Origin of the sequence: Campylobacter sp. RM16188, assembly GCF_012978795.1 — a bacterium.
Classification (GTDB): Bacteria; Campylobacterota; Campylobacteria; order Campylobacterales; family Campylobacteraceae; genus Campylobacter_A; species Campylobacter_A canis.
On the sequence record NZ_LIWQ01000013.1, the window covers coordinates 1 to 57,671 of the forward strand.

Below are 57,671 nucleotides of genomic sequence, written 5' to 3' on the forward strand. Positions count from 1 at the left end.
GGCATACGGTATGTAAATTTTACCCTCTACCTTACCGCTAACGCCTGCTAGCTCGTTTGGTTTAGCCACGTCGTTTCTACGAAGAGTATATTTAACCTCTTCTTTTTTGCCTTTTATCGTTATATTGATATCTTCGTGAGCTACCTCGATCTCTAATTTTCCGTCAAACGGCGCTTTTATCTTTGGCTCAACCAAAAGCACGGCAGCATTTCTACGATTTGCAACTATATCTTTGCCGTTATTTTCATAAACGTTTAAATTATAGTATCTTATGAAGCCCTCTTTTTGAGCTACAACTTGACGATCTTGTTGCTCCGTAGATGCTGTTCCACCGATATGGAAAGTTCTAAGAGTAAGCTGTGTTCCGGGCTCACCGATTGATTGAGCCGAGATGATACCTACGGCCTCACCCGGTTTTACCAGCTTGCCTTCACCCAAATTTATACCGTAACATTTAGAGCATACGCCCTTTGCAGCCTTGCAAGTGATCGGTGTTCTAATGCTTACCGATTTAATACCGGCTTCAATGATAGCTTTTGCTTTTTCTTCATCTACCAAAGTGCCTTCCGCAAATAAAATTTCATTTGTTATCGGATCTATAACGTCATCTGCAAGAACACGTCCTAGAACTCTTTCTTCAAGGCTTTCTATAAGCTCTCCGTTTTCGGTTATCTCGGTGATCTCAACACCCTCGTGCGTACCGCAATCTTCAATAGTAACCTTAACGTTTTGCGCTACGTCAATGAGCTTTCTGGTAAGGTATCCGGCGTTTGCCGTTTTAAGCGCGGTATCGGCAAGTCCTTTTCTGGCACCGTGAGTTGAGATGAAGTATTCAAGCACGTTTAGTCCCTCGCGGAAATTTGAGGTAATAGGCGTCTCGATAATCGAGCCGTCAGGCTTAGCCATAAGACCACGCATACCTGCAAGCTGACGAATTTGCGCAGCAGAACCTCTAGCACCTGAGTCCGCCATCATATAAATCGAGTTAAATCCACCCTTATCGTTTTGGATGAGCTTCATCATCTCGCCTGCGACTACGTTATTTGTATCGGTCCAGATATCAACTATTTTGTTGTATCTTTCTGAATCTGTTAAAAGTCCTGCGCCGTATTGGTTTTGAATTTCACGAACTTTTTTCTTGGCGCTATCTATGTGCTTTTGCTTTCCTTCAGGAACGATGATATCTGCTATAGATATAGAAATTCCCGCCTTTGTAGCGTAGCGGAAGCCTAAATTTTTAAGCTTATCCAAAAATCCTGCCGTTATCTCAAGTCCACCTACTTTATAAACATAATCAACCAAATTCGCTATATCTTTTTTCTTAAGAACCCTATTCCACATATTTTCAGGAACAAAATCAGGCAGTATCGAGCGGATAATCAAACGTCCGGCAGTCGTAAAGAGCGTCTTGCCCTCAATCATAGTCTTAATCTTTGAGTGAACCTCAAGGCAGTGCGCTTCCTCGGCTATCATAACCTCATCAACGCTTGCAAAAATTTTATTTGCTCCCTTAGTATCGCTCTTTTCTAAGCTTAGATAGTAAATTCCTAAAACCATATCCTGACTTGGAACGGTTATAGCCTTACCGCTTGCAGGAAGCAAGATATTCATCGAACTAAGCATCAAAATTTTACACTCTGCGATAGCCTCTTGTGAAAGCGGCACGTGAACAGCCATTTGATCACCGTCAAAGTCAGCGTTAAACGCAGCACACACAAGCGGATGAAGCTGTATCGCCTTGCCTTCAACTAGCACAGGGTGAAACGCTTGTATAGAGAGCTTATGCAGCGTAGGAGCACGGTTTAGCATGACAGGATGATCTTTTACCACCTCTTCTAAGCACTCCCAAACTTCGTTCGTCTTATCCTCTATCATCTTTTTAGCTTGTTTAACGGTCGTTGCATAGCCCTTTTCTTCAAGGCGTGCTAAAAGGTGTGGCTTAAACAGCTCAAGAGCCATTCTTTTTGGAAGTCCACACTGATCCATCCTAAGTTTTGGACCTACAACGATAACCGAGCGACCCGAGAAGTCAACACGCTTACCAAGCAAATTTTGTCTAAAGCGACCTTGTTTTCCTTTGATGATTTCAGAAAGCGACTTAAGCGGACGTTTGTTTGCGCCTTTAACGGCATTTGCCCTTCTTCCGTTATCAAAAAGAGCGTCAACCGCCTCTTGAAGCATTCTTTTTTCGTTTCTGATAATAATTTCAGGCGCGTCAAGCTCCATAAGTCTTTTTAGACGCGCATTTCTATTGATAACACGGCGGTAAAGGTCATTCACGTCAGAAACGGCAAATTTGCCTCCGTCAAGGCTAACAAGTGGTCGTAAATCAGGCGGAAGCACAGGCAAATTCGTAATCATCATCCACTCAGGACGGTTGCCTGAATTTAAAAACGCCTCAACAACTTTAAGTCTTTTTACAATAGTTTTTTTCTTGGCTTCCGAATTTGTAGAGCTTACTTCATCTTTAAGCGTATTTAAAAGCTCAACAAGATCTAAATTTTCAAGCAGATCGCGGATAACTTCGCCGCCCATTCTAGCCTTAAATCCGCTATCTTCAAATCGCTGAATTAAAGATTGATACTGCTCTTCGTTTAAAACATCATAAATTTCTACTTTTTTACTGTTTTCATTATCATAAAACGCTTCGCCCGCCACTTCAACTATATAAGCCTCATAGTAAAGCACGCGCTCTAAGTCTTTCATCTTAATGCCAAGAAGCGTTCCTATACGGCTTGGAAGTGAATTTACGTACCAGATGTGAGCCACGGGAGTCACAAGCTCGATATGACCCATGCGCGAACGACGAACTTTTGAGCTAGTTACTTCAACACCGCACTTCTCGCATTTAACGCCCTTATAGCGCATTTTTTTATACTTACCGCAAAGACACTCATAATCACGAATCGGGCCGAAAATTTTAGCGCAAAACAGACCGTCACGCTCAGGCTTTAGAGTTCTATAATTTATAGTTTCAGGCTTTTTAACCTCTCCGTAACTCCATGATTTTATCTTATCCGGGCTAGCCAAGCGAAGTTGGAAAGCTTCAAAATCACGCGGGCGTTGCTCTTCTTTTATTTCAATCGGTTTTAGTTCACTCATCGTTATCTTCCTCGTCATATACTTCAACATCAAGCGCTAGAGATTTAAGCTCGTTTGTTAATACGAAAAACGTTTCAGGAATTCCAGTTTCAGGGACGTTTTCGCCTCTTGTTAGAGCCTTATACGCCATTAAACGACCTTCAACATCGTCTGATTTTACGGTTAGCATCTCTCTTAAAGTATGAGCCGCACCGTAAGCCTCAAGCGCCCAAACTTCCATCTCACCAAATCTTTGACCGCCAAATAGCGCCTTACCGCCGACAGGTTGCTGTGTAACAAGGCTGTATGGTCCAGTACTTCTTGCATGAACTTTTTCGTCGACAAGGTGGTGAAGCTTAAGCATATACATGCAGCCGACATTTACTCTCTCTTTTATTTTTGAACCGGTGCGTCCGTCATAAAGCTCGGTTTTACCGTCCATATCGACTTTTGCCATCTCAAACAGCTTGGCAAATTCTTCAACTCTAACGCCTTCAAATATAGGAGTGGCAAATTTAACGCCACTTGCCCAATCTCTTGCGTATTCGATAAGTTGCTCATCATCTATTTTGGCAAGCGTTTTTTTAGCATCCATAAATTTAGAAACCGAAGCGATCTCTATCATCTTAGCGCGAAGCTCTTTAACCCACTCGCCTTTTTTCTCTTCGAAAATTTGATTTATCTGCTCACCTAAACGATATCCGACAAGACCAAGGTGACTTTCTAAAATTTGACCGATATTCATACGGCTTGGAACGCCCAGCGGATTTAATACTATATCCACAGGCTGTCCGCTAGGAAGGTATGGCATATCAACTTCAGGAACGATGTTTGAAACGATACCTTTGTTACCGTGACGTCCCGCCATCTTATCACCCACTTTTAGTTTGCGCTTGGTCGCCACATATACTTTTACTAGCTTTACAACGCCGCTTGGCAATATATCGTCTTTTTCTAAAATTTCGATTTTGTTATCGTGCTCTTCTTTTAGCTTTTTCTTCTCGTTTTGGAAATAGACTTTTAGCTCGTCATATTTCTTTTGAATATCTTTTGAGAAGCCTTTAACTATAGTGTTTAGAGTAAAACGGTTGATATTTTCAAGCTCAGCTTTATCTATCTTTTCGCCTTTTTTATACTCTTTTTTGCCTATGGCTTGAGCCGATGCAAGAGTGTTTTTAGAAAGAAGAGAAGTAACCTTTAGCATCTCTTCTCTATCCATCATAAGAAGTCTATCGTGATGCTCTTTTTCTAAAGCCGCTTTTTCCTCTTCGTAAGTTTTATTAGTTCTGCTATCTTTTTCATGACCTTTTTTGGTAAAAATTTTAACATCTACCACAACGCCTTCCATAGAAGCCGTTGCATATAGTGATTTATTTACTACATGACCAGCTTTTTCACCAAATATCGCTCTTAAAAGTCTCTCTTCAGGAGTTGGTTTAACCTCGCCCTTTGGAGATACTTTTCCTACCAGTATCATGCCGGGTTTTACGTGCGTTCCTATCTTGATGATTCCGCTTTCGTCAAGGTGCATAAGATCTTCTTCTTTTATATTAGGGATATCTTTTGTAATCTCCTCTACACCGTCTTTTAACTCTCGAGCTTCTATCTCTTTTTCATAGATATGCACGCTTGTAAAAGCATCTTCACGTATCATTTTTTCGCTAATTACGATCGCATCTTCATAGTTGTATCCATTCCAAGGCATGAATGCGATAAGTGCGTTTTTACCTATGGCAAGCTCGCCACGCTCCATACTAGAGCCATCGGCTATAACTTGTCCAGCTTCAACCACATCGCCTTTTTTAACTATAGGATGTTGAGAAAATGTAGTATTTTGGTTAGTTCTTAAATTTTTCTCCATAGAGTAGTGATCTATATAAGGACCTACCTCATCTTCACCCAAAATGAAAATATTTTTATTATCGACTTTTTCAACAACGCCAGAGCGTTTTGCCTTGATAGCCTCCCAAGCATCGCGAGCTACGATTCTCTCCATTCCGGTTCCTACGATAGGAGCGGATGAGCGAAGAAGCGGTACTGCTTGACGTTGCATGTTTGAGCCCATGAGAGCACGGTTAGCATCATCATGCTCTAAAAACGGGATAAGCGAAGCAGCAACACCCGCTATCATACCCGAACAAAGGTCGATTAGCTTAACGTCTTCGCGCTTGGCAAGTATCATCTCGCCATCTTGTCTAGCCTCGATCAGGTCTTCAACTATATATCCGTTATCATCTATCAAAGTTGAAGCTGGAGCTATAACACTATTTTCTTCTTGAGTAGCCGTCAGATAAACGATCTCATCGGTTACCTTGCCGTCAACTACTTTTTTATAAGGCGCTTCAACAAAGCCTAGGTTATTTACTTTAGCATAAGTTGAAAGTGTATTTATAAGACCGATGTTTTGACCTTCCGGAGTCTCAACCGGACAAATTCTGCCGTAGTGAGTAGGATGAACGTCGCGCACTTCAAATCCTGCACGCTCTTTTACAAGTCCGCCCTCACCAAGTGCTGATAAGCGGCGCTTATGCGTAACTTCGCTTAATGGGTTTGTCTGGTCCATGAACTGGCTTAACTGCCCACCCGTAAAAAATTCTGTTATAGTCGTAGTAATCATCTTTGGATTTACAAGATCATAAGGCATTATCTCTTCGATATTGCTACTTAAACTCGTAAATTTATCACGGATTGCCTTTTGCATTTTCACAAAGCCAAGGTGAAGCTCGTTGGCTAAAAGCTCGCCGATAGAGCGGATACGTCTGTTTCCAAGGTGATCTCTATCGTCTATGTGTCCTTGTCCGTTTTTAACCTTGATAAGATATTTTGCCGTTTTGATAATATCTTCATTTGTTAAAACGGTTACATATTCAGGAACGTCAAGACCTAGCTTGTGATTCATCTTCATACGACCGACTTGCGTTAGATCATATCTTTCAGGGTTGAAGAACAGGTCATTTACAAATGTTTTTGCTGCATCTTTTACGACAGGCTCGCCAGGTCGCATAACTTTGTAAATTCTAATCGCTGCAAGGTCGTTTTCATCTTCAACATTTTCAGTTTGTTTAAGAAGCTTTAGAGTCTCGCTATCTGCAATAAATGAGTTTATAATCGCATCATCAACGCCGGCTGCTAGATCGTTTGCTATCTCTATAGTGTCTTGCTCGGCTAAAATTTTGACTAGTTTATTTTCATCAAGCTGTGCAAGAGTATCATAAAGCACCTCTCCGCTCTCTTTATCGATAACAGGAGAAGCTAAAAATCTATTAACCAAAATTTCGGTCGGATACTCGACCCACTTTACGCCCTCGCTTATTATCTTGTCTGCTTTTTTCTTAGTTAATCTTTTGCCTGCTTCATGAAGCACATTTCCGTCTTCATCTTTTATATCGTATTCGATTCTGCCGACATAGTCTTCAGGATTAAACGGAGTTAAAAATTTATTATTTTTAATCGATAGGGTTTGAATAGGGTAAAATAGCTTTATAATATCTTGTTTTTTATATCCAAGCGCTCTAAATAGTATAGTTACAGGAACTTTTCTGCGTTTATTGATACGAACGTATAAAACGTCTTTTGTGTCGTATTCAAAATATAGCCAAGAGCCGCGGTCGGGAATAATCTGGGCTGTGTAAATTAGCTTATTTACGACAGTCGGGCTTTCTTCTTCTTTAAATATAACACCAGGGCTTCTATGAAGTTGGTTTACGACAACTCTTTCAACACCGTTTATAATAAATGAAATTCTATCTGTCATAAGAGGAATTTCGCGTATAAAAATTTCTTGCTCTTTTATATCTTTTACACCGATCTTTTCACCGGTTTTCTCATCTTTTTCATGAACTATAAGGCGAATTTTCATCTTCAAATTTACAGAGTATGTAAGACCTCTTTCCATACACTCTCTGATGGTGTATTTTGGTTTACCGATCTCTGAGCTTACATATTCAAGCGAAAGTCTATTTTGCGGATCATGTATAGGAAATATTGATTTAAAAACTTTTTCGATACCGCTTTCGCCTTGATTCTCGCTCAAATTTAAAAAATGATCAAAGCTCTTTTTTTGTAATTGTAGTAGGTTAGGAACATCTATCTCTTTAGCGACATTTGAAAAATCAACTCTAAGACGATTTCCTGAGTATAAGCTGTTTAACATGCATCTACCTCGTGGTATAAGTTTGAAAGAAAAGTATTGAGCCACAAATTTGTGGCATCTAAAATTTAATTAAGGAAGCCCGAGAGCTTCCTTCCAAAAATAACAAAATAATAAATATTATTTAAGCTCGACTTTAGCGCCTGCTTCTTCAAGTTGTTTTTTAGCTTCTTCAGCTTCAGCTTTGCTGATTCCCTCTTTAAGAACTGAAGGGGTTTGCTCAACTGCATCTTTAGCCTCTTTAAGACCAAGACCGGTAAGAGCTCTAACAACTTTAATAACGTTGATTTTCTTATCTCCGCCGTCAAGTAAAACAACGTTAAATTCAGTTTTCTCTTCAACTTCTGCCGCTGCTGCGCCGCCTGCTGCGCCTGCTACCATAACCGGAGCTGCGCTTACGCCAAATTTCTCTTCAAATTCTTTTACTAATTCGCTTAGCTCTAATACTGAAAGATTAGAGATAAATTCTAGTACATCTTCTTTAGTAATTGCCATTTTTAAATTCTCCTAATTTTTATGCTGATTGTTCTTTTTTCTCTTTAAGCGCATTTAATCCAATTGTGAAATTTTGGATAGGCGCATTCCAAACTTGCAATAACATTGCAATAAGCTCATCACGACTTGGCATTTTAGATAGTGCTTTAACTTTTTCAACACTAGCAACTTCGCCATCAATGTGTGCTGTTTTAATCTTAAACAACTCACTGTTAGTCTCTTCAAATTTAGCCGCAACTTTAGTAGCCGAAAGCTGGTCGCCCCAAATGAATATATTGGTATCTTTAAGAGCCATACCGTCTTTATCCGCATTCTTAAGTGCGATATTTGCAAGAGTATTTTTTACTACTTGAACTTTTACGTTTTGCTCTCTTGCGGCATTTCTTAGCACTTCAAGTTTTTTAACGTTAAGTCCACGGTAATCGCATACTATAATCGCTTCATTATCTTTAAATTCGGCTTCAAGCTTAGCTATTATTTCAGATTTTTCGTTTCTTGTCATTCATTCTCCTTTCCGACCGGTGATTTCAAGCAGAGCGGGTCGTCCAATTAAGTCTATTGACCTCGGCTATCTCCAATCTAAGATATAAATTTATAAAATTTAATTAACGTAAATCTATAAGTTCTTGAGTCTCAAGTGAAATAGACGGACTCATAGTTAATGACAACGCTGCATTTTTGATATATCTTCCTTTTGCAGCTGCCGGTTTATGCTTGTTTATGGCTTTAATAAAAGTTGAAATGTTATCATTAAGTTGTTCTTTTGAAAAACTTACTTTACCAAGTCCGGCATGGATATTTCCTTGTTTATCTACACGGAAATTTACCTGACCGCTTTTTGCATTATTAACAGCTTGAGCAACATCCATTGTAACGGTTCCTGTTTTAGGATTTGGCATAAGACCTTTTGGCCCAAGTATACGACCAACTTTACCTACAAGACCCATTAAATTTGGAGTAGCTATAAGCACATCAAAATTCATTACGCCTTTTTGGATATCTTCAATCAAATCATCGCTTCCAACGATATCCGCGCCCGCCACTTTAGCTTCATCAGCCTTAACGTCTTTTGCGATAACAGCTACACGAACGGTTTTACCTGTTCCAGCAGGAAGAACAACCGAACCTCTTACCATCTGATCGGCATGTCTTGGATCAACGTTAAGTTTAAGTGCTATTTCAACTGTTTCATCAAATTTTGCAGAAGCAAGAGTTTTAACAGTATTGATTGCTTCATCTAGTGCATAAATTTTGTTTGCATCTACTTTTTTAAGTAGTTCGCTAAATCTTTTTGTAGTTTTTTTTGACATTAATTTCTCCGCATTTTAAAGTGCTTCCGCCTTAAAGTTTAAATCCTTGGCGGTTTAAGGATTTTAATCAATGATATCTATGCCCATTGAGCGAGCGGAACCTGCGATAATTTTAGCAGCTTGCTCTTTATCGTTAGTGTTTAAATCAACGATTTTTCTATCTACGATTTCAAGTATTTGAGCTTTAGTAAGCTTTCCTACTTTATTTTTTAGCGGATTATCCGCACCTTTTGATATGCCGGCTGCTTTTTTAATCAAATCTGTAGCAGGCGGTTGCTTTGTGATAAAAGTAAAGCTTCTATCCGCATAAACAGTGATAACTACAGGGATATTGTATCCTGCCATATCTTTTGTTCTTTCGTTAAATGCTTTACAAAACTCCATAATATTTACACCTTGCTGACCTAAAGCAGGACCTACCGGTGGGCTTGGGTTTGCTTTAGCTGCTGCAATTTGTAATTTAATTTCGCCTATAACTTTCTTAGCCATAAACTTCTCCTTATACTATCTTCTCAACTTGTGAATATAAAATTTCAACTGGTGTACTTCTGCCAAAAATAGAGACATTAAGTCTTAACTTACCATGTATCATATCATACTCTTCGACTATACCCGTAAAATTCGCAAAAGGTCCATCTATAATGCGAACACTCTCACCGTTATCAAATGAAATTTTAGGTTTAGGTGCTCCGCGTTTTTGAACTTTTTCTAATATTAAATTTATATCTTTATCGCTTAAAGGAGTAGGTTTTTTTGATTCACCTATAAATCTCCCGACTTTTGGCAATGATTGAATTTTATGCCAAAGCGCAGTGTCCAAATCAAGATGTGCAAAAGCATAGCCCGGATAAAGGCTTCTTTCGTTTATTTTTTTCTTGCCGTTTTTAATCTCAATCACATCTTCGGTAGGAACAACAACTTCTTTAAGCTGATCTTCTATATTATGATCTCTTACTAAATTTTCAATAGCTCTCTTAACACTCATCTCACTACCGGCGTAAGTTTGAATCGCATACCATTTATGTGCCATAACCTACAACCTTTTAAATTAATTTTGAAAGAGAATAAGACATCACCACATCAACAAGTGCTAGAAACAGTGAAACTACCGCCACAACCGCAAAAACAGTTATAAACGCATTTCTTACTTGCTCTTTCGTAGGGAATATAACCTTTTTTATTTCTGCACTAGAGAGTTTTAAATAGTTTGTTAATTTTTCCATTTTCAACCTTATGATGGCAGGGCAAGAGGGATTCGAACCCCCAACCATTGGATTTGGAATCCAGCGCTCTACCGTTGGAGCTATTGCCCTAAGTGAGCATATTAGCTCTTCAGTTTAACTTCTTTATGAACTGTGTGTTTTTTTAATCTTGGACAATATTTTTTAATTTCCAACTTTTCAGTAGTTGTCTTGCTGTTTTTTGTCGTAGTATAATTAATATCACCAGACTCTGAACACTTAAGACCAATCTTTACTCTACTATTATTTTTTGCCATAAATTTCCTTTAAAAAGCGGAGAAAAATCTCCGCTAAAAATCAAAATATTAAATTAAGCTAATATTTTAGAAACAACACCTGAACCAACTGTTCTACCACCCTCGCGGATCGCAAAACGTGTTCCCTCTTCAAGAGCAACAGGCGCTATAAGCTCAACTGTAATTTTTAAGTTGTCGCCAGGCATAACCATCTCTGTTCCCTCAGGAAGCGTGATAGAACCTGTAACGTCAGTTGTTCTTACATAAAATTGTGGTCTATAGTTGTTAAAGAATGGAGTGTGGCGTCCGCCTTCCTCTTTTGTAAGGATATAAACTTCACCCTCAAATTTTGTGTGTGGAGTAATTGATTTTGGCTTACATAGAACCATGCCACGCTCAACGTCCTCTTTCTTAGTGCCTCTTAGAAGTACGCCAACGTTGTCGCCTGCTTCGCCTTGCTCCATCTCTTTTCTAAACATCTCAACGCCGGTAACTGTTGTTGTCTGTGTATCTCTAATACCAACGATTTCGATTGTATCGCCAACTTTTACAAGACCTTTTTCAATTCTACCTGTAACAACCGTACCACGACCAGAAATTGAGAATACGTCTTCGATTGGCATCAAGAAATCTTTATCTGTAGCGCGAACCGGAGTTGGGATATAGCTATCAACAGCAGCCATAAGCTCCATAACTTTTGCCGACCACTCGCCGTCCTTGCCTTCTTTGGCTTCATTTAGAGCTTGAAGAGCAGAACCAGCTACGATTGGAGTGTCGTCTCCCGGGAAGTCATACTCACTAAGAAGTTCGCGAATTTCCATCTCTACTAGCTCAAGAAGTTCAGCATCGTCAACCATATCAGCTTTGTTCATGAAAACAACGATATATGGAACACCAACTTGGCGAGATAGAAGGATGTGCTCTCTAGTTTGTGGCATTGGACCGTCTGCTGCAGAAACAACTAGGATAGCGCCGTCCATTTGAGCAGCACCTGTAATCATGTTTTTAACGTAGTCGGCGTGACCTGGGCAGTCAACGTGAGCATAGTGGCGATTGTCTGTCTCATACTCAATGTGTGAAGTTGCAATCGTAATACCGCGCTCTTTTTCTTCTGGAGCATTATCAATATTGTCATAATCTTTAAGCTCAGCAAGACCTTTTCTTGAAAGAACAGCAGAGATAGCAGCTGTTAGAGTTGTTTTACCATGGTCAACGTGACCGATAGTACCTATATTTACGTGTGGCTTGTTACGTGAAAATTTTTCTTTTGCCATATCTTCCTCCGTAATGATATTTGTTACTTTAAAATTAAAAATTCATGCTTGTTTTATATTCTATCTATATTTTTAGTAAAATACGTGGAGCTCATAGCGGGACTTGAACCCGCGACCTCTTCCTTACCAAGGAAGTGCTCTACCTCTGAGCCATATGAGCGTTACAAACGCTTGGCAATATAGAATTTTCATAAAACAAACATAAACAACTATATGGAATAAATTTGGCAGACTGTATAAATGTATAAAAATTTTACAGCTCCCAGTTTCACTCCAAATTCTTACCCAAATCTTGGAGCGGGAAACGGGACTCGAACCCGCGACCCTCAGCTTGGAAGGCTGATGCTCTAGCCAACTGAGCTACTCCCGCGTATAGCATGGTGGTGAGACGTGGATTCGAACCACGGAAGACATAGTCAGCAGATTTACAGTCTGCCCTCGTTGGCCACTTGAGTATCTCACCCTATTTAACATTAATAATTTTATTTGGTATTTCTGGTCAAACACTGTTACAAAATGGAGCTGGTGAACGGATTTGAACCGCCGACCTACTGCTTACAAGGCAGTTGCTCTACCAACTGAGCTACACCAGCACTTAATTTGTGAAAGCTGAATTATATCTCAAAAAATTTTTAAAGTCAAGGATGTTGGAGCCAAATTTCACTTTATCAAGTTATTTTAACTACTTTTTCTCATAAGAACAACCAAATTTATCCTATCTTTTACGCCTGTCTTTTCAAAAATCGCAGAAATATGCGCTTTGACGGTTCGTAAGCTTATATTTGCTACTTCGGCTATCTCTTGATTACTAAGTCCTTGATAGATAAAATTCGCCACCTCTTTTTCTTTTGGCGTTAGTCTCTCAAGAGTCACTAAAGATTTTTCGTTTGAGCTATCTTTAGTCATCATCATTATCATGCTTTGGATAAATTCAGGATACAGCCAGACATTTCCCGCCTCAATACTTTTAACGGCATCGTTTAGATGAATTTCTAGCATGTGGGCGTTACCGTATCCTTTGATTCCATGCGCTAGAAATTCCTTACCTTCGCTAAAATTTGGCTCTTTTGACAGCAAAAATACTTTCAGCTCAGGATAAATTTGTAAAATTTCAAGGATAAGATCTTTTGCGCCTGCAAAAAATTCCACACAAAGCACGGCACATTCGCTTGTGTCTATATTTATTAAAAGATCAGACTCTGAAGCAAAGGCTATCACTTCACGCTCTTGCAGCTTACTTTGCCACTCTTTTACAAGAGAGTCGCTAGATGCGTATAGTCCGACTTTCACTGTAACTCTTTTAAATTTTTATATCAAATTTATACAAAAGTTTATCATTAACTATAATATAAATTTCTTTTGCTTTTTTTGGAGCCAAAGACATTTTCGTATAGGCAAACGTCTTTAAAAACTCGCTTACAACCCTAGCTTGCATATGTGTAGATATTGAAATTTCGATAGTATCGTTTGTGATTTTATACTTATACACGCTTTTATTATCAAGAATTTGCAGATCAAGATATACGCTTTCACTGCTTTCATCATATCCGTTTATAAAAATTTTAACGCTTCTTACGATATCGTCTAAAATTTTTATATCCTCTTCAAATTTATACACACAAGAGTCTCTTTTGCATTCATCAAAAAGCTCTTCTATAATCTCAAATTTAAAATTTTCATCTGTATTTACATGACTCTTTAGGCTTACTTCATTTAAAACTTGATCAAATTTCTTAACACAATCACTGAATATAAGCTCTTTGATAGATGAGTTAATCACATCTACACCGTCTCTTTCATGTATCATATCAGTAACTATAAGAGTATCTACAAGCAGATGCGATCTGGCAATGATATATTCCTCAAATTTTCCGCTATAAACGGCTTTATTTATATTATCTTTTACTATTTTGTGAGAATTATCACTCTCTTCTATCGCAAATGCTCTTGTTTGCACTATCGCTCCCTTAGAGCGTTTTGTTTAGCTTTTAAAATCGGTTTTAAAAGATAATCAAGAACTGTTTTTTTACCCGTAATAATATCGGCACTGGCTATCATACCAACTTTTATACGAAGCGGCTTATCTTCGCTGCCTAAGAAATTCTTTTCGGTTTGAATTCTAACTAGATAGTAGCTTTCGCCACTTTTTTCATTTGTTTCGGTGTCGGCTGAAATTTGCACAACTTCACCGTTAAGCCCGCCGTAAATAGAAAAATCATAAGCCGTAAGTTTTACTACCGCTTTAAGGCCCGGGCGCAAAAACGCCACATCTGCCGGCTTAACTTTAACTTCGGCTATAAGAGTATCTTCTATAGGAACAATCTCTGCTATATCCATTCCGGGTTTTATAACGCCCGAAACGGTATTTACCATAAGCTTACTCACGATACCGTCAACCGGCGAGCGCACAAGAGTCCTATCGACTCTATCGCTTAAATTGATCTGGCTTTCATTTAGTCTTGAAATTTCGGCAGATACTTCATTCAGCTCTTTTTTGACATTGTTTTTAAAAGCAAGCCTCGTTTCGGTTATCTTGTTTTCAACCTCTTTTATAGTGGATTCTATCCTAGGTACCGAAAGAGTAGCTGCATTTAAATCACCCTTTAAATCATTAACTCTTCGTTGTAGCTGCAAGTATTCAACTTCACTTACAAGCCCTTTTCTAAAAAGCGGTTCGGTGATATTTTTCTCTTTAAGCATTAGATTGTAGCTATTTTGCGTTTGAGATATCTTATTTTTAAGCTCGACAAGTTCATTTCTGCGCTGTTTTATCTGCTCTTCAAATATACTTACCTGCTCTCTTAGTCTTGCCTTATTTGTCTCAAAAAGACTCTTTTCAAACAGAACAAATTGAGCCATATCCTTATCTCTAGTCTCGTTGTAGTCAAATTCTTTGTCATTTGCTTCGGCAAAAAGGCGCATGTACTTAGCCTGAAGCTCATCCATGCGAAGTTTTGACTCGCCATAGCTACTCGAGAAAGTCTTGTTATCTATCTTCAGTATCACTTGACCTTTTTTAACCTCATCTCCTGTTTGGATTAAAATTTCTTCGATTATACCGCCCTCAAGGTTTTGAACGATCTGGTTTTTACCAGAAGGGATGATCTTGCCTGCACCTCTGGTTATCTCATCTACTTCCGCCCAAGATGCCCAGATGATGAGCCAAGCGATAGTGATAAAAACTGCATATAAAATTCCCCTAGAAGCCGATGGCGCCTTAGCAAGCACGGCTTCAGACAAGCTTGACATAAAGCGAAGATCGTGAGCGTCATAATTTTTTGACTGAACCGTTTTTTTGATACTATCAACGGAGTCGTTTAAATTTAAACCTATATGCTTTTGTTTTTGTATATCGTTTTTTAAATTATTATCCATCTTCTTGCCGCCTATTTACCGCTTAATTTAGCCAAAACTTCATCTTTTGGACCGTCAAGCAAAATTTTGCCCCCATCAACGACTATAAGCCTATCAACCAAATCAAGCAATGAGGTCTTATGAGTTATCAACATCACGGTTTTTTCTTTAGTATTGTATTTCAAATTGTTTTTAAGTTTATTTTCAACGCTACTATCAAGAGAATTCGTAGGCTCGTCAAGCAGGATAATAGGACTATCAAGCAAAAACGCCCTCGCAACGGCAATAGCCTGACGCTGACCGCCGCTTATACCCTCACCTCTTTCAAATACAGGCATATCAAAGCCGAGCGGATGCGCATCGACATACTCATCTACTCCGCTTACTTTGGCGGCTTTTATTATCTGCATATCATCGACATGAGGCGCTTTATAAACGATATTTGCCCTAACCGTTCCTTTAAATAACATAACATCTTGCGGCACGTAGCCGATATTGCGGCGAAGGTCGGCAGGATCTATCTGATTTATATCTATGCCGTCTATCAAGACAGAGCCCTCAGTCGGAGAGTAAAGTCCCAAAATCAGCTTTTCTATAGTTGTTTTTCCTGAGCCGTTTCTACCTATAAGACCTACTTTTTCGCCTGCATTTATAGTAAAATTTACCCTATCAAGAGAGGCTTTTGTACTTTCAGGATATGTAAAACTTACGTTTTTAAACTCAATCTTTCCTGCAAAATTTGTTCTTCTTACAAATTTCTTTCCGTCAGGTCTCTCAACAGGCATTTCCATTATCTTTTGCAAGCTCTCATAAGCAGTCTTTGTCTGCTCGAAATTTGCTAAAAGCGAAGCAACTTGTCCCATAGGAGCAATCGCTCGCGAAGAGAGCATAACAGATGCTATAAGCCCACCCATTGTCAAATTCATATCCTGTATCATATATACGCCGCATACCACTACGGCTATAGTATTAAGCTGAACAAGAAAAGATGTAACGGTGCTAATTGAGGCTGAAATCAGCTTTGATTTTATGCTTTTGTTGGCAATTTCACCCGTAGCTTCCTCCCAGTTCCACTGCGCATGGCCCGTAGCGCCCATAGTTTTTATCGTTTCAAGACCATTTAGGGTTTCAATCAAAATTCCGTTTTTCTTGGCGCTTGCCTCAAAGGTGCCTTTAATGCTGGCTTGCAGCGGATCTTTGATAAGCAAAGTATAAATTACGATAATAACGATAAACACCAAAGGCACCAGCACCATGAGTCCACCGATAAAATAGATCACAAATAAAAACAAAAGCGCAAAAGGCAGATCCACAAGCACAGTTAGAGTGCTTGAAGTAAAGAAATTTCTAACTGTATCAAATTCTCGAAGGTTGTTTGCAAAAGAGCCTACCGATTTTGGTTTAACGGACAGCTTGATATCCATAACTCGCTCAAAAAGCAAAGAGCTCATGATGATGTCGCTTTTTTTACCCGCTATATCAAGAAAATAGGTTCGTATAAATTTCAAAAACAGATCAAGCATATACACAACGCCTACGCCAAGAGCAAGCACCCAAAGCGTCTCAACGGCGTTATTTGGCACAACCCTATCATATACGTTCATCGTAAACAAAGGACTTGCAAGCACAAATAAATTTATCACTATACTGGCAACTATAACATCTATATAAATTTTCTTAGAGCGCTTTAAAGTACCCCAAAACCAGTGGCTTGACTGACTATCAATCAGATGGGTTTTATTATCTTCAGGCACAAATTCGCGCTTAAGCAGATAAGCGTATCCCAAATACTCTTTTTTAAGTTTGCTAATCTCAATGCTGCTTGAGCCGTTTGGCATCTCGGGAGTTATGATCTTAGCGTGCGTTTTGCCTTCAAAACTCTCTAAAATGCAAGCCTTTTTACCGCGCAATATAAGTATGCAAGGCAGCACAAGAGGCGAAATTTTCTCCAGATCTTTATTAACTAAGGTTGAAACAAATCCTGCACGTTTGGCAGCCCTTGTGAATAATGATTTAGAGCCTTTTAAAGAAAATAGCTCCACGCTTTCGTTTTCGCTAACCGGAAGCCCCGTAATAAGTGCATCGGCGGTATAAGGGTTGTTATGAAGTTTGGTAAATATAACCAGACAGTCTAAGAGTTCGTCATTTTTTGATTTTTCTTGCATATTCTCATCCAATATTTTGTATATCGTAAATAAACATTCCTTGCATCGAATCTATACCGATGTTTTCAAGCTTGGCTTTTTGTTCGCCGTTTTCAACCCCGATTGCTATGATCTTTATCTCTTTGCTTCTCATTATAAAGTCAAAAGATTGCTTTTGCTCGGAGCTGCTCTCGCCGAGAAAATCTATCAAATTTCTAGCCGGAATTTTAACATAATTCGGACTTATATCCTTAAGTCTTTCAATACTTTTGGCATCAAATCCAAAGTGATCAAGCCCAAGTCCAAAGTCAAATTCGCGAAGTTTTTGATGAAACTTAAGCATTATTGACATATCCATATCGTCTTTATTTGGAATTTCTATAAAAATTTTGCATTTAGCGTGCTGTTTTATCCTGCGTAAAATAAGCTCAATCTCCGCAAAATACTGAGTCGATGAAAGAACATCCTTACCTAAATTTATAGATATAGCCGAATTTGGCAAGCTGTCTTCTCTAAGCATATTTGCAACTTTGTTTAACACGTATAAATCAAGTTTTGCGGATAAATTCAGCTCATTAACCATCGGCATAAAATAGCTTGCCATTTGCCATTTGCCGCTATCATCGACAAGCCTTAAAAATAGCTCGCAATGCTCAAGCTCAGGAGTGCTTGAGACGATCTTTTGTCCTGCAAATTTAAACATATTGTTTTCAAGAGAGCTTGTTATAAGCGATCTATACTGGTCTTTGCCAAGCAAAATTTCGCTATTGCTCTCATAAATTTTGATACTGAAATTCCCGCTTCCTTTAGCTCTTGCAAGAGTTATATCGGATGTTATCAAGATAGTTTTAAGGTCGCTACTTGGAGCATAATCCACAACCGAGCCGTTAGCAAAGCAGTCATCTCCCCTGATATTAAATTTGGCAAATTCCTGTCTTATATCAAGCAAAATTTCCTTGCCAAGCTCTGCGGTTTTAAATGTCGTAAAGCTTGGAGCCACGACGATAAAGTCATTTTCATTAAGTCTAGCGCAAAGCATATCTTTAGAGTGAGCTGATATCGCGTTTGCAACACAGACTACTAAATTCTGCCATTTTTCAAAGCCTAAATCCTTTTTAAGCTCTCTTAAATCCTTGCATGAAATCATCATCACAGAGCCGCTTGAATACTCTTCGCTAGATAAAAAATCACCGAATTTATTCTGAAAATACCTTCTGTTAAATAGTCCTGTCTGATCGTCCTTATAAAGCAATTCTTCATACCTACTAAGAGTCTTTGCTCCTTGTTCAAATATGTCTTTTACTTTACCTACCATGCTATTCATGGCTAAAACCATACGTTTTATATCGATAGTAAATGGAACTTTATCCTGAATAATAAATCTATTTTCAAGGATAGCTTCAGCCTGAGCTTGAACTTTTCTAAGAGGAGTAAATATAAATTTAAGCCCAAAATAGCTTAATAAAAGCGCTAAAAGCATCATTGAAAATAGTATATAAAATACGTTTTTAACGATGTTGTATAGTTCGTAATACGCAATGCCGGTATTGCTTTGTACGTAAAGAGTGCCGAATTTACTCCAGCCAAGCATTATCTCGCTACTTTCAATAGGAGCATCAAGCTTTATGTTTTTAACAAACCAGCTAGGAACGCCACTTACTACGGTAGGCTGAGAACTTTCTACAAGAGTATTGCCATCCACGTCAACAAGCTTTATCATCGAATAGTATCCGCTGTCAAATATCGAATTTATCATAACTTCTACGCTTGATATATCCTCCAAATCGCCAACGGATTTTATAGCAAGTCCAAGAGAGTTGGCGGTGTGCCTTGCGTTTGTACTAAGCTGAGTTGCGATGTAGTTGTTTATAGTAGTAAAATTTAATATACCCACAGCGATAAATAGCAACAACCCAAACGATATAATTGCCAACATAATCTGTTTAAAAAGTGTCATTAACCATCCTCTTTCATTCTATCAATCAAATTTAGCCATTTTGGATTTTGCTTTTTATTTCCCCCGGGAACCGCCTGTCCCAAGCCCTCTTGCTTGGATAAAAATAGCGAATCACCGTTAAAGCTATAAACAGGGATTAGATCTTTTCTCTGTGTGGCTATTTTAATCTTTGAAACTATATTATCTAAAACTAGAGGAATTGATTTTGGACTATCATAATAAGACAAAACCATATGAGCTTGGTTAAACTCAACGGCTTTAACGTAAGTAAAATAAAGCTTTTCGGTAGGAACTCCGAGTTGTTTTAAAGTAAAATATTTTGCCGTAACGAAATCTTCGCAATCTCCTGCGCCTTTACCTAAAAATTCCATCCTCGTAGCCCAATAGTCCTTCTGATTCCAAACCTCTTTATCGTCTTTCCACATAAGCTGATTAAAAAAATCATTAACCTTAACTAGCTTCTCTTGCTCACTAGCGTCTTTTAACTCAACCATAAGCTTGTTTAGTCTGATTACTCTTTGTTTTGCATTATCGCCGTAAATTTTAGCGATCTTTTCATAAGTGGCGGCTTTGATGAATTCATTTTCAGCCAGAAGTGTAAATAAAAAAAAGGCACTCATTAAGAGTGCCGTATATATAAATTTGTCCGTAATCAGACGGCGAATCATCCTTGACTCTTGCTTGTGCTTAGATATTATTTATTAAGATCGTCTTGGATAGAGCAAGCGCCTTGGATATATTTTTTAGCAAATCCAGGCTCGAAGCTATCCGTTAGCATACCCATATTATCAAGCAACCTATACTTAGAGTATAAAAGTGCGCTTTTTGTATTTATCATCTCTTCAAGAGCGTTGTTGTACTCGCTTTCAGCGTCAAGAAGGTTGATAAGATCGCGTCTTCCTATTCTAAATTCATCTCTATAAGAATCAAGTGTCTGTTTAGCGTAAGCAACGTGTTTTTCTAAAAATTTAATCTTTTCTTGATTTAAAACATATGTCTGCCATGAGAATTTAAGACTCTCTGAAAGATCTCTTTTTACGGTTTCGATAGCGTGCATTGATTCAGTAACGGCTAGCTTGCTCTTTTCTTTTTCTAGCTTGTCGGTATTTTTGTTATAAAGGTTATATTTAAGTCTTAAGAGCACGTCATATTTTGTGTCTTTATAATCATCATAGAATACGTCATTTTTCTCATATCCGGCAGATGCTTCAAGATCAAGTTTCGGTCTAAACGGAGCATTTTTCTCTCTTACGACAGATTGTGCCATTTTCATATTTGCATCTTTTAAAAGAACAGTAGGATTACATCTCATAGCCGTTGCATAAACCATCTCTTCTGTGGCAGGAAGAACTTGGTCAAACACAGGAGTAGTAAGCATGGCTGCATCCACTCTAGCGCCATATAGCTTCTCAAACGTAGTAAGCGCATCAAGATAGTTATTTTCCTGAGAAACCAAATTCGCTTGAGCTAAAGTCAGACGAGAACCAGCTTGTCTCTCTTCCGAACCGCGAGCAAAGCCTGATTGCGTTCTATCTTTAATTTGACCGTAGATGCCTTGGTGAGTCTTTACATTAGCTCTTGAGATATCAAGAAGCTCTTTATTTCTAATTACTGCTAGATACGCATCAACAACTTGAAGCATAAGTCTATCTGCTTTTTGAGCTATGCTGTAAGCTGCCGCGTCAAGTCTGTGGCTTTGAGATTTTATTCTGTTTTTATCGGCACTGCCGTTATATAAATTTTCTACTAAAGTAACGCCTGCCGTTAGCTTTTTACCACTTCCTTTTTGAACGGTTATGTCGTTATCTATCTTTTCTCTTTCATATCCGTATGTTCCATACGCATCCAGAGTTGGGTAGTAGGCATTATTTGCTATATTTAGATCTTTTCCTACTTGCAAATAAGCAAATTCCGTCTCTTTTAAATTTGGGTTATCCTGCAAAACAGTTCTTACGGCATCCAAAAGAGAGACTTTATCACCCGATGTAACCGATGTATTTTGATTTGCAAACAGCACGACCGAAGCCACTAAACTCACTAAAGCGATCTTTCTCATAATAAATCCTTAAATTAATTTTATACTTATTACTATCTTGTTACAAATTAACATTTTAGCTTACATTAATATAATATCTAAAATTTATTTAATGTTTTTTTAAATTTACACTATAAATTTTAAACTCAAAGCGCCCTAGCTATCAAATCTATCGGGTTTTCAAATTTAACATTTGAGCCGTGAATATGAAGCGAATTTGAAATTTGCATCTTGCACGCACTACACTCCGCACTTACGAATTTCACGTTAAGCTCATCTATCATGCCTACTTTTTTAAGACCTGCAGCACGGCTTAAGTGGTATTTTTCGGCTTGCATGGTAACTCCACCAAATCCGCAACACTCATTTGGGTCGCTCATCTCTACTATATCGTAATTTTGCGCCAAAAGTTTACGGGGCTCTTTAAAAACACCTTGCATTTTTCTTGCGTGGCAAGGATCATGGTAGGTTATACTCTCAAGCTTCTTACCCTTACTTGCCAAAATTTCAGCCAAATTTGTCCGGTTTTCAAGATATTCGGTGGCAAGGAAAATTTTCTCGCTTATCTTTTTTGCTCGTTCTCTCCACTCGTCGTTATCGTGAAAAAAGTGCTCATAGTCGATCTTAACCATCGCCGAACAGGTCGCTTCCGGTATGATTATCGCATCAAGCTTATCAGATAAGCTCTCAAAATACTCGATATTTCTTTTTGCAAGCACCTCAACAGTGTCAAAATCACCCGTAAAATATGCAGGCGCACCGCAACAGGCTTGCTTTTTCATCAAATTTACATTTAGTTTTAGTTCGCGAGCTATCTTCAACAAACTCTCGCCGATACTTGTATAAGCATAATTCCCCATGCAACCGATAAAAATTCCTATCGTTTTTTCTCCGCCGTTATCTATAAATTCAGGATGCGAGTTTAAAAAGCTCTTATTTGAAGCGGTAGGGAAAAGTCTCTCTTTTTTTACCATAGGAAGGCTAAAACGCGGTGTCATAGTGTTTTCTTTGATCTTAAACGCACAGCTTTGAAACACATAACCAAGCCTAGCGCAAACATCCATGATAAAGCGATGTCTAAGTAGCCAAAAAAACATCTTTTTATACCAAGCTATACCAAATTTTTGCGCTAAATTTCTGCGCACGTTTTCTATAGCGGTATCTACCCTAAGCGAATTTGGGCAGACATCAACGCAATTCGTGCACAAAAAACAGCTCTCAAAGATATTTTTAGCATTCTTATCAAGCTCCAGCTCGCCTCTTTCATAAGCCCCAAGCAGATCCAAAAACCCGCGCGGAGATGTAACCTCATCACTATTTATGTTGTGTATCGTGCATACTTGGATACATTTGCCGCATTTTACGCACTTATCTGCAATTTCACTAAACTTATACATCATACGGTCTTTGAAAAACGTCTTAAATTTTCAGGAATTTGCTTTAAATAAGCATCAAAGCACATCGCTATATTACGGATTATAAGCGTTCCCGTCTCATTTACGCTGATTTTTTCAGGCGTTACGGTTACAAATTCGCTTAAATTTTCAAGCTCTTTTAAATCATCCTTAAAATACTCAAAAAATTTCACGCCGAATTCCGCTTCAATCGCCTTGATATCAAGCGCAAAGTTACTCATCAAGCTCATTATCACAGCCTTTCTAATCAAGTCATCTTCGCTTAGATAAATTCCCTTCATGTAAGGCAAAACTCCTCTATCAATCGCGGCTTCATACTCGGGCATATCTTTGAAATTTTGCGCATAGTGGCGCTTGCACTCGCCGATACTTGTTAGTCCGATACCGATAAGATCGGCTCCGCCCTTAGTCGTATATCCTTGGAAATTTCTATGCAAAGTTCCGTTAGCAAGTGCGGTAAATAGCTCATCATCAGGCTTTGCAAAGTGATCCATACCTATCATTTTATAGCCGTTTTTGATAAAAAATTCAGCCGTGTATTTTAAAATTTCAAGCTTGGTTTTAGGGCTTGGCAGAGTCGCTTCATCAAATTTACGCATCGTCTTTTTAAGCCAAGGCACGTGAGCATAGTTAAACACCGCAAGACGATCAGGATCAAGAGTTAACGTCATATCAAGCGTGCGCTTAAAGCTATCTAAAGTCTGAAGTGGCAAGCCGTAAATAAGATCCATGTTTATGGATTTTATACCCATCGCGCGCGCCATTTCAATGGCTTTTTTAGTAACTTCATAAGGCTGAATTCGGTGAATTTCTTTTTGAACCCTATCGTCAAAATCCTGCACGCCGTAACTAATGCGATTAAATCCATGTCCAACAAGCACGTCAAGCTGAGCTTGAGATAAAAACCTAGGGTCTATCTCGCAGCTTATCTCAGCCTCTTTTGAGTAGTTTTTAAATTTCGCCTTTATCGCTCGGATGATCCTATCAAGCTGCTTGTCGTCAAAAAACGTAGGCGTTCCGCCGCCAAAGTGCATCTGCAAAACTTCCGCGCTAGTATCAAGGTGGCGAGATAAAATTTCAAGCTCTTTTTCGACATAGTCGATGTATCTTTCTTTCTTATCCTCTTTGCTCGTATAAACTACGTTACAGCCGCAAAAATAACAGGCCGAACGGCAAAAAGGCAAATGCAGATATAGCGAAAGCGGGCGAGTTTTATCGCGATTTTTAAGCTCTCTTATATAATCATCATAAGTGAATTTATCGCTAAATTCGGGCGCAGTCGGATAACTCGTGTATCTTGGTCCGGGGCGTGAATACTTCACATACGCGTCAAAATCTACCATTAGGCTCTGTTCCTTTTCTCCATTAAATCCTCCATATCTACAAACAAATTCGGATGCTCTTTTTTGATATTTTTTACTAAATTTTCCAAATTTACATCTAGGCTTCTCTTGCCGTTTTCTTTGGCTGCGATCTTGCGAATTTCATCCATTACGACAACCCAAACGTCACTAAAATCAACAGGCACGTTTTGCCAAATCGTCTTTTCAAGTTTAAGCTCGAAATTCTCTTTTTGTAGCTTGCGGTGGCTCTCAATAAGCTCGGTTAGGGATTTTACCGAAACCATGGTGTGTAAATTTTGATTTTCGTCTATGCCAAACCACGGCTCAACACCATTCCAAGTGCCGCTTTTTAGACTCAGGCTCATTTGATTAGGATTGCTTGTAGGGATTATCTCAAATACCGTCTTTTCGCTCTCGTCTATGCCAAGCTCGCTGCTTATCTCATCGATTTTTTTATAAGTATCTTTTAATTTTTCATCTTTGTTGTTCATATTATTTCCTGTTCTTATCAAGCCAGACCATTACGCCTTTTTGTGCATGAAGGCGGTTTTCCGCCTCGGCAAAAATTTCATCCGCATGCGCTTCAAAGACCGCTTCGCTCACCTCATATCCTCGGTAAGCAGGCAAGCAGTGAAGAAAAATCGCGCTGTTTTTGGCTAGCTTCATCAAATTTTCATCCACGCAAAATCCCTCAAAGTCTTTTATGCGTCTATCCTTTTCGGCTTCCTGACCCATCGATACCCAAGTATCGGTCGTAACGACATCTGCGCCGCTAACGGCTTCTTTGATATCTTCGGTTAGATAAATTTTAGCTCCTGAAATTTTAGCGTTTTGAATGGCTTTTTCTAAAATTTGCGCATCAGGCTCGTAGCCTTTTGGCGTAGCTATCCTAAGCTCAAATCCAAGCTTGCTCGCAAGCATAAGCCACGAATGAGTTATGTTGTTGCCATCACCGACATAAGCGACTTTTTCGCCGCTTGAAAACTCAAGCATAGTTATATAATCAGCCATAAGCTGCACGGGATGAAATTTATCGCTAAGCCCATTTATAACGGGAACTTTGCTAAATTTTGCAAACTCTTCAAGCGTTTCGTGTTTATTTACCCTAAGCATCGCCATATCAGTCATCGAGCTAATAACTCTTGCCGTATCTTTTATCGGCTCGCCGCGACCTATCTGAAGGTCGTTTGCGCTTAAAAACATTCCCTTACCGCCAAGCTGATGCATACCCACTTCAAAGCTGACTCGCGTTCTGGTTGAGCTTTTTTCAAATATCATGGCTAGAATTTGATCTTTTAGATAGGGTTTATAAATTTTAGCCTTAGCTTCGCTTTTTATCTCGCGAGCCAAATTTATCATCTGTAAAATTTCATCTTTGCTAAAATCATCAAGCGTCAAAAAATGTCTCATTCATCATCCCTTTCGCACTTAAATTTATCAAATTTCAAATGCCGCCGATCTTAAATTCATCTTTTAAAAATTTCGCCTTAAAATTTCAGCCGCCTCTTTTGCATGATAGCTGATGATAAGGCTTGCGCCCGCTCTTTTAAACCCTAGTAAAGTCTCCATCATCACGCGTTCATAGTCAATAACCCCTGCCTTAGCGCCAGCTTTTAGCAGTGCATATTCGCCGCTTACGTTATAAACACAAACAGGAAGCAAAGTGGCGTTTTTGATCTCACGAATCACGTCAAGATAGGCAAGTGCGGGCTTAACCATGAGTATATCGGCCCCCTGAGCCTCGTCTTCAAGGCTTTCGTTTATCGCTTCCAGGCGATTTGCGGGATCCATTTGATAGCTTCTTCTATCACCAAAGCTCGGTGCGCTCTCAGCTACATCGCGAAACGGCCCATAGTAAGCCGAAGCAAATTTGGTCGAATACGCCATAATCGGCAAATTTTCAAATCCCTCTTCATCAAGTGCTCCACGAAGAGTAGTGATGATACCGTCCATCATACCGCTTGGAGCGATCATATCGGCACCGTTTTTAGCATGTATTATCGCTTGTTTGGCTGAAATTTCAAGCGTGGCGTCGTTATCTATAGTCTCATGAACGTGATCTAAAATTCCGCAATGTCCGTGGTCTGTGTATTCGCAAAAGCATAGATCGGTCACAACTACAAGATGCGGAAATTTATCCTTTATCGCCCTTAAAGCCGTAGCTATGATGCCGTCGTTGCTTAAAGCGTCGCTTCCTATGCTGTCTTTTACGCTTGGAATTCCAAATAAAATAATCGATTTTATGCCTAAATTTACAACCTCTTGGCACTCTTTTAAAATTTCATCCAAACTCATCTGAAAAACGCCCGGCATCGAACTTGTGTCTTTTTTTATGCCGCTACCCGGCACCACAAAAAGCGGATAGATAAAATCACTTACATCTAGTCTACTTTCTCTCACCATATCGCGCATCGCAGGAGCTAGTCTTAGTCTTCTAAAGCGTTTAAACATATTTTTCCTTTTCTTTGATACAATATCGTTTTATAAGTGTAACATATTAGGAGTTAAATTTCGATGAATATAGAACTATCCGAAGCTGCAAACCTCCCTTCACGTTTTGGCATGTTTAGAATACAAGCATTTAAAGAGGGCGAGAAGGAGCACTTGGCGATATTTAAAGCGCCTTTTAAAGAGATTGTAGATGTGAGAATTCATTCAGAGTGCCTAACCGGAGATGCGATAGGAAGCCTTAAATGCGACTGTAGAGATCAGCTTGAAGCAAGCCTTAAGCATATAGAAGAGCACGGCGGCATGGTTATATACTTGCGCCAAGAAGGGCGTAATATCGGGCTTTTAAACAAAGTAAACGCTTACCATCTGCAAGATTTGGGATTTGACACGATAGAGGCAAACCACCAGCTTGGATTTAAAGCCGATGAGCGTACTTATGAGATGGTTGATTTTATCCTTAAGCACTTTGATATAGGCAAGATAAATTTACTTACGAACAACCCTGAAAAGCTAGCCGGTCTTACGAGTGTTCAGATCGTTGAAAGGCTGCCTATCGTCATTCACGCTAATAAATTTAACGAAGGCTATTTGAGAGTTAAAAAAGAGCAGATGGGGCATATGCTGGATGAGTAAATTTGAAATTCCGTCAAATTTCAACGAACAAATAGATGAATTTGAGCGAATTTTACATAAATTTAATAAAATCCACAGCCTAACAAATTATAAAAACATCAAAGAGATCGTAGCAGACAGCATAAAACCGCTTGAATTTATGAAATTTTATCCGCGCGTCGCTATTGATGTGGGAAGCGGTGCGGGATTTCCCGCTATATTTTTAGCTCTTATTTTAAAAGATTGCGCTTGGACGCTCTTTGAGCCAAATTTAAAAAAAGCTTCGTTTTTAAGCTACGTAAAAGCCGCTCTTGACATCTCAAATTTAAGCGTTAAAAGCGAGAAAATAGAAGCTTCACAGCCCTTTATAGCAGAGCTCATTACATCGCGAGCATTAATGAAGACAAAGGAGCTTATAAATTTATGCGAAGGGTTTTACGATAAAAACACTCAATTTTTGCTATACAAAGGAAGTAGCGTAGAGAGCGAGCTTGATGGTGTTAAAGCCAAAATTTATAACGACAAAAATAGAAATTACGTATGCATAGGTGAAAAATGGTAACAAAAATTTTAGCTCTAGCAGTCGTTTTGCTGCTAGTTTATATAGTATTTTTTAAAAATAGAAAAAAAGACGCAAGCGATACAAAAGAGATAGAAAATTTCGTAGAATGCAAGGAGTGTGGCACCTTCGTAGAGGTAAAAGAGGCTGTTTTAAGTAGTGGAAAATATATCTGCAAAGATTGCATAAAAGGCTAGTTAGCAATGAAAATCATAGGACACGAGCTTATAAAATTTGAACCGTTTTTTGAGTGCTTAAAAGAGCAAGACATCAGCTCTGATCACGAAAATTTATTTTCCTATAACAAGCTCATGATAAAGCACGCACAAAAAATGGGGGCGAATTTTAGTTTAAAAACAGATGATATAGTGCAGACCATCCTTGCCAATGCGGCCGGGGCTAAATTTATCATCGTGCCGTGCGAACTTGCAAGCAAAGCCGCTAAAATAGCGCAAAACTATCTGTTTGACGCGCAAATAGCAGTCATCATCAAAGATGAGCGCGAGATAGAAGCTTTAAGCGAAGCGGGCGTGGACGCGGTGATATTTGAGAAGGGAATTTACAATGGAGATATTTAAAACTACATTTTTAATGGTTGCACTAATGCTACTTTTTGTCTTCGTGGGCGGCATGATAGGCGGGCAGCAGGGCATGCTCATCGCCTTTGTCGTGGCTGTTGGAATGAATTTTTTTAGCTATTTTTTCTCAGACAAGCTTGTGCTTAAGCGATATAGAGCGGTAGAGGTTCAGGAAAACGACGCCCAGGGGCTATTTGAGATAGTTCGCAAATTAACCGCAAAGGCAAATTTACCGATGCCAAAGGTCTATATCATACCCGAGCAAGTTCCAAATGCATTTGCCACTGGCAGAAATCCCAAAAACGCTGCCGTTGCGGTAACTGAGGGGCTTTTAAATTTACTTGATAAAAACGAGATAGAAGGGGTTTTAGCTCACGAGCTCTGTCACGTTCGCCACTACGACATCCTAACAGGCTCGATTGCCGCAACGATAGCGGGCGCGATTGCCATACTTGCAAATTTTGCTAAATTTGGAGCAATGAGTGGAAACAACAGATCAAATAATGCAAACGGAATTTTGATGATAGTAGCGGCGGTTGTAATGCCGATAGCCGCAAGCGTCATACAAATGGCGATCTCAAGAGAGCGTGAATACAAAGCAGACAAAGGTGCCGCTTTGCTTACCGAAAATCCACAGTGGCTGGCAAGTGCGCTAAGAAAGCTTGAAAACTACTCCAAAAACTACGTGATGAGAGATGCTGCGCCCCAAAGCGCACATATGTTTATAGTAAATCCGTTTGGAAGTATAAAAAACACTCTCGGTTCGCTATTTCGCACACATCCAAGCACGGCTGATCGCATAGCAAGACTTGAAGAGCTTGAAAGAAATTTGCGCTAGATTTTTAAAAAAGTAATCAAATTTGGGCTAGAACAAGCCCAAATTTAAAATTTATTGCGCTCGCAATCTTCCTTGCTTACTTTGAATTGATAGAAGAAATTTCCGTTTTCAAGAGTGTAGCGATACTCCATCACGACACCTAAATTTAGCATCGCTCTAGTATCTTCAGCAGCACATGCAGATCTCATAACGCCTTCGTGTCTGATTTTCTTCTCTTGCTCGATAGCTTGCCAACTAAATTTACTAAATTCGGCCTTTGGCGTATCAAAAACCTGATAGCTGTAAACAAGCTTATTTCCAAAGGCTTGGATATTTTTAAAAGTGATAGAATCGCTTAGTTTTTTCGGTAAATTCGGCGATATATCAACCTCTATGCTTTTTGCGATTTGCTCAGGCGAGTGATCGCTCTCGGTCGGCATCTCGCTTGGCGGCATAGCCATAGCCAAAACCCCGCAAATTGACGCAACTAAAATCTTTTTAATCATATTTTCCCTTTATTTTTGAAATTAATCTTTGTATTTTAGCCTTAAAATTTAAAAAATACGATTAATTAAGCCAAGCTTGATCATATTTTTCATTAAACAAATCGCCTATTAATACTCGGCGAAAGCTTTACTAAGATTTCATACTCTATCGTATCAAAAAATTTCGCCCAAATTCGCGCGTCTTTTATCACGCAAACTCGCTCTCCGCCGTTTTGAGCAGAAAAGTTATCCATAGACATCTTGCCTAAAATTCGCTCGCCGCTTGCTAAATTTAGCTCTCCCACTCCGTCGTATCGTAAAAGTCCATCACCATAGCCAAGGTCGTAAGTTGAGATTTGCATATCCTCTTTGGCGCAAAATTTGCCGCCGTATCCAACTCCCTGCCCCGCTTTTAGCATACGAGAGCTAATCCTATCGGCATAAAGGCTTAAAACTCGCTCAAGCTTTAAACTATCATCAAACTGAGCGTAGCCGTATTGAGCGATGCCTACTCTTACGAGCTCATCATCAAGCTTGCCAAATCTCTCAAGTCCTGCAGAGTTATGCGAATGAAAAGTTAAATTTTCCTTACTTTCGCCGCTAAATTTCATGATAAGCTCTTTTGCGGTTTTGAAATTTTCTCTTTGCACGAAATAATCGCTACTTACCTCATCCGCCGAGCGAAAATGCGTATAAGCTCCGCATACTCTAAGTCCTCTTTGGCAAGCCGTTTTACAGGCGAGCTCTATCTCGTCTATGACGATACCGTTTCTGTGCATGAGCGTATCGATAGCAAAATGAACTCTTGTGCCGTGTTTTAAGATATTTAAATTTGAAACGTCATTTACGGCATAGATGAATTTTTCGCTCTCTTGTCCCGTAGGAAGGTGCGAAAGGATAAGGATTTGTTTAAAATACTTCTCTATCTGTCTTGCTTCCGTTTCGTTTTTAACGGCTGCAAATTTCACACCGAATTTTGCAGCTTCACAAGCGATTAAATCCACTCCATGCCCGTAGGCATTGTCTTTAAGCACCAGTATTACACGCTCTTTTCCGCCCGCTTTGGCGCAAATTTTAGAAAGGTTATTAAGATATGCGGCGCGATTTAATAAAATTTCAGACATTAAATTTCACGCCGTAAGCTTCATATACATCGGGCAAAAGCTTTCGCACACCGTAATCATAAGCGTAAAATTTCGCATAAATCGCCTTTAAATCGCCATTTTCGCACTTGCTAAAATCAAATACGTCAGTGCCTTTTATCTTTGGCACCTGTTTATCAAGCTCGGCGAAAAACTCGCTACGAGCCTTTAAGATCGCTTCTATCTTAGACTTTACAATTTCACTTTTTTCTTGCATTTTACCTCTCCGTTATGATCTTTGCTTTGCCGTTTTCAAGCCTTACATAAAGCTCCTTTTTGCCGCTAAATTTATGCGACGGAGCTTTATAATCCTCATGAAAAATAACTCTATAAATTTTTAAATTTTCCACATTCGGATAGGGAGTAACGGCGAAATTTGAGAATTTTATCTCTTTTTGTTCGTTTTTGGCAAAAATTCTCTTTTTAAATTTCACAAATTCACTAAAATTCATCCCGTCAAACCGCACAAAATCCTTGGAATAAAATTTCAAATATCTATCTATATCATTACTCTTCCAAGAGCTCTTCCAGCTAAACACAAGCGCCATTATTTGGGCTATATCGTCATCATTTGCAATGGTATCATGCCTTTCATCGATAAGCACCAAAGCGCTAGCTTGTATGACTTTGCCGAATTTCAAAAGTCTATCGTTATCCATCGCCACACAGCCTCTTGTCCTAATCTCATTATCGCGTCTGCCGTCCATGGGAAAGCCATGTATCCAGATACCGCTGCCTGTTTTTTTAGAGATTTTATCAAGCAAATTCGGATACGAAAGTTCAAATGCAAGCGGTCCATAGTATCGATCCGGCGGGGTGAAGCGACTCGTGATATCATATACGCCCACAGGAGTTTTTAAATCACCCTCTTTTTTCTTATCGCCCTTTTTGCCGGTGATTACGTTTTGAGTAAATTTCTCGTTTAAAACGCCGTCTTCATAAAAAAACGTTCGCATATCTTTCGTGTGTTTATTTACCGTGATTATCGTAGTTTTAGCTTCATAATAGCCAAATTTCAAATCCTTGCCGACAAATTTATCCTTCCAGTAACCGATATCTTTCAAATTTTCCGTGCTAGCAAAAGCAAAGACGGCAAGCGTGCAATATATAAATAATTTTTTCAAACAAAACCCTATGCAGTGATAATAAAAAGCCCAATTATAGCACAGCGAGTTTAAATTTTAAAAAATATATTTTCTGATATAATTTACATTTGTTAATAAAATTTTAAAAGGGTAAATGATGAAAAAAATAGCGTTATTCTGTGCTTTGACCTTGGCTTTTTGCATAGCAAATGCCGAAGGTATCGAAGTTTCAAACGCTTTTGCAAAAGCCACTCCTCCGCATGTAAAAAATAGCGCGGCTTTTATGGATATTAAAAACAATACGGACAAAAACATAAAACTGATCGCGGCAAGCTCAAACATCTCCAAAACCGCCGAACTGCACACTCATAAGCACGCAGAAGGCATGATGCAGATGATTCAGGTCGATGATATAGAAATTCCTGCCAAAAGCGAGGTAAGCCTCAAACCCGGCGGACTTCACGTGATGTTTATGAATATATTTGCGCCCGTAAAAGACGGCGACAAGATAGACATAACGCTTGAGTTTGACAACGGATCAAAAGTTGAGCTTAAAGATGTGATTGCCAAACCGGTTATGAAAAAAAATATGAGCAAGCACTAAGATGAATAAAAAAATTATAGCCGCACTCATTTTTGCCGTAGCCTTTGTGGCGGGTGGATTTTATCTGTTTAGCGAGAAATCACAAAATCAAGAGAGCGAATTTGCCGAAATTGATACGAATTTAACTCCGCTTGAATGCGACATGAACTCAAATTTTTCATGCCCTGTCAAATTTAAAGGCAAAACGATAAATTTCAGCCTCTCGCCAAGACCTGTTTATGTGATGCAGCCCGTGTCCATGTGGATAGAGGGGCTCAATGAGCTAAATTTCAAAGAACCGAGTCTAGAAATTCACGGTGTAAATATGGAAATGGGCGTGATAAAAGCCAAGCTCGAAAAAAGAGAAAACGAATATAAAGCCGATGTTGTGCTAAGCGCATGTATAATAAGCCTGATGAGATACCGCTTTGAAGTGCTTGACGGAGGCAAAAAAACAGGGCTTTACATAGATTTTGACTTAAAACAATAAGGAGCCAAGATGAAGCTTTTTTCTTCGATCGTCGTGTTTATAATGATCATCTCCGCAGGAGTATTTTTAGGCATCAAATACGCAAACGGAGGAGTTTACAACTTCAGCGCCAAGAGCGTTAACGGCGACGTAACTCTAAAAAGCTTTGAAGGTAAATATAAAATCATCTACTTTGGCTTTGGCTCCTGTCCTGATGTCTGCCCTGCTACGCTTGGGCTTGTTAGCAGCGTACTTGGCGAGCTTAAAAGAGATGATATCGTAGTGCTTTTTATCACGCTTGATCCCGAGCGCGATACACCGCAGGCGATGGATGAATACGCCAAATACTTCTATCCCAACTCCTACGGACTTGTCGTGGATAATCTAAAAAAAGTAACTCAAACTTACGGAGCCAAATATAAAAAGATAAGGCTTGAAAAATCGGCTATGGATTACTCGGTAGCTCATAGCTCTTCGATATATCTGCTTGATAAAAAAGGTAAGCTCGTAAACGAAGTTTCAAATTTAACCATAGAAAACATAAGAGATAGCATTAAAGAGCTGATAAAAAACTAATAATCCTCATCATGCATTTCATCTGATATAACATATATAATGCCTACTAAAAGCAGAGCAAGAAGTGCGGCTAAAATAATCTGAAGCATTTAATCCCTTAAATATAATCTAGTAATTATATCACAATTATTTTCCCTAAAAATAAGTTATAAATTTTGGCATATTTATTTAATGAACGATAAAGATTTTATTTATTAAACAGCCAATCTTAGATGGTTTATCACTTTGATAATATAAATAAGTTTTATAGAGATATTAAATTTAAGCTTTTAAAAATTTATTAAATTTACAAGAAAAGCAGGATAAAATTCAATGTATGAAAAATACTTTTAAAGAGCTACAAAAAATAATAAATAAAACTAAAAATTTAAGAAACAAAACAATAAAACAAATTTTAATAACTTCAAATTTACCTCAAATTTCACTAACTGCAAACAAAATTTTCAAAACAAATTCACACAAAAAGGAGATCAAATGCTTGGCGTCATCATCGGTTCGGTAGTGCTATTTATCGTGGGCTGGGCGATTATCAAGGGTAAATACGCTCCGCTAACGCTATTTTTATCAGGCGTATTTATGCTTATTTGTTCAATCGTTCTTCAAACTGGCAAATTCATGCCTAAAAAAGCTACGCCTACAGGCAACGAATACCTAGATATCATAGAATACATCAGGTATATGTTTTCAGACCGCATGGCTGATCTTGGACTTTTAATCATGTTCATGGTAGGTTTTGCAACCTACATGACGCATATCGGAGCAAACAGCGCATTTGTATCGCTTACTACGGGGCGGCTTGCAAAGATAAAAAGCCCGTATTTTATGATATTTGTGGCATTTGCCATAGCAAAACTTATAAGTATGGTTATCACAAGTGCCGCAGGTCTTGGCGTGCTTTGTCTTGCGCTTCTTGGGCCTATTCTTATCTCACTTGGACTAAATAAACTCACAGTTGGCTCGATCTGCTGCATGTCAGGTGCGGCTTCTATGGTACTAATAGGCGCTTCAACCGCCGCTTCGGCCAAGGCTACTTCGCTTTCGCTGCTTGATTATGTATTTTTGTACAAAATTCCAGCCGCCTTGCCGACTTCCATAGTAATCGGCATCGCGCTAGTTTTTTGGAATAGATATCTGGACAAAAAAGAGGGCTGGGTGCCTAGCGAGCATGTAGGCGATACGATAGAATTTGACGAAGCGACAAAACCTCCTACGGCAAGTGCGCCTAAAATTTACGCCATATTGCCGTTTTTACCGATGATATTAGTCGTGGTATTTTCCGAATACTGCTTAAAATCAATAAAGCTAAACATCTCGGCTATCATCTTGCTTTCAGTCGTTATCGCGATGTGCTTTGAAGCTATAAGGCATGGATTTAAATTTGATCCTTTAGCGGAGGGTCTAAAAGTCTTTTTACAAGCCATGGGGCGCAGTTTAAGCGGAGTGGTTGCTCTAATTATCGCAGCAGGAGTATTTGCTCAAGGATTTAAATCCCTTGGCATGCTTGATAGCATTGTAAGTCTTGCAAATACGCTTGGGCTTGGAGGATTTGGCATGTCGGTCGTATTTGTGCTCATCACGACTGTAGTTGCCATAATCGCTGGCTCAAATGGAGCTAGCTTTTATCCTCTTGTCGAGCTTGCGCCTCAAATCGCAACCAAACTCAACGTAAGCCCCGTGATGCTCGTTCTTCCTATGCATCAAGCTTCAACTATCGCGCGCCCACTATCGCCTGTTGCAGGAGTGGTGGTAGCCATAGCAGGAATGTTAAAATGCAACCCGCTAAGTCTGGTAAAACGCTGCTCGGTTCCTGCCATACTGGGACTTATCAGCCATCATATATTTGTATTTTTACTTGTGCTTTAAGGAGTGGTGATGGAGGAACAAACCCTGCCGCAATGGAGCTTTGATGATGCTTATGTCGGTTTTGAGCATGAGAATTTTGCTCGCTCACTAAAAGGCGCAAAGGATATAATAAACAAGGCTTTGAGCCTGATTCATTCAAAGGAATTTTTAGCTAAAGATCTTGCAGGGCTTTATGAGGATGGCTTTGACAAACTATCTTCTTTAAAGGCGTTTTGTCGCTGCAAGATGAGCGAAAATACTAAAGACGAACAAGCTATCGCGATGGAGTCAGAAATTCAAAGCGAAATTTCAAAACTTGAGATGATCAAGCAAGAGATGATGGCTAAATTTAGCAAACTAAGCGATGAAGAGTGGGAAAAATTTGGACTTTCGCACTGGAAATTTTACTACGAAGAGCAAAAAAACAGCTGGAGTCAAAATTTAAAAAATAAAGAAATTTTTAGCGAGCTTGAGCAGAGCAATTTCACGCCTGTTTATGGAATTTTTACTCATTTAAATAATCTAATAGATATTAAGGCTGCTGATAGCTTGGGTGAAACAAAAAGCTACGGCTTTGCAAAGTGCGCGGGAATTTTAAAAGGTTCGCCAGACGGCATCCTTCGCCAAAACGTATTTAACGAACTTAGCAAACATTATCAAAAGCATGCGCCTGTTTATATCGATGCTTTAAATATGCTGCACGGATTTAGGCAGGCCAAATTTAAAGATGCCAAATGCGATATTTTCCTGCCGAGTTTTGAGCAAAATAAAATAAGCCCACAAGCCGTAAATGCTATGTACTGCGCACTTGAGAAGAGAGCTGGCAAGATAAGAGAGACTGTAACGCTAAGAGCAAGCTATCTTGGCAAAGAGCGTATGAGTGCGTGCGATCTGCTGGCGCCTTCGCCGTTTTCCGGCAAGTCGCAAATTCCTTATACTGAGGCAATAGATACTATAAAATCGGCTTTAGGCGAAGAAATTTCACAATTTATAAATTTGATGCTTAAAAATCGCTGGATAGAAGCAAGTGCAAAAGAAAACAAAGCCGCGGGCGCCTTTTATACTAGATTTAACGAGCTTAAGCAGGCTAGAATTTTTTCTAGTTACATGGGCACACAAGCTCATATGATACAGCAGGCCCATGAGCTGGGGCATGCGTGGCACTACTGGATAATGCGTGATATGCCAAGCATTCAGACGGAATTTCCTATGAGTTTAGCCGAAATCGCAAGCACGTTTAACGAAGCTGTACTGAGAGAATACATAAAGAAAAACGCAGACGAAAATTTGCTATTTGATATCCTTTGGCAAGAGCTTAAATCGGCTGCAAATTTCATGCTTCATATTTCGGTTAGATATAGCTTTGAGACTGATTTTATAAAGGCTAGAAGCAAAGGCTTGGTAACGCCACAAGAGGCAAAAGAGATGATAAAAAACGCTTGGCAAAAGTGGTATGGCGATAGCACGCAAGATATGGAGGAGTTTTTGCCGTATTTTAAGCTGCATTTTTATAAAACCGATCAATACATCTACAACTACCCTTACACGGTCGGATATCTCATATCGCAGTTTTTGATAGAGAAATTTAGAGCTAAAGAGCCCAATTTCTTTGAAATTTACAAAGCTTTTTTAAGAGATACTGGTAAAATGAGCGTAGATGATATCATCAAAAAACACTTTGATAAAGATATAAAAAACAGCGAATTTTGGCTTGAATGTATCGATAGTGCACTTGGTTATGTTAAGGAATTTAAGGGGCTAAATAAAAGCAAAATTTAAAATTAGTATTTTACCTGTAGAAAACATTTGAACGGCTCTTATTTGAGGATATCAAAGTGATTGATGTGTAGTAGTTTTTTAATTTTATGAAAAAAGAAATTATCAATTAATATATACCTCTAATTAAAATTTTTTGACCTTCGGAGTAGTAGTGCAAAATATATTTGGTAAATTTAAGCTTATTTCTAAAGTATAAATTCATATCAAATGCTATTTTACTACTTAAAATAGACTATTTTATTAGTTATAAATTAAAAAGCGATAACTATTTTTAATACTATTATTTTCATAGTTTTTATGAAATATTTAAACTTTTTTTAGTTATCATTATCCGTTTTTCAAAGGAGATAAATTGTTTTCATCGTTTTTTAAGAGCAGAAAATGGGCGTGGTGGGCATATCTTGGAGTTTTATTTTTACTCCTTTCGCTTTATATACAAACAGATATAAACGTAAAGATAAACAACTGGTACAAAGAATTTTACGATATGCTTCAAAAGATAAAAGATCACGACATAAATGATTTTTGGAGTAGCATCAAAGATTTTTGCTATCTTGCGTTTCCGTATATTTTTATCATCACGATCACAAATTATTTTACTAGAATTTGGACGTTTAAATGGCGCGAAGCTATGACTTTTGACTACCTGAAGTATTGGAGAAGCGTAGAAAAAGATATAGAAGGCAGCTCGCAACGTATCCAAGAAGATATTTATAGATTTGCAAGGATAGTAGAAAGCCTGGGGCTTCAAGTAGCTAGAGCCATCATGAAGCTAATTGCCTTCATACCGATACTTTGGGGTCTTAGCAAGGGCGTTGATATACCTTATCTAAAAGACATTCCCGGCTCTCTTGTGTGGATAGCTCTTATAGTTAGCGTAGGCGGTCTTGTCATATCTTGGTTTGTGGGCATTATGCTTCCGGGGCTTGAATACAACAACCAAAAAGTCGAAGCGGCTTTTAGAAAAGAGCTGGTTTATGGAGAAGACGATAAGAAAAACTACGCGCACACGGAAACTCTAGCGGAGCTTTTTACGGGGCTTAAATTTAACTACAACAAGCTATTTTTGCACTACGGGTATTTTGATGTGTGGATCAACTTCTTTAGGCAACTTATGGTGATAGTTCCGCTTATCATTATGGGACCGGGACTCTTTTCGGGACTTATCACGCTTGGCATTATGATGCAGGTAAATAACGCATTCTCGCAGGTTAGAAATTCATTTTCGGTCTTTATAAACAACTGGACTACTATCACCGAACTTCGCTCTATACACAAACGTCTAAAAGAATTTGAAACAAATATCGGATATAGACATCGGCAAATTTCAAGCGGCGAGTAAAATTCTTGCCGCTTTAACTTAAATTTAATCCAAATTTGACTTATTTAAAAGCCTAACTAAATTTATCGGCATTATAAATCCTCATTGCGCATTGATATTAAATTTAATGAAGACTATTGTAAATCCAATCTTAAAATATAAATTTAAAAAATATTTTTATTATTGACTGCTATTTTTAACTCTTTATTAAGTCTTTTAAATGTATATTTGTATTACATTTACTTATATACCAAGGAGGCTTAATGCAAGAGACAAAAGATACCAAAAAGCTGATTATCGGCACCGTCGCTTTGATAGCGGCTATAGTTTTCTTTGGCGGCTTCACCAAAGATATTGCAGGCGGAATTTTTGACTTCAGTAAGCTCACGGGTCAATTCCCCGAGTGGTTTAAGACTGCAGGCGGAACTAGTGCAAAAGGCGGATTTTTATTTGCATTAAGCCTCGTTCCTAGCGTTATGCTTGCGCTTGGATTTGTTGCGATATTTGAAAGATACTACGCTTTATATGCAGCTTCGGCTTGGCTTACTCCTATCTTAAAACCTATGATGGGAATCCCTGGAGCTTGCTCGATATCGCTTATGGCAAGCACTCAAAGCACCGATGCCGGTAGCTCTACGGCGAAATTTTTGCGTCAAGAGGGCAAGATGACACATAAGGAGCTTTTGATATTTGCTGCGTTTCAATTTAGCGCGGGAGCTATGATTACGAATTTCTTAGCATCTTTTGCGCCGTTGCTTGTGATACCGGATAAAAACGGGGCTTTAGCGCCCGCTTCTATCGCGCTTTGCCTCGGTATAATCTTTGTTTTTAAAGTTTTTGGTGCAAATTTAATGAGACTGTACGTCAAAAAATTCGTAAAAGACGACGAGGATGAAGTATGAGTGATAAAACAAACAATAAACTACTAACGGACGTATTTGTAGAGGGCGCAAGAAAAGGTTGGGATATCGCTATACACAACACTATCCCAAATGTTTTGATGGCATTTGTCATCATATATATACTAAACGTATCCGGAGCTCTTAAAATCATAGGAAACTACCTTGGCTTTATCATGGTGCCGCTTGGGCTTCCGGGCGAATCCATAGCCGTATTTATGGCTGCGTTTTTAAGTTGGGGAGGCTCGGCGGGCGTGCTTGTAGCCTTGGTTCAAGCAGGCACGTTAACCGCAGGCGACATAGCCGTATTGCTTCCAGGAATGGCGCTTGTAGGCTCAACCGTGCAGTATATGGGTAGAGTTTTGGGCGTGCTTGGAATTCCGGGCAGACACTATGCGGTGCTTTTTGGAATTTGTATCCTGAACGCCTATCTTGCGATGTTTGTAATGAGCATCATCGTCTAAAAGGAGTCATGATGAAACAAGAGGAGTTGGCTCAATTTTTAGACGAGCTTAAACAGCTAACACAGATAGAAAGCCCTACTTCGCATATAGAGGGCGTAAATTCGGTCGCAAAATGGTTCATAGATAAAGCAAATTCGCTAGGGTTAAAGCATAAGATAATCAAGCTTGACAGCGACAAAGTAGCTGATTGCTTGCTGATATCAAACGATCCTGAAGCGCAAAATTTTGACATACTTTTTGTGGGGCATATGGATACGGTTTTCCCTGTCGGCTGGGGTAAAGATGTGCCTTTTAAAGAAAATGACGGCAAGATAAACGCACTTGGCGTGATAGACGATAAGGCGGGCGCTTTGCTATCTTTATACGTCATAAAGGACCTTGATCTAAGCAAGCTTAATGTGGCGGTATTTTTAAATTCCCACGAAGAAACGGGCTCAAATTTCACGAAAGATCAGATAAGAGAGTATGCCAAGAAGTCAAAATACTGCCTCGTGATGGAGCCTGCCAGAGAAGACGGCTCGATGGTAGCAACCAGAAAGGGTATGATAGCTTATACTATAGAATTTCACGGAGTCTCGGCGCACGCAGGAAATCACCCTGAGCGCGGTCGCTCGGCGGTAGTTGAGGCGGCGAATTTCATAGTGGAGCTTTCTAAATTAACCGACTTTAGCGCGGGACATACCTTTAACGCCATAATGACAAACGGCGGAACGGCGCAAAACGTAGTGCCTGATTTTGCTTCGGTAAATTTTGAGATGAGATATAAATTTGCCTCTTCAGTTGAGTTTTGTAAGCAAAAGCTGGATGAAATTCTAAGCAAACCCTTTGTGCAAGGCGTAACGCATAAGATAACCTTAACCAATGACGAAGGTCCTATGATAGATGAGGTAAATTTGCCAAAGATCAAAGCGGTGTTTGACGAAGTCGCAAAAGAAAGCGGAGTCAAAGTAAGCTGGGTCGATGCAGGCGGATTAAGCGACGGCAATATCGCATCTTCGGCGGGTTGCCCTACTATAGACGGACTTGGACCTACAGGCGGAAATATGCACTCAAAGAGCGAGTATCTGGTCGTGGATTCGGTAGTGCCAAAATGCAATCTTATCTTAGACGTCATTAAAAAGATAGTATAAATTTACTTTAGTAAAAGGGCTAAATTTAAATGCTCTTTTACTAAAATTTCTTGCAATTTCATACAAAAAAATAATTAATAATTAATAAAATAGCTTGTATAATAATTTTAACGGATTTTATACAGTATACAAACCAAAGGTATATGACTTTAAATTTATACTTAGCGGAACACGAAAATGATAGCTTATGATAAATTAAAAAAATCTCTACATCATACATCAAAAGCGCCATTTTATTTCTGGCTTATTCTAGTCGGATTTCTTATACATGTAGTATTTGAGTTTATATTTTTATATAACGGCAATAAGCTGATGATGACTTATAATATCATTAGTATAATCGTATTTGGCGGGGCTTTGAAATTTTTACAGCGGCACCAAAAGATAGCCGTACTTACCTGTTTTATAGAAGCGACTGTTTTTATAACCATTTCAACGATAAATCTAGGTTGGCATATGGGCTTTCAAACTTGGTTCGTGCCGTTTATAATCCTTTCCATAACGGTTCCTTTTAAAGAGCGTGGAGTGTTTTATTCGCTAGGAATTATTCAATCGATCCTATACATATACTTATACTTTTCAGCCAATCTTAAAATCCCTATCCTGCAGATAAATTCAGCCGATGATCTGCTGGTTAGGCTTAATATAATCTTTGCATTCATACTTATATTTTTCGTAGAGAGGGTGCTTAAAATTTCAAAAGCTATGGAGATGGTGTTTTTAAAAAATGAGATCGAGCATATAAAAAATATCGTAAAAACCGATGAACTTACGGGGCTTACGACAAGAAGACAGATGAACGATATACTAAAAAGTATCGATATGACTCAAGAGAAAAACGAGGGAAATTTCTATCTAATTTTTGGCGATATAGATCACTTTAAAGCGGTTAATGACACCTACGGACATGAGTGCGGAGATGTCGCACTGGCTGAGATATCGGCTATTTTAAAAAACGAGTGCAGAGTAAATGACATAATCTCTCGATGGGGTGGAGAGGAGTTTTTGATACTGATTAAAAGTGCGGGCAAAGAGGACAAGCTAAGCAAAGAAAAAGTCGAGAAAATTTTAAATCGTATCCGCAAAAAAATAGAGCAAAAAATCATAAAATACGAGGATATAATATTTTCGGTAACTATAACTTTTGGCGGTGTGAGTTCTTTAAATTTTAACAATATCCAAGATATGATCAGAGCAGCTGACGAGCAGATGTATATAGGCAAGAAAAGTGGCAGAAACAAGGTTGTTATACAGTAAACGCTACATTTTTTCTGCAAATTCCAATGCTTGATGCAATATGGATTTTAAATTTATATATTTTGTAAATTTGAAAAAATAATACGAATTTTAGATACTGTACCAAAGTACAATATATTTATATCCTTATTTATAGCTATAATTCTTACACAAAATTCAAAAAGGATGTTTAAAAATGCAAAATTTAGCAGGGATAATAAAACAAATTTCAGGCAATGTCATAGTGATAGATGCCAATGGGAACCAAAGAGTATTAAATGTGGGTGATAAGATAGCTATCGGAGATAAGGTTGTTACGCTTACCCCAGACTCAAAGGTAATTATTGCTACTATGAACGGAAAAGAAGTTGCTATACTTGGCAATGACGAGCTTGTCTTGGATCAATCTTTAATAGATTCAGGCTCTAATAGTAATGTATTAGCCGATATAAGCGGGTTACAAAAAGCTATTTTAGAGGGTCAAGGGGTTGAAAATTTAGAAGCTACAGCTGCAGGCGGTGGCACCGGAAGCAATAGTTTAGATGGAACTAGCTTATCATCAACAAATTTTACTGATTCAGGTAGCATTAGTAACGTATTTGAAGGCTTTGGTGATTTAAACAATACTACGCAACCACAGTTTCAGGCGTCTTCGTCACTAGGATCAACAGTTGCCAACAATACGGCAGAGCAAAGCAATCCTTTAATAGAACAACAAAATTCGACCGAATCAAACAGCTCTACAGAAGATACTAAGCCTAACGACTCAAATGAACCAAACAATCCAACTCAACCTGAGCCAAATGAGCCAAATCCGATAGAGCCTGCTGAACCAAATAATCCAACTCAACCTGAGCCAAATGAGCCTACTCAGCCAAGCTATCCTAGTGAGCCTAATCAACCGAATAATCCGACAGAGCCTACCGAGCCAAGTGAACCAAATAATCCAAGCGAACCGAGCGAGCCAAACACTCCAAACCAGCCAGACCCGAGTGAGCCAAATAATCCGAGTGAGCCTAGCAATCCAAGTAATCCAAATGAGCCAAACGAACCGCAACCTGTAACACAGATAGAAATTCCGTCTTCTGCGTATATAAGAGAGATGTCGGTATATAACGATGATAAAGTTACGACAGATAATAAACCTAATATAGAAGGAGCAACTCTAGCCGATAGCTCTACAGCCGAGATAGGCGGCAGAAAAACTAATTATTTTGAGGCCTTAAACAGCGAATTTGACGCCGATAAATCAAGCAGTATCGCAAATGACGGGAAATTTGATTTGAGTGATTATTCGACTCTATCTCCTTGGTTTACAAAAACTCTTCCCGAAAATTTTGAGATCGAAGTTAAAACAGCCGTAAAAGGCGAAGGAAAAGTAGAATTTGAAAAGGCTTATTTAAAAGTTCCTGAAGGGCAAGAATTTACCAAAGAGGACGGCTGGTATACAAATTCTAATAAAACCTTAATAATAGGCTCAGATAATGCAAAAGGACTTGTTATCACAAACGAAGCCGGCAAGGATAACCCTGACTACGAAGGCAAAAGAGTAATAGTCCTAGAAAACGGTGCTACTCCTCCTAGAATCTTTGGCGGAGATAATAGCGATGATGTAACCATAGACGGAGTGGATGTTGAGTTTGTCTCTACTGGAACAGGAGATGATATAGTGGCTTTAAAAAACGGCGCAAAAGTATTGACCGATATCAATACAGGTGACGGAAACGATCTGGTAACGGTAGAGGGTAAAAATACATCCGTAGAAGGTAGTATATTTACAGGTGCCGGAGATGACGATATAAACATAGTTGATTCTAAAGTAAAAGGCTCTATAAACAGTGGTGCCGGAGATGATGAGATAAAAGTAGATAGCGGCACAGTAGAAAAAAATATCTATGGAAGAGATGGCGACGATAATATAACTCTAGACAACAAAGCAATCGTAGGTGGAAACATAGAGGCCGGCAAAGGAGCTGGAGAGATAAATATACTTGAGGGCTCAAAAGTAAACAAGAAAATTAGAAGCGGTATAGAAGAAGAGTTTAACGCACAAGGAGATACGCCTATAAATCATGATTTCGCAGGCAATGTAGATGTTAGAGTCGATGGCGGCTCACTGGTTGTAGGATCGATAGACCTAAACGGAACAGGATTTAGAAATATAACCATAGACAACAACTCAACAGTAGGTGGAAACATACATGCAGGAGAGTACTCAGACTCTAAAGTAGTTGTCCAAAATAACTCTAAAGTAAATTTTACGATACTTGGAGAAGGCGGAAACGATACTATCATAGTAAAAGACTCTGAAATAGGAAAGAGCGCTGGTGAATTTTCTATCTTAAGCGACGTAGAAAGACCAAGAGAAGGCTATGATGGCAATGATACCATAGAGATAACAAATTCTAAAATTCATAAAAATATTGATGCCGGCGGAGGAGATGATAAGATAACTATATCAGGCGGATCTGTAGATGCCATATACGGTAATGAAGGCAATGATAATATCACCGTTAATGACGGAGCTAACATATCTAATACCATAGAAGGTAACGATGGTAACGACACTATAAGTATTGCTGGAACAGGAACTATCGTAAATCAAATTCACGGTAACTCAGGCGATGACTATATACAGATATCTGATGGTGCTAAAATTTTAAGAGAGGTAAATTCTGGAAATTCTACTGATTTAAATCTTGATACTCCAAATTTAGGCTCTACCACTAACAAAGCAGCTCACGATAAGATAGTGATAGAAAATGCCATGGTAGGAGATAAAGACAGTGGCGGTAACACTACAACGACAGGATACGTGTATACTAACGGAGCAGCTGAAGTCATCATAAAAAATTCTACTGTAACAGGCGATATTGAAGCTAAAAATCCAATTTATGAACAAAATATAAAAGTTAGCGAAGCTTCTGTTGTAGAAGGCAGCGTAAAAGGCGCTGACGGCGCTAAAGATACCGTAACGGTAGAAAACAGCGAGATAAAAGGAAGTATAGATACTCGCGGCGGAGATGATGTGATCAATACAAACAAAGCCGCTATCGGAGGCGAAGTCCAAGGCGGAGCGGGTCAAGACAACATAACCGTATCAGGCGGAAGCGCTCAGAAAGTAAGAGGCGGTGATGATAATGATCAAATTTTAGTAAATGATGGAGCTAAAATAGCAAATATAGTAGTCGGGGATAAGGGAGATGACATTATAAGAGTAACTGGGGAAGATACTCAGTCTAATATAGTTTGCGGTGGCGCAGACAGCGATCATGTTACGGTATCTAACGGCGCAAATGTCATAAATCGCGTAAATACCGGCGGCGGAACCAACGATAAGATCTTCGTACAAGATGCAAAAACTCTAATTGGAACCTTAGATCAAGATGGAAAAGCAGTAAATCCTGATCTAGGAAATATCATTAGCCAAGGCGGCTCTAATAGCATCGAGGTAAGCAAAGGCGCTACAGTAGTAGGAAATATATGGGCAAAAGGCGCTACAGGAGAGCAAACTATAGATGTAAAAAGCAACTCTAATATAATGGGTAATATTTTTGGCTCTAGTACAGCTAAAGATAATGTAACTATAGATAATGCTGTATTAAATAAAGATATAAGAACTTATGGTGGAGATGATAATATAGCTATCCAAAATGAATCCTTTATAGCAGGCAGCATAGCTACCGGTGAAGGCGACGATAAAATAACCATCACTAGCGAAAATACAACAATAAAAAGCTATGTATCTTCTCAAGAAGGAAATGATACTATACTTGTGTCAGATAAGGCAACTATAGGTACAACCGTCCATGCAGGCTCAGGAGATGATACTGTAACCATCAAAGATGAGTCTTCTGCAACCAATGTAGTAGGAAGCGATGGTGCTGATATTATATCTATTTTAAGCGGAGCTAAAATTACAAATTGGCTATTGGGAGATACTAAAACTCATGATAACAGCACAGCAGCATTAGAGCCTAATGCAGGTGCTGATACTATTATTGTAAGTGGCAAAGGAACTTATGTAGATAAGATAGGTACAGGAGAAGGTGATGACATTGTACTTGTAGAACAAGGTGCAGGCTCGAAAATAATACAAGCCGATGGAGGAAGTGACGATATAAAAGTTACAGACAAGGACACCTACGTTCAAGTGATAAACGGCAGACATGGAGATGATAACATCACTGTAGAAAAACAGGCTAAAGTTGATACGATAGTTGGCAGATGGGGAAATGATACCATAACCGTAACAGGACAAGGAACAACAGTTACTAATAGAGTTGAAGGTAATGAAAATAACGATACTATAAAAATTTTAGATGGTGCAAATATAGGCTCTACTGTCACAGGTGGCGCAGGAGAAGGAGGGTATGAGGACAACGATAATATCCTTATCGAAAATTCTACCATAAAAGGAAATGTAGAAGGCGGAGGCTGGGCTGGTAATGACAATATAAAAGTCTCCAATTCTATAGTAGAGGGCAAGATTGCCGGCTCTGTTGGCTCTAACGATTCTAACACTTTAGAGCAAAATATCACAGTTAGTGACGGTTCAATAATAAAAGGCGATATCACCGGCACTGATAACGGTAAAGAGAATATAGTCATACAAGGCAATGGCACCATAGTTGAAGGCTCTATTAAAACTTATGGACAAGATGACAGTATAACAGTAAAAGATGGGGCTAAGATATCTTCAGCCATAAACAGCGGTGAAGGAAATGACGTAATCATTGTTCAGGGCACAGGCTCCATTTTAGAAAACGGCGTAGCTGCATACGGTGGAAATGATATCATAAAAGCGTCAGATGGAGCAAAAATCATGGGAAATATACATGGAGGTGCAGGTGACGATATCATATCATTAATCGGTGAAAATACTAGTGCAAGCGCTATATTTGGAGCGGAAGGAAATGATATTATAGTAAAGGATAGCAAAGCATCTTCAAATAGCACAAGTGGCGATAATATCATTATAAGCAACGATGGAAATTTAATTATAAACGATATAGAAAGTAGTAAAAGCATAGATCTTTCAAATATATCTAAGGCTACAAACGATATAAAATCAATCGACTTGTCAAAAGTAAATGGTGCTACATTAAACATATCGGCGCAAGACGTGCTAGACATAAACAAAACCACAGGCGAAACGCTTAATATCACAGGCGGTAGCGATGATACCGTATCTGATAAAAGCAGCTCAACATGGACTAGCAAAGATAACGGCTCATCTGATCAGTATTCAACAGAGCTTAACGGCGAAACGGTCATCATAAACATAGATAAAAATATCTCTACCGACCTATAAAATTTCAAAAACCACAAGCGCTCTATAAACTGCAGGGTGTTTGTGGTTATCTTAAACCACTTATATAAATTTAATCTGCAAATTTTACCCACCAAAATATCAGCTGAAAAATTGCCAAAGAAATGTATAATATCAATCGCAAATATAATCAAACAGATGATAATCTCTACAAGGATTATAATGATAAATTATACTCTACAGCAAATTTTTGGCAAAAACAAAATTTGGGCAGGCGTTCTTGCCACGGTGATGGGATTTTTCTCGGACGTATGCCAGCCTCTAGCTCCTTTTAGCAAATATCTGTTTTTTGCAAGCATTATCATAACTTGTGTGCTGTTTTTAGCATATATAGCGCTATCCAGCCTGCGAGAAAAGGTTTTGCCCGTTATAGTGTTTTCAGTTTTTTCCGCACTTGCAACAGGAGCCATGTACGGACTTCAAAAGATCGATGATCAAGGAGAGGATAAGGGATTTTTAGCTGCCTCTATACCAATTTTTGAAGATATGCAAAAAACGCTTGGAATCATTAGCCAAGACATATCCGAGATAAAAAAAGACACCGCCGACATCAAAACATCGGTTAAAACAGTTGATGAAAAGATAGACAAGCTAATTGACGGTATCGGCAAACAAAGCGGCATAGTCCCGGAGCCTAAAACAGCGCAAGAATTTTATCACAATGCTAGAATTTACGAGTTAAACGGCGATTATGCAAATGCCAGAAAAGCTTACGTTAAGTATTTTACATTTGAAGATCACAAGCTTGATCCACATATTAGATTTCAAAAATTCCTAAAAATTCAAGAAGGCAAAGCGGGTGCCAGAGAGCTTTATAACGAAATGTTTGGCTCAAGCTCGAGTGAAATAGATAAGTACGCAAAGATACTTTTAGAAGACGCAAAAGAAAAGAGCGAGCGACTTTTAAATTTCGTTAAAGTAAATCCAGAATTTGCGCCTGCTTATTACGAGCTAGCTAGACAGCACTCAAAAGCCCTTTTGGGCGAGCAAAGCCTTAATGATAAAAAGCTAGAAAAAGAGTACATCAACAAATTTTTAGAGCTAAACGACAAGGGCAAGCTGGCAAGATACTTTATCGACAAAGAAGAGCTGGACTCTCAAATAAAATATGCAAAAGAGCGAAAGGCTGAGCTTGACAATATAGATGAAGGCCTCTTTAAAAATCCAATTTCAGCGGATAGAATGCATACAAATTCATCTTGGCAGCTAAGCCTTAACATAGCCGATAAGCCAGCGGAAATTTTTTATAGGATAGACGGGCAAGGCGAGTTTATCAGCACGGGATATATCGATGGGGCGGCATATCAAGATAGCGGTAAAAAATGCCGCAAAAGCTTGTTCGTATCTCAAACGAAGCTCAAAGCGTGAAAGAATTTATAGAGTTTAAATACATCGATCAAAACGGAAAAGAGAGTGAAATTTTTAAGTATGAGTGGTTTAGCAAGAGTGCGGATGGTGAAATTTTAGACCCAAAAGCTCAAAACGATATAAAAATTCTTAAACAAACGCAGGCTTATTGGTTCACTAAAGAGTCGCGAAGAGCGCCTTGGATTGATGGTGATACGAATTACTATCTATATTTTTCACACCTATTTTCTTACGCAGACGGTATAGAAAAGATAGAGTACGGCATCGACTCTGACGATGTAAATACCGTACTAGAAAAACCATATAGCACGGATAGCGATAAAAATTTACTCAAAGTGGATCATAAATTTAATAAAATTGTCGTTAGGGTGTATTTCAAAGACGGCACCGATAGTGGGGTTGTGGAGTATAAATTCAATTAAAGCCAAAGCTTATCTGTGGCTTTAATTTGTTTTTATCAAAAAAATAAAATAAAGCGAAACTACCTCAGCCGCTCTATTTTAACGCCTTAAATTTCGCCTTTATTCATATCTCGCTTACAATTTTTTTATAACAATCATCAAGCAGATCTTTGTAATCTTTATTTATATAGCAATGAAAAAGTTGATAGTAGTATTTTAAAGTCATGCTTGTGGCTTCTTCTTTTGAAAGAATTTCATCTTTTACATCTTGAAGTATGGTTTTATTAAACCTTAAACAGATATCGTTAAAGTCATTTACGTTTAACTCGTCTATATAGCCGTCTTTTATGCAATTTTCAAGCATAGAATAGCTTCTTTGATGAAGATTGTTCGAGCGAAACATCTTGCCTAAAAATTCAGGCAACTTTTTGTGTGCTTTATTTGGAAAAAGCTTATAATACTCCTCTATATAGTTATCAAATTTTCCGTCATTATGAGCAAAAAACAAAAGCTCGTAAATTTCAGGTTTTTCATAGGAATAATCGCAAAAGCATTTGCAAACTCTCATATAAACTTCTATAGAACTTTTACATTCGGCTATGCAGGTCGAGATCGCTTTATTGTAAGTTTCAAGTTGATCAAAAGTAGCCAAAAACACCAAATGCGTAAGATTGTCAAAATAATTATAAAGCGTAGCGCTTGAATACCCAGCAAGGTGTGCGGTATTTCTTATGTTTACCGCACGCACCCCTTCTTTTTCTATTATTTGATTTGCCGCATCGATAAAATACTTCATCATGCGCGCGCGTTTTATTTTGTTTCTTTCATCTTTACCCATATTTTTATCACTCTATTTTATTAAATTTTAAAGTTTAATTATTAGATAATTAAACTTAATATGAAGTAAAAATAAGCTTAAATAAATTTTCAAACCAAATCCTAGCCAAATCTATACTCTACTCCAAATGTTCCGTTTGGATATTCCCATTTTTTGATAATATTTTTTTCGCAAAGCACTCTACAAGTTCCGCATTCAAGGCATCCTGCATAATCAAAATGAGTATTTCCGTTCTCATCTTTTTTATATAAACCAGCGGGGCACGCTATCTCAAGCTTTGCAAATTCGTTCATATCGATATTTTCGGTTAGTTCTATATGAGCATTGCTCTCATCTACGAAAAATTTATCAAGACTTAATTTTGCATCTACATTTACGCTATTCATATCGATTTTACCCCTTTATAAGCATCTTTTAACAAATTCATATACCCGACCTCTTTCATACGAGGCAAAATTTTATTTCTAAGCGGTGTGCTGGCACCTTTAACTACGAACAAATCGCGCATGATTCCACTCATCATCTTTGGATAATCTTTAAAAATTCTCTCGTTATCTAAAAATTTTGGAAGATCTTTATACAGCTTAAGATCTTTCATCACAAAGCTATTTTCAAGCTCTTTATCGTATTCCGCCATAGAATTTGCGCTAAAATCGCCCGCTTGCTTGGCTTTTATTATAGTATTTGCAGCCGCCACGCCACTTTGCACGGCCAAATCCATACCGCGAACGGAGTAGCCTACATTTAGACAAAGACCTGCCGCATCGCCTGCTACTATGACGCCGCTATCGCTTAGTTTTTTTATCGCTCCAAGTCCGCCTTCAGGCACGATGTGAGCCGAGTATTCGGTAGTTTTGCCGTTTTTAATAAGCGGCTTTATTGCTGGATGATTTTTAAAATTTTCAAGCATTTGAGGCACGCTCATAGAGCTTTTATGTGAGTTATGCAACCCAAAAACCACTCCAAGCGATATAGAAGTTTCGTTTGTGTATAAAAATCCTCCGCCCATTAGGTTATTGCTTGCACTCCCCGCAAACAACCAAGCCACCCCCTCGTTGTCATTTACATTAAATATATCTTCAAGCCTCTCTTTGCCAAGCTCAATTATCTCTTTAACACCGACGGCACAGGTGTGAGGATTTAGTTCTACACCAAGACCGTATTTGGATGATATAGTAGAGTTCGCGCCATCTGCAAGGATAACTGTATCTGCCTCCATCTCTTCTCCGCCGGCTATTACTCCGCAAATTTTGCCATCTCTTTTGATAAGATCATCTACGCGAATTCCCGTTATGATACTTGCGCCGGCTTCTTCGGCTTTTTCCCCTAGCCAAGCGTCAAATTTAACCCTTAACACCGAATATGAACGCTCAAATTTATCTTCCGTATGCTTTAAAGCGTAGTCCATAGTTACGTTTTCATCTTCGGTCATAAAAGATAATCTTTCGCGGGTTATGAGTCTCTCAATCGGCGCACTGCTTGCAAAATCCGGAAATACGGGCTCTAAACTATGTGCGTAAATCCGCCCTCCGCTTGTATTTTTCGCTCCTATCATATTTCCGCGCTCTATTATAAGCACTTCAAGCCCCTCTTTAGCAAGCAGATATCCCGCTATACAGCCCGCGATTCCTCCGCCAACGATAATGGTGTCAAATTTCTCTTCTGCCATCTTTATCCCTTTTTTATAAATTTACGAATTCTCTTTTAAATGCTCGCTTCTAAGAACATTTTTTCTTACTTTGCCCGTACAGGTTCTAGGCAGCGATGAATAAAACTGCACGAAGCTAGGCACCTTAAATTTAGCAAGCCCCTTAGCGCAAAATTCTCTGATCTCATTTTCGCTTAAGTTTTCGCCCTCTTTTAGCACTACACAAGCTTTGATAAGTTCGTTATTAAACCCGTCAGGAACTCCTATAATCGCCGCTTCTAGAATTTTCTCATGAGAACCTATATAAGTTTCAAGCTCTACGCTTGAAACATTTTCGCCCGCTACTTTTATCAAATTTATATCCCGATCTACGAAATAAAAATACTCATCCTCATCGACATATCCGATATCTCCCGTATGTAGCCAACCTTCACTGTTTAAAACCTTTTTAGTAGCCTCTTCGTTTTCGTAATATCCGTTAAATATCGTCTTACCGCGCTCGCCTTTGATTAAAATTTCACCCTTTTGTCCAGCCTGAAGCTCAGCCCCGCTCTTATCCACTATCTTAGCCTCATAGCAAAAGCCCACTCTTCCGATGGAAGGAAATTTGCGAGTTTCATTTGGTCTATCACCGATTAAACCTACCACGGTTTCGCTCATACCGTATGATTTTAAAAGGCTCTTTATACTAAAACGAGTCATAAATTTTTTAATCTCTTTTTGGCTGATGTTTAGATAAAAGAGCATTTCACGCAAAGAGTGGCTTTTTTCATTGGCTTTTACCGGTTGAAGAGACATGGTGCATATCATCTTTGGTATGCATTCTGTTACGCTTGCCTTATGAGCGATTATCTGATCCCAAAATTTATGCGCCGAATACCTCTCAAGCAATACAAAAGTAGCTCCCGCAGCAAATGTAGGCATCATGGCGGTACATTGAGCATCTATATGCCAAAGCGGCATAGCGGTCAGATATACATCATCTTTTCGCAAATTTATCTGCCAAGAGGTGTAGTATCCTGCAAATATAAGATTATAATGCGTTATCATTACGCCTTTTGGAAACGATGAAGTACCAGATGTAAATATAATTTCAGCCGTAGCGAGATTATCAAATTCATCTTTTTTATACTTAAATTTGGCACTTTGCGCCTCTATCTCTTTTTCATAGTTTATATGTTTACAATTTGCGTTTCTATGCGTTCTTGCAACCAAAATTCCATTTTTAAATTTATAGTTTTTCGTCTCGATCTGCTCGTAAATTTCTACAAATTCACTCTGAGTTATTACCAAAACGGGTTTTGTTTTTTGAATAATAAACAGCGTGTCGGCATATACGTAATTAGCATTTACGGGGACGGCTACTGCGCCAAGCTTTGCTATGGCAAAGAAATTTACTATATACTCAATGCTATTTAGCATATGAATAACTACATTTTCGCCCTTTTTTACACCTAAAGAGGAGAGCAGATTAGCTGATTTATTAATCTGCTCGTTAAGCTTTGCATAAGATAGGCTTGAGACATTTGCATTTGAATCTTCATAAACGATAGCTGTCTTTTCTCCGTGAGAAGTCGCCAGCTCGTCAAAATACTCACGCAGAGTTCTCTTACCTATCATATCCATTTTATTTTCCTACTCTGATTATCTTTTCGCTATTTAGTTTTGATATTTCATCTTCACTATATCCAAGATGAGTCATGATATCAGCCGTATCTTCGCCATAAGCAGGCATTGCACGCCAAATTTTGCAAGGATTGTTTTTAAATTTAGGCATGATATTTGGACCTTTATACTCTTTTCCGGCAGAATTCTTCCATGTTGCAAAGCTATCTCTTGCGATGTATTGAGGGTTGCTTTGAAGCTCGCTTACCTCAAGCACTTTTGCACCGGCCACTTTTAAACCCGCCAAAATTTCAAGCGCTTCGGCAATAGTTTTTGAGCCGAAGAATTTATCAAGCGCCGCTTCAAAAGCATTATTTACTCTCATTTTGCGACTGATTAGCTGAGTTCCTTCAGGCACGTCATCATTTCCATAAAGCTCGCTAATGCCGATTAGTTCAAACATATCTTTTACTTGGCTAACTCCAACCACTTCAAAGACAATATATCCGTCCTTGCAAGAATAAAGCCCGCAACCTGCGTAAAGCGGATCTTTGCCTTTTATCATCCTTGGGCACATCTCACCGCCATTTAGATAATCCATCATGTAGTATTGTCCCACACGCAACATAGCTTCATACATCGCCACATCGATACTCTCGCCCTTACCTGTTCTTTGAGCGTTAAACAAGGCCGCTAAAACCGCACTTGTAACCGTAAAGCCCGAAATATAATCGGCAGTATAAGGAAAAGCCGGCATTGGCTGGTTTTGATCTCCGTTTTGGATCAAATATCCGCTAAAAGCCTGCGCTATAGTGTTATAAGCGGCTAAATTTGTGTATTCGGGATCACCGTATTGTCCAAAGCCTGAAAGGTGAGCGATTACAAGCTTTGGATTATGGCTCCAAAGAACCTCATCGGTTATGCCTTTTTTTGCAAATGCAGGACCCTTGCTAGCTTCTATAAATATATCGCTCTCTTTTATAAGCTTATAAAATACCTCTTTGCCCTCTTCGCTAAACAAATTCAGAGAAAGAGCATATAAATTTCTGCGGCTTAGCTCTTTATAATTTTCCTGAACACGGATAGTATCGGGATATTTTGAGTTTTCTATCCAAATAACCTCTGCACCCCATTCGGCAAGCATTTGAGCAGAAAAAGGTCCCGCAATCTCCATTGCGGAAAAGACCACTCTAACGCCGCTTAGAGGACCAAATTTCGGAGTATTAAATTTCATTTTATTTCCTTTGTGGCAAATTTCTTAGTTGTATAGCTTTAATCTATCTGAAGCGATAATTTCATCTCTTATCGGTCTTAAATTTTTATCTATATTTTTTAAGCACCGCACGACCAAGAGTTAAAATTTGCATCTCATCAGAACCGCCTGAAAGCCTATCAACTCTTAAATCCCTCCAAAATCTTGAAGTTCTATGTCCTGTTACGCCAATACCGCCAAGTACTTGAATAGCCTGATCCACAACCTCAAAAGCCTTGTTTGCGCAATAAAATTTGCACATAGCGCTCTCGCCCGTTACATTCATGCCCTGATCCATCTTCCAAGCTGTCTCATAGACCATATTTTTCATCGCGTTTAGCTTCATTGCCATGTGAGCGAATTTTTCTTGGATAAGTTGGGTTCTGCCGATAGCCTCGCCAAATTGAACGCGTTGGTTTGCGTATTTTGCAGCATCCTCAAATGCGCAATATGCTATTCCGTAGTTCGTGCAAGCGACTAAAAATCTCTCTGCGTCAAATTCCTCTTTAACGCGGTTAAATCCATTGCCTTCGGTGCCAAACATATCTTTTTCTTCAAGTTCGACATTATCAAGCACGATTTCGCAGCAGCTATCCATTCTAAGACCTAGTTTATCAAGTTGGGTTAGTTTTATACCCGGCTTACTCATATCCACAAACCACTCGGTAAATATAGGTTTTTCGCTTGCACTATCTCTAGCCATAACCACTATATAAGGAGTATGTGCGCTTGAAGTTATAAAGCACTTTTGTCCGTTTAGATACACCTTGCCATCTTTTCTTGTGTAAGTTGTCTTAAGGCTTCCCACATCACTTCCCGCGCTTGGCTCTGTAATGGCCGAATTCCACATCTGTTTTCCGGTGCCACAGAAAGCAAAAATTTTATCTATCTGCTCTTGTGTTCCATATCTTAAAATAGTACTAAAGCCCGGAAGTTGATAAAGCACATATGTAGGCGCGCCACATCTGCCAAGCTCTTCCCATATGGCAGTTAGCGTAACCCAATCAGCCCCCATGCCGCCATTCTCTTCAGGAAGAAGCATAGTATCTACTCCAAGCTCGGCAAGCTCTTTGACCCATTTGATAGGATACTCGTGGTTTTCATCGCATTTTGCAAAATACGCCTCCCAGTTTTCTCTCTCCATAAGTTCTCTAACGCCTGCAACAAATAGTTGCTGTTCATCGGTTAAACTAAAATCTATCATCTTATTTCCTTTAATTTTATTTATGCAGCCAAATTTAGCCGCCCAAGATAATCGCTACGCTATTTAAGCTCTGCGTCCTAAATTTAATACCACTTACTTCTTTTAGCGTCTTTAAAAAACGCAATCAATATGATTATATTTACGAAAAATAACGGACAACCTCCTGCAATAATAGCAGTCTGAATAGGTTTAAGACCGCCAAGAGCAAGAAGAGTAACACCTATAACACCAACTAAAATAGACCAACCAACCCTAACCCAAAGAGGTGGCTCATCATATCCGCTAGCTTCTTTGCAAGTACTCATAGCAAGCGTATATGAGCAAGCGTTTACCAAAGTAACTGTTGCGATAAAGCACAAGATAAAAAATCCCCATATAGTTAAAGTAGACATAGGAAGAGCCGCCCAAGTCTCGATTATACCGCGAGCAAGACCATGAGTGCTTATAATCTCAGGCAAATTTATAGATCCGGTTATAAGTATATTCATCGTGTTGCTTCCTAAAATAGTCCAAAGAGTCCAAGTAGTAACCGTAAGTCCTGCGACCATGCCTATACAAAGCTCGCGAACTGTACGACCGCGAGAAATTCTCGCTAAAAATATACACATCTGAATGCCGTATACTACCCACCAAGCCCAATAAAATACAGTCCAACCTTGCGGGAAGCCGCCTTTGCCTATCGCATCGGTGTAAAATAGCATTCTGCCTAAGTTATTAAACATAACGCCCACACTATCGGTAAAATAGTTGATGGTAAATGTTGAAGCACCAATTATCACTACCCAAGCAAGCATAATTATCATAAGATAGCTTCTAACATCACTTGCTATTTTAATGCCTTTATTCAATCCAAAAGCAACACAAATGGCATTAAATACAACCCAACAAGTAATAATCATAGTATCAAGCTGAAGAGTTCTTTCTATACCAAAAAGCCACTGAATACACTCGGTAACAAGCGGAGTAGCAAGACCAAGGCTTGTTCCCATAGCCAATATCAAAGCCACTATATATAAGTTATCTACCAATATACCAAACCAGCCGTTTGCTAACTTTTCACCGACTGCAGCCTCTATCGTACCGCTTGGTCTTACGACGTTAATCTTTTTAACAAACAAGAAGTATCCAAACGCAACCGAAAGCAAGCTATAAGTAGCCCAAGGAAGCGGACCCCAGTGAAAAAGGCTATATGCAAGACCTAGCTCTTTAGCCTGAACGCTCATAGGTTCATAGCCAAAGGGGGGCGTAGTTACGTAATAGTAAATTTCAGCCGTTCCCCAATAAAGAACAGCCGCAGAGGTACAACTAGCAAACATCATAAAGATCCAGCTGATAGTACTAAATTCCGGCACATCACTCTCGTCGCCTAGCTTTTTATTTTTCATAGGTCCAAAAACAAGCCAAAACCAGCCTATGACCATTATGACCATATACCACTCAAAAGCCCATCCCCAAGAGCCTGTAACGTAAGCAAAAGTCGCATTTATAACGCGATTTGCCGCATCCAAATCTCTAACAACCAGCCAGCTTAAAATACCGACTGCGATAAGCGAAGGAAAGAACACCTTAGGTTCAATACCAACCTTTCTTGCTTTCATCTTAAACCCCTTTATTAAGAAATATTGAGTCAAAACCATAATTTCAAGTCATTAAAAAGCCAAATTTGTATTTCAAGTTCTAAAAACAGCCTATTTTTAACAAGAACTATACAAGTATCGAGAATTTGATGCTTGAAAAACAATAAAAACGCAAATTTAAAAAACAAATTTATAATCGTGCTATTTTAATAATCACGATATTTTTATAATCATGATTATATAATAACTATGATTAAAATGTCAAGGATTTTATAAATAATTTTAAGTAATATTTGAATTTAAATTTTAATTCAATTTCTACGATGAATATAATTTTATAAAGATACTATTTTATAACTTTACTGCTGAAATAGCGAAAGCTA

51 protein-coding genes and 5 tRNA genes are annotated in these 57,671 nt (G+C 38.7%); 18 read left to right on the plus strand and 38 right to left on the minus strand.

The annotated features are described in order from the left end of the window. From rpoC to hemB, 27 genes are all read right to left on the minus strand, one after another. Window positions 1–3,102, minus strand: a 3,102-nt coding sequence (gene rpoC / locus CDOM16188_RS08455) for a DNA-directed RNA polymerase subunit beta' (RefSeq protein WP_172201351.1), incomplete at its 3' end; no start/stop codon positions are given. Continuing rightward, complete coding sequence (gene rpoB / locus CDOM16188_RS08460) at window positions 3,095–7,234, minus strand: DNA-directed RNA polymerase subunit beta (RefSeq protein WP_172201353.1); 4,140 nt, start codon at window positions 7,232–7,234, stop codon at window positions 3,095–3,097. The genes rpoC and rpoB, both read right to left, overlap by 8 nt. Before the next feature lie 117 nt (window positions 7,235–7,351). Continuing rightward, complete coding sequence (gene rplL, locus CDOM16188_RS08465; protein ID WP_169940612.1) at window positions 7,352–7,726, minus strand: 50S ribosomal protein L7/L12; 375 nt, start codon at window positions 7,724–7,726, stop codon at window positions 7,352–7,354. Between the two features lie 19 nt (window positions 7,727–7,745). Beyond that, the gene (gene rplJ, locus CDOM16188_RS08470; protein ID WP_172201355.1) at window positions 7,746–8,228 is read right to left on the minus strand and encodes a 50S ribosomal protein L10; all 483 of its coding nucleotides are present in this window, start codon (window positions 8,226–8,228) and stop codon (window positions 7,746–7,748) included. Between the two features lie 103 nt (window positions 8,229–8,331). Next, on the minus strand, window positions 8,332–9,036 hold the full coding sequence (gene rplA / locus CDOM16188_RS08475) for a 50S ribosomal protein L1 (protein ID WP_172201357.1): 705 nt from the start codon (window positions 9,034–9,036) through the stop codon (window positions 8,332–8,334). A 63-nt stretch (window positions 9,037–9,099) separates the two neighbouring features. Further along, window positions 9,100–9,525, minus strand: a complete 426-nt coding sequence (gene rplK, locus CDOM16188_RS08480; RefSeq protein WP_169940618.1) for a 50S ribosomal protein L11 — start codon at window positions 9,523–9,525, stop codon at window positions 9,100–9,102. 10 nt (window positions 9,526–9,535) lie between these two features. Further along, entirely contained in the window at window positions 9,536–10,066 is a 531-nt protein-coding gene (gene nusG, locus CDOM16188_RS08485) for a transcription termination/antitermination protein NusG (RefSeq protein WP_169940620.1), read from the minus strand. Between the two features lie 13 nt (window positions 10,067–10,079). Then, window positions 10,080–10,259 (minus strand): preprotein translocase subunit SecE, encoded by a 180-nt coding sequence (gene secE / locus CDOM16188_RS08490; RefSeq protein WP_169940622.1) that lies wholly within the window; start codon window positions 10,257–10,259, stop codon window positions 10,080–10,082. A gap of 14 nt (window positions 10,260–10,273) precedes the next feature. Further along, a tRNA-Trp gene (locus tag CDOM16188_RS08495) sits at window positions 10,274–10,349 on the minus strand. A gap of 11 nt (window positions 10,350–10,360) precedes the next feature. After that, window positions 10,361–10,534 (minus strand): 50S ribosomal protein L33, encoded by a 174-nt coding sequence (gene rpmG, locus CDOM16188_RS08500; RefSeq protein WP_172201359.1) that lies wholly within the window; start codon window positions 10,532–10,534, stop codon window positions 10,361–10,363. Between the two features lie 53 nt (window positions 10,535–10,587). Next, the gene (gene tuf / locus CDOM16188_RS08505; protein ID WP_169940626.1) at window positions 10,588–11,787 is read right to left on the minus strand and encodes an elongation factor Tu; all 1,200 of its coding nucleotides are present in this window, start codon (window positions 11,785–11,787) and stop codon (window positions 10,588–10,590) included. Window positions 11,788–11,872: 85 nt separating this feature from the next. Next, window positions 11,873–11,947, minus strand: a tRNA-Thr gene (locus CDOM16188_RS08510). Window positions 11,948–12,080: 133 nt separating this feature from the next. Beyond that, a tRNA-Gly gene (locus tag CDOM16188_RS08515) sits at window positions 12,081–12,157 on the minus strand. Between the two features lie 8 nt (window positions 12,158–12,165). Further along, window positions 12,166–12,250 (minus strand) — tRNA-Tyr (locus CDOM16188_RS08520). Between the two features lie 54 nt (window positions 12,251–12,304). After that, window positions 12,305–12,380, minus strand: a tRNA-Thr gene (locus CDOM16188_RS08525). Between the two features lie 85 nt (window positions 12,381–12,465). Continuing rightward, window positions 12,466–13,077: a LuxR C-terminal-related transcriptional regulator gene (locus CDOM16188_RS08530; RefSeq protein ID WP_172201361.1), complete on the minus strand. Its 612-nt coding sequence runs from the start codon at window positions 13,075–13,077 to the stop codon at window positions 12,466–12,468. A 10-nt stretch (window positions 13,078–13,087) separates the two neighbouring features. After that, entirely contained in the window at window positions 13,088–13,744 is a 657-nt protein-coding gene (locus CDOM16188_RS08535) for a DUF5416 family protein (protein WP_172201363.1), read from the minus strand. Then, on the minus strand, window positions 13,744–15,162 hold the full coding sequence (locus CDOM16188_RS08540; protein WP_172201365.1) for an HlyD family type I secretion periplasmic adaptor subunit: 1,419 nt from the start codon (window positions 15,160–15,162) through the stop codon (window positions 13,744–13,746). Before CDOM16188_RS08540 ends, CDOM16188_RS08535 begins: the two co-directional genes overlap by 1 nt. An 11-nt stretch (window positions 15,163–15,173) precedes the next feature. Next, entirely contained in the window at window positions 15,174–17,306 is a 2,133-nt protein-coding gene (locus CDOM16188_RS08545; RefSeq protein WP_172201367.1) for a type I secretion system permease/ATPase, read from the minus strand. 4 nt (window positions 17,307–17,310) lie between these two features. Continuing rightward, window positions 17,311–19,242, minus strand: a complete 1,932-nt coding sequence (locus tag CDOM16188_RS08550; RefSeq protein ID WP_172201369.1) for a LapD/MoxY N-terminal periplasmic domain-containing protein — start codon at window positions 19,240–19,242, stop codon at window positions 17,311–17,313. Continuing rightward, window positions 19,242–19,862 (minus strand): transglutaminase-like cysteine peptidase, encoded by a 621-nt coding sequence (locus CDOM16188_RS08555; protein ID WP_172201371.1) that lies wholly within the window; start codon window positions 19,860–19,862, stop codon window positions 19,242–19,244. Before CDOM16188_RS08555 ends, CDOM16188_RS08550 begins: the two co-directional genes overlap by 1 nt. Window positions 19,863–19,936: 74 nt before the next feature. Continuing rightward, window positions 19,937–21,298 (minus strand): TolC family protein, encoded by a 1,362-nt coding sequence (locus CDOM16188_RS08560; protein ID WP_172201373.1) that lies wholly within the window; start codon window positions 21,296–21,298, stop codon window positions 19,937–19,939. Between the two features lie 125 nt (window positions 21,299–21,423). Beyond that, entirely contained in the window at window positions 21,424–22,674 is a 1,251-nt protein-coding gene (locus tag CDOM16188_RS08565; RefSeq protein WP_172201375.1) for a (Fe-S)-binding protein, read from the minus strand. Continuing rightward, window positions 22,674–24,035 carry an oxygen-independent coproporphyrinogen III oxidase gene (hemN, locus tag CDOM16188_RS08570; protein WP_169940643.1) on the minus strand — a complete coding sequence of 454 codons (1,362 nt, stop codon included), beginning with the start codon at window positions 24,033–24,035 and terminating at the stop codon, window positions 22,674–22,676. The genes CDOM16188_RS08565 and hemN overlap by 1 nt, the downstream gene beginning before the upstream one ends. After that, window positions 24,035–24,526: a DUF2603 domain-containing protein gene (locus tag CDOM16188_RS08575; RefSeq protein ID WP_172201377.1), complete on the minus strand. Its 492-nt coding sequence runs from the start codon at window positions 24,524–24,526 to the stop codon at window positions 24,035–24,037. The genes hemN and CDOM16188_RS08575 overlap by 1 nt, the downstream gene beginning before the upstream one ends. A gap of 1 nt (window position 24,527) precedes the next feature. Then, window positions 24,528–25,445, minus strand: coding sequence for an ornithine carbamoyltransferase (gene argF, locus CDOM16188_RS08580; RefSeq protein WP_172201379.1), 918 nt, complete (start codon window positions 25,443–25,445; stop codon window positions 24,528–24,530). Window positions 25,446–25,508: 63 nt separating this feature from the next. Further along, entirely contained in the window at window positions 25,509–26,486 is a 978-nt protein-coding gene (hemB, locus tag CDOM16188_RS08585) for a porphobilinogen synthase (protein ID WP_172201381.1), read from the minus strand. A gap of 63 nt (window positions 26,487–26,549) precedes the next feature. On the opposite strand from hemB, the gene ribA reads away from it, so the two are divergent. Genes ribA through htpX form a run of 5 tightly spaced genes read left to right on the plus strand, consistent with a single transcriptional unit; the run spans window position 26,550 to window position 29,073 of the window. Continuing rightward, complete coding sequence (gene ribA, locus CDOM16188_RS08590; protein ID WP_172201383.1) at window positions 26,550–27,119, plus strand: GTP cyclohydrolase II; 570 nt, start codon at window positions 26,550–26,552, stop codon at window positions 27,117–27,119. Then, window positions 27,112–27,660 carry a 16S rRNA (guanine(527)-N(7))-methyltransferase RsmG gene (rsmG, locus tag CDOM16188_RS08595; protein WP_172201385.1) on the plus strand — a complete coding sequence of 183 codons (549 nt, stop codon included), beginning with the start codon at window positions 27,112–27,114 and terminating at the stop codon, window positions 27,658–27,660. The genes ribA and rsmG overlap by 8 nt, the downstream gene beginning before the upstream one ends. Further along, window positions 27,654–27,854 carry a PP0621 family protein gene (locus tag CDOM16188_RS08600; RefSeq protein WP_172201387.1) on the plus strand — a complete coding sequence of 67 codons (201 nt, stop codon included), beginning with the start codon at window positions 27,654–27,656 and terminating at the stop codon, window positions 27,852–27,854. Before rsmG ends, CDOM16188_RS08600 begins: the two co-directional genes overlap by 7 nt. A 6-nt stretch (window positions 27,855–27,860) precedes the next feature. After that, entirely contained in the window at window positions 27,861–28,235 is a 375-nt protein-coding gene (locus CDOM16188_RS08605; RefSeq protein ID WP_172201389.1) for a hypothetical protein, read from the plus strand. Then, a complete protein-coding gene (gene htpX / locus CDOM16188_RS08610) occupies window positions 28,222–29,073 on the plus strand; it encodes a zinc metalloprotease HtpX (protein ID WP_172201391.1) in 852 nt (283 codons plus the stop codon). Before CDOM16188_RS08605 ends, htpX begins: the two co-directional genes overlap by 14 nt. Before the next feature lie 44 nt (window positions 29,074–29,117). Here htpX and CDOM16188_RS08615 read toward each other — a convergent pair whose 3' ends face one another. From CDOM16188_RS08615 to CDOM16188_RS08630, 4 genes are all read right to left on the minus strand, one after another. Continuing rightward, a complete protein-coding gene (locus tag CDOM16188_RS08615; protein WP_172201393.1) occupies window positions 29,118–29,558 on the minus strand; it encodes a hypothetical protein in 441 nt (146 codons plus the stop codon). Window positions 29,559–29,650: 92 nt separating this feature from the next. Beyond that, window positions 29,651–30,661, minus strand: coding sequence for an alanine racemase (locus CDOM16188_RS08620; protein WP_172201395.1), 1,011 nt, complete (start codon window positions 30,659–30,661; stop codon window positions 29,651–29,653). Beyond that, the gene (gene cmeU / locus CDOM16188_RS08625; protein ID WP_172201397.1) at window positions 30,654–30,896 is read right to left on the minus strand and encodes a CmeU family protein; all 243 of its coding nucleotides are present in this window, start codon (window positions 30,894–30,896) and stop codon (window positions 30,654–30,656) included. Before cmeU ends, CDOM16188_RS08620 begins: the two co-directional genes overlap by 8 nt. Before the next feature lies 1 nt (window position 30,897). After that, the gene (locus CDOM16188_RS08630; RefSeq protein ID WP_172201399.1) at window positions 30,898–31,803 is read right to left on the minus strand and encodes a L,D-transpeptidase family protein; all 906 of its coding nucleotides are present in this window, start codon (window positions 31,801–31,803) and stop codon (window positions 30,898–30,900) included. A gap of 118 nt (window positions 31,804–31,921) precedes the next feature. Here CDOM16188_RS08630 and CDOM16188_RS08635 point away from each other — a divergent pair, with 118 nt between their 5' ends. The 13 genes from CDOM16188_RS08635 (at window position 31,922) to CDOM16188_RS08695 (ending at window position 49,185) form a co-directional block, all read left to right on the plus strand. After that, entirely contained in the window at window positions 31,922–32,368 is a 447-nt protein-coding gene (locus CDOM16188_RS08635; protein WP_253908171.1) for a copper chaperone PCu(A)C, read from the plus strand. Between the two features lies 1 nt (window position 32,369). Then, window positions 32,370–32,837 (plus strand): hypothetical protein, encoded by a 468-nt coding sequence (locus tag CDOM16188_RS08640; RefSeq protein WP_172201403.1) that lies wholly within the window; start codon window positions 32,370–32,372, stop codon window positions 32,835–32,837. Between the two features lie 9 nt (window positions 32,838–32,846). Beyond that, window positions 32,847–33,392, plus strand: a complete 546-nt coding sequence (locus CDOM16188_RS08645) for an SCO family protein (RefSeq protein WP_172201405.1) — start codon at window positions 32,847–32,849, stop codon at window positions 33,390–33,392. A gap of 474 nt (window positions 33,393–33,866) precedes the next feature. After that, window positions 33,867–35,255 (plus strand): C4-dicarboxylate transporter DcuC, encoded by a 1,389-nt coding sequence (dcuC, locus tag CDOM16188_RS08650; RefSeq protein WP_172201407.1) that lies wholly within the window; start codon window positions 33,867–33,869, stop codon window positions 35,253–35,255. A gap of 9 nt (window positions 35,256–35,264) precedes the next feature. Further along, a complete protein-coding gene (locus CDOM16188_RS08655) occupies window positions 35,265–37,013 on the plus strand; it encodes a peptidase M3 (protein WP_172201409.1) in 1,749 nt (582 codons plus the stop codon). A gap of 352 nt (window positions 37,014–37,365) precedes the next feature. Then, a complete protein-coding gene (locus CDOM16188_RS08660; protein ID WP_172201411.1) occupies window positions 37,366–38,355 on the plus strand; it encodes a putative transporter in 990 nt (329 codons plus the stop codon). Window positions 38,356–38,597: 242 nt separating this feature from the next. After that, a complete protein-coding gene (locus CDOM16188_RS08665) occupies window positions 38,598–39,236 on the plus strand; it encodes a nucleoside recognition domain-containing protein (RefSeq protein WP_172201413.1) in 639 nt (212 codons plus the stop codon). After that, the gene (locus tag CDOM16188_RS08670) at window positions 39,233–39,697 is read left to right on the plus strand and encodes a YjiG family protein (protein WP_169940683.1); all 465 of its coding nucleotides are present in this window, start codon (window positions 39,233–39,235) and stop codon (window positions 39,695–39,697) included. Before CDOM16188_RS08665 ends, CDOM16188_RS08670 begins: the two co-directional genes overlap by 4 nt. Window positions 39,698–39,708: 11 nt before the next feature. Next, the gene (locus tag CDOM16188_RS08675) at window positions 39,709–40,827 is read left to right on the plus strand and encodes a M20/M25/M40 family metallo-hydrolase (protein ID WP_172201416.1); all 1,119 of its coding nucleotides are present in this window, start codon (window positions 39,709–39,711) and stop codon (window positions 40,825–40,827) included. Window positions 40,828–41,004: 177 nt separating this feature from the next. Further along, entirely contained in the window at window positions 41,005–42,084 is a 1,080-nt protein-coding gene (locus CDOM16188_RS08680) for a GGDEF domain-containing protein (RefSeq protein WP_172201418.1), read from the plus strand. A gap of 175 nt (window positions 42,085–42,259) precedes the next feature. Next, the gene (locus tag CDOM16188_RS08685) at window positions 42,260–47,377 is read left to right on the plus strand and encodes a retention module-containing protein (RefSeq protein ID WP_172201431.1); all 5,118 of its coding nucleotides are present in this window, start codon (window positions 42,260–42,262) and stop codon (window positions 47,375–47,377) included. 180 nt (window positions 47,378–47,557) lie between these two features. Then, a complete protein-coding gene (locus tag CDOM16188_RS08690) occupies window positions 47,558–48,763 on the plus strand; it encodes a hypothetical protein (RefSeq protein WP_172201433.1) in 1,206 nt (401 codons plus the stop codon). Next, on the plus strand, window positions 48,718–49,185 hold the full coding sequence (locus CDOM16188_RS08695) for a hypothetical protein (protein WP_172201435.1): 468 nt from the start codon (window positions 48,718–48,720) through the stop codon (window positions 49,183–49,185). The genes CDOM16188_RS08690 and CDOM16188_RS08695 overlap by 46 nt, the downstream gene beginning before the upstream one ends. 103 nt (window positions 49,186–49,288) lie before the next feature. Here CDOM16188_RS08695 and CDOM16188_RS08700 read toward each other — a convergent pair whose 3' ends face one another. The 7 genes from CDOM16188_RS08700 to caiT form a co-directional block, all read right to left on the minus strand. Further along, window positions 49,289–50,002, minus strand: a complete 714-nt coding sequence (locus tag CDOM16188_RS08700; protein ID WP_172201437.1) for a TetR/AcrR family transcriptional regulator — start codon at window positions 50,000–50,002, stop codon at window positions 49,289–49,291. Window positions 50,003–50,103: 101 nt separating this feature from the next. Continuing rightward, complete coding sequence (locus tag CDOM16188_RS08705) at window positions 50,104–50,388, minus strand: 4Fe-4S dicluster domain-containing protein (RefSeq protein WP_172201440.1); 285 nt, start codon at window positions 50,386–50,388, stop codon at window positions 50,104–50,106. After that, window positions 50,385–51,671 carry an FAD-dependent oxidoreductase gene (locus CDOM16188_RS08710; protein ID WP_172201442.1) on the minus strand — a complete coding sequence of 429 codons (1,287 nt, stop codon included), beginning with the start codon at window positions 51,669–51,671 and terminating at the stop codon, window positions 50,385–50,387. Before CDOM16188_RS08710 ends, CDOM16188_RS08705 begins: the two co-directional genes overlap by 4 nt. Before the next feature lie 21 nt (window positions 51,672–51,692). Beyond that, window positions 51,693–53,276: a crotonobetaine/carnitine-CoA ligase gene (gene caiC, locus CDOM16188_RS08715; RefSeq protein WP_172201444.1), complete on the minus strand. Its 1,584-nt coding sequence runs from the start codon at window positions 53,274–53,276 to the stop codon at window positions 51,693–51,695. A gap of 1 nt (window position 53,277) precedes the next feature. Then, a complete protein-coding gene (gene caiB / locus CDOM16188_RS08720) occupies window positions 53,278–54,489 on the minus strand; it encodes an L-carnitine CoA-transferase (protein ID WP_172201446.1) in 1,212 nt (403 codons plus the stop codon). A gap of 85 nt (window positions 54,490–54,574) precedes the next feature. Then, on the minus strand, window positions 54,575–55,711 hold the full coding sequence (gene caiA, locus CDOM16188_RS08725; RefSeq protein ID WP_216656271.1) for a crotonobetainyl-CoA dehydrogenase: 1,137 nt from the start codon (window positions 55,709–55,711) through the stop codon (window positions 54,575–54,577). A gap of 83 nt (window positions 55,712–55,794) precedes the next feature. Continuing rightward, the gene (gene caiT, locus CDOM16188_RS08730; protein ID WP_172201448.1) at window positions 55,795–57,309 is read right to left on the minus strand and encodes an L-carnitine/gamma-butyrobetaine antiporter; all 1,515 of its coding nucleotides are present in this window, start codon (window positions 57,307–57,309) and stop codon (window positions 55,795–55,797) included. Window positions 57,310–57,671 lie beyond the last annotated feature (362 nt).

Bases quoted from the DNA above. Each gene is read 5' to 3' on its own strand.
- rpoB (WP_172201353.1), bottom strand. From the start codon at position 7,234: ATGTTAAACAGCTTATACTCAGGAAATCGTCTTAGAGTTGATTTTTCA.
- rplL (WP_169940612.1), bottom strand. From the start codon at position 7,726: ATGGCAATTACTAAAGAAGATGTACTAGAATTTATCTCTAATCTTTCA.
- rplJ (WP_172201355.1), bottom strand. From the start codon at position 8,228: ATGACAAGAAACGAAAAATCTGAAATAATAGCTAAGCTTGAAGCCGAA.
- rplA (WP_172201357.1), bottom strand. From the start codon at position 9,036: ATGTCAAAAAAAACTACAAAAAGATTTAGCGAACTACTTAAAAAAGTA.
- rplK (WP_169940618.1), bottom strand. From the start codon at position 9,525: ATGGCTAAGAAAGTTATAGGCGAAATTAAATTACAAATTGCAGCAGCT.
- nusG (WP_169940620.1), bottom strand. From the start codon at position 10,066: ATGGCACATAAATGGTATGCGATTCAAACTTACGCCGGTAGTGAGATG.
- secE (WP_169940622.1), bottom strand. From the start codon at position 10,259: ATGGAAAAATTAACAAACTATTTAAAACTCTCTAGTGCAGAAATAAAA.
- rpmG (WP_172201359.1), bottom strand. From the start codon at position 10,534: ATGGCAAAAAATAATAGTAGAGTAAAGATTGGTCTTAAGTGTTCAGAG.
- tuf (WP_169940626.1), bottom strand. From the start codon at position 11,787: ATGGCAAAAGAAAAATTTTCACGTAACAAGCCACACGTAAATATAGGT.
- CDOM16188_RS08540 (WP_172201365.1), bottom strand. From the start codon at position 15,162: ATGGATAATAATTTAAAAAACGATATACAAAAACAAAAGCATATAGGT.
- CDOM16188_RS08545 (WP_172201367.1), bottom strand. From the start codon at position 17,306: ATGCAAGAAAAATCAAAAAATGACGAACTCTTAGACTGTCTGGTTATA.
- CDOM16188_RS08550 (WP_172201369.1), bottom strand. From the start codon at position 19,242: ATGACACTTTTTAAACAGATTATGTTGGCAATTATATCGTTTGGGTTG.
- CDOM16188_RS08555 (WP_172201371.1), bottom strand. From the start codon at position 19,862: ATGAGTGCCTTTTTTTTATTTACACTTCTGGCTGAAAATGAATTCATC.
- CDOM16188_RS08560 (WP_172201373.1), bottom strand. From the start codon at position 21,298: ATGAGAAAGATCGCTTTAGTGAGTTTAGTGGCTTCGGTCGTGCTGTTT.
- CDOM16188_RS08565 (WP_172201375.1), bottom strand. From the start codon at position 22,674: ATGTATAAGTTTAGTGAAATTGCAGATAAGTGCGTAAAATGCGGCAAA.
- hemN (WP_169940643.1), bottom strand. From the start codon at position 24,035: ATGGTAGATTTTGACGCGTATGTGAAGTATTCACGCCCCGGACCAAGA.
- CDOM16188_RS08575 (WP_172201377.1), bottom strand. From the start codon at position 24,526: ATGAACAACAAAGATGAAAAATTAAAAGATACTTATAAAAAAATCGAT.
- argF (WP_172201379.1), bottom strand. From the start codon at position 25,445: ATGAGACATTTTTTGACGCTTGATGATTTTAGCAAAGATGAAATTTTA.
- hemB (WP_172201381.1), bottom strand. From the start codon at position 26,486: ATGTTTAAACGCTTTAGAAGACTAAGACTAGCTCCTGCGATGCGCGAT.
- ribA (WP_172201383.1), top strand. From the start codon at position 26,550: ATGAATATAGAACTATCCGAAGCTGCAAACCTCCCTTCACGTTTTGGC.
- rsmG (WP_172201385.1), top strand. From the start codon at position 27,112: ATGAGTAAATTTGAAATTCCGTCAAATTTCAACGAACAAATAGATGAA.
- CDOM16188_RS08600 (WP_172201387.1), top strand. From the start codon at position 27,654: ATGGTAACAAAAATTTTAGCTCTAGCAGTCGTTTTGCTGCTAGTTTAT.
- CDOM16188_RS08605 (WP_172201389.1), top strand. From the start codon at position 27,861: ATGAAAATCATAGGACACGAGCTTATAAAATTTGAACCGTTTTTTGAG.
- htpX (WP_172201391.1), top strand. From the start codon at position 28,222: ATGGAGATATTTAAAACTACATTTTTAATGGTTGCACTAATGCTACTT.
- CDOM16188_RS08615 (WP_172201393.1), bottom strand. From the start codon at position 29,558: ATGATTAAAAAGATTTTAGTTGCGTCAATTTGCGGGGTTTTGGCTATG.
- CDOM16188_RS08620 (WP_172201395.1), bottom strand. From the start codon at position 30,661: ATGTCTGAAATTTTATTAAATCGCGCCGCATATCTTAATAACCTTTCT.
- cmeU (WP_172201397.1), bottom strand. From the start codon at position 30,896: ATGCAAGAAAAAAGTGAAATTGTAAAGTCTAAGATAGAAGCGATCTTA.
- CDOM16188_RS08635 (WP_253908171.1), top strand. From the start codon at position 31,922: ATGAAAAAAATAGCGTTATTCTGTGCTTTGACCTTGGCTTTTTGCATA.
- CDOM16188_RS08640 (WP_172201403.1), top strand. From the start codon at position 32,370: ATGAATAAAAAAATTATAGCCGCACTCATTTTTGCCGTAGCCTTTGTG.
- CDOM16188_RS08645 (WP_172201405.1), top strand. From the start codon at position 32,847: ATGAAGCTTTTTTCTTCGATCGTCGTGTTTATAATGATCATCTCCGCA.
- dcuC (WP_172201407.1), top strand. From the start codon at position 33,867: ATGCTTGGCGTCATCATCGGTTCGGTAGTGCTATTTATCGTGGGCTGG.
- CDOM16188_RS08655 (WP_172201409.1), top strand. From the start codon at position 35,265: ATGGAGGAACAAACCCTGCCGCAATGGAGCTTTGATGATGCTTATGTC.
- CDOM16188_RS08665 (WP_172201413.1), top strand. From the start codon at position 38,598: ATGCAAGAGACAAAAGATACCAAAAAGCTGATTATCGGCACCGTCGCT.
- CDOM16188_RS08670 (WP_169940683.1), top strand. From the start codon at position 39,233: ATGAGTGATAAAACAAACAATAAACTACTAACGGACGTATTTGTAGAG.
- CDOM16188_RS08675 (WP_172201416.1), top strand. From the start codon at position 39,709: ATGAAACAAGAGGAGTTGGCTCAATTTTTAGACGAGCTTAAACAGCTA.
- CDOM16188_RS08680 (WP_172201418.1), top strand. From the start codon at position 41,005: ATGATAGCTTATGATAAATTAAAAAAATCTCTACATCATACATCAAAA.
- CDOM16188_RS08685 (WP_172201431.1), top strand. From the start codon at position 42,260: ATGCAAAATTTAGCAGGGATAATAAAACAAATTTCAGGCAATGTCATA.
- CDOM16188_RS08690 (WP_172201433.1), top strand. From the start codon at position 47,558: ATGATAAATTATACTCTACAGCAAATTTTTGGCAAAAACAAAATTTGG.
- CDOM16188_RS08695 (WP_172201435.1), top strand. From the start codon at position 48,718: ATGCCGCAAAAGCTTGTTCGTATCTCAAACGAAGCTCAAAGCGTGAAA.
- CDOM16188_RS08700 (WP_172201437.1), bottom strand. From the start codon at position 50,002: ATGGGTAAAGATGAAAGAAACAAAATAAAACGCGCGCGCATGATGAAG.
- CDOM16188_RS08705 (WP_172201440.1), bottom strand. From the start codon at position 50,388: ATGAATAGCGTAAATGTAGATGCAAAATTAAGTCTTGATAAATTTTTC.
- CDOM16188_RS08710 (WP_172201442.1), bottom strand. From the start codon at position 51,671: ATGGCAGAAGAGAAATTTGACACCATTATCGTTGGCGGAGGAATCGCG.
- caiC (WP_172201444.1), bottom strand. From the start codon at position 53,276: ATGGATATGATAGGTAAGAGAACTCTGCGTGAGTATTTTGACGAGCTG.
- caiB (WP_172201446.1), bottom strand. From the start codon at position 54,489: ATGAAATTTAATACTCCGAAATTTGGTCCTCTAAGCGGCGTTAGAGTG.
- caiA (WP_216656271.1), bottom strand. From the start codon at position 55,711: ATGATAGATTTTAGTTTAACCGATGAACAGCAACTATTTGTTGCAGGC.
- caiT (WP_172201448.1), bottom strand. From the start codon at position 57,309: ATGAAAGCAAGAAAGGTTGGTATTGAACCTAAGGTGTTCTTTCCTTCG.